The 57,040-nt window shown below is 47.3% G+C and carries 59 protein-coding genes (2 of these 59 only partly in view); 23 read left to right on the plus strand and 36 right to left on the minus strand.

Annotation, left to right across the window (positions count from 1 at the left end):
* The 4 genes from B3850_RS06635 to B3850_RS06650 all read left to right on the plus strand — a co-directional run.
* Positions 1 to 144: the 3' portion of an ArsR/SmtB family transcription factor gene (locus tag B3850_RS06635; protein WP_053954280.1), read on the plus strand. 168 nt of this gene lie to the left of the window's left edge; only the last 144 of its 312 coding nucleotides appear in the window; the start codon falls outside the window, past its left edge; its stop codon occupies positions 142 to 144.
* Positions 145 to 238: 94 nt separating this feature from the next.
* A complete protein-coding gene (locus B3850_RS06640) occupies positions 239 to 2,254 on the plus strand; it encodes a TonB-dependent copper receptor (protein WP_286875011.1) in 2,016 nt (671 codons plus the stop codon).
* 8 nt (positions 2,255 to 2,262) lie between these two features.
* A complete protein-coding gene (locus tag B3850_RS06645) occupies positions 2,263 to 3,360 on the plus strand; it encodes a sensor histidine kinase (protein WP_286875009.1) in 1,098 nt (365 codons plus the stop codon).
* Positions 3,353 to 3,874, plus strand: a complete 522-nt coding sequence (locus B3850_RS06650; RefSeq protein WP_273268334.1) for a response regulator transcription factor — start codon at positions 3,353 to 3,355, stop codon at positions 3,872 to 3,874. Before B3850_RS06645 ends, B3850_RS06650 begins: the two co-directional genes overlap by 8 nt.
* A gap of 8 nt (positions 3,875 to 3,882) precedes the next feature.
* On the opposite strand, the gene B3850_RS06655 is transcribed toward B3850_RS06650, so the two are convergent.
* Positions 3,883 to 4,581, minus strand: a complete 699-nt coding sequence (locus tag B3850_RS06655; protein ID WP_286875007.1) for an OmpW/AlkL family protein — start codon at positions 4,579 to 4,581, stop codon at positions 3,883 to 3,885.
* 73 nt (positions 4,582 to 4,654) lie between these two features.
* A complete protein-coding gene (locus B3850_RS06660; RefSeq protein ID WP_286875004.1) occupies positions 4,655 to 5,371 on the minus strand; it encodes a YebC/PmpR family DNA-binding transcriptional regulator in 717 nt (238 codons plus the stop codon).
* Positions 5,372 to 5,533: 162 nt separating this feature from the next.
* Between B3850_RS06660 and B3850_RS06665 the strand changes: the two genes are divergently transcribed.
* Complete coding sequence (locus tag B3850_RS06665; protein WP_286875002.1) at positions 5,534 to 6,547, plus strand: isopenicillin N synthase family dioxygenase; 1,014 nt, start codon at positions 5,534 to 5,536, stop codon at positions 6,545 to 6,547.
* Here the strand turns inward: B3850_RS06665 and B3850_RS06670 are convergent.
* Positions 6,529 to 7,002: a type II secretion system protein gene (locus tag B3850_RS06670; protein ID WP_126752174.1), complete on the minus strand. Its 474-nt coding sequence runs from the start codon at positions 7,000 to 7,002 to the stop codon at positions 6,529 to 6,531. The genes B3850_RS06665 and B3850_RS06670 overlap by 19 nt on opposite strands.
* Before the next feature lie 78 nt (positions 7,003 to 7,080).
* Entirely contained in the window at positions 7,081 to 9,612 is a 2,532-nt protein-coding gene (locus B3850_RS06675) for a S8 family serine peptidase (RefSeq protein ID WP_286874998.1), read from the minus strand.
* 312 nt (positions 9,613 to 9,924) lie between these two features.
* Between B3850_RS06675 and B3850_RS06680 the strand changes: the two genes are divergently transcribed.
* The 5 genes from B3850_RS06680 to B3850_RS06700 all read left to right on the plus strand — a co-directional run bounded on the left by B3850_RS06680 (position 9,925) and on the right by B3850_RS06700 (position 13,457).
* Positions 9,925 to 10,335: a curlin subunit CsgB gene (locus B3850_RS06680; protein WP_286874995.1), complete on the plus strand. Its 411-nt coding sequence runs from the start codon at positions 9,925 to 9,927 to the stop codon at positions 10,333 to 10,335.
* 22 nt (positions 10,336 to 10,357) lie between these two features.
* On the plus strand, positions 10,358 to 11,845 hold the full coding sequence (locus B3850_RS06685) for a hypothetical protein (protein ID WP_273268667.1): 1,488 nt from the start codon (positions 10,358 to 10,360) through the stop codon (positions 11,843 to 11,845).
* Between the two features lie 61 nt (positions 11,846 to 11,906).
* A complete protein-coding gene (locus tag B3850_RS06690; protein ID WP_058576556.1) occupies positions 11,907 to 12,284 on the plus strand; it encodes a curli production assembly/transport protein CsgE in 378 nt (125 codons plus the stop codon).
* A 12-nt stretch (positions 12,285 to 12,296) separates the two neighbouring features.
* Positions 12,297 to 12,683, plus strand: a complete 387-nt coding sequence (locus B3850_RS06695) for a curli assembly protein CsgF (protein ID WP_286874990.1) — start codon at positions 12,297 to 12,299, stop codon at positions 12,681 to 12,683.
* A gap of 12 nt (positions 12,684 to 12,695) precedes the next feature.
* Positions 12,696 to 13,457: a CsgG/HfaB family protein gene (locus B3850_RS06700; RefSeq protein WP_053954272.1), complete on the plus strand. Its 762-nt coding sequence runs from the start codon at positions 12,696 to 12,698 to the stop codon at positions 13,455 to 13,457.
* Positions 13,458 to 13,464: 7 nt separating this feature from the next.
* On the opposite strand, the gene B3850_RS06705 is transcribed toward B3850_RS06700, so the two are convergent.
* The gene (locus B3850_RS06705; protein WP_286874981.1) at positions 13,465 to 14,112 is read right to left on the minus strand and encodes a helix-turn-helix transcriptional regulator; all 648 of its coding nucleotides are present in this window, start codon (positions 14,110 to 14,112) and stop codon (positions 13,465 to 13,467) included.
* A 377-nt stretch (positions 14,113 to 14,489) separates the two neighbouring features.
* Between B3850_RS06705 and sufB the strand changes: the two genes are divergently transcribed.
* The 7 genes from sufB to B3850_RS06740 are packed head-to-tail and all read left to right on the plus strand — an operon-like array spanning position 14,490 to position 20,503.
* Positions 14,490 to 15,926, plus strand: a complete 1,437-nt coding sequence (sufB, locus tag B3850_RS06710; protein WP_058576552.1) for a Fe-S cluster assembly protein SufB — start codon at positions 14,490 to 14,492, stop codon at positions 15,924 to 15,926.
* Between the two features lie 3 nt (positions 15,927 to 15,929).
* Complete coding sequence (gene sufC / locus B3850_RS06715) at positions 15,930 to 16,682, plus strand: Fe-S cluster assembly ATPase SufC (RefSeq protein ID WP_126752169.1); 753 nt, start codon at positions 15,930 to 15,932, stop codon at positions 16,680 to 16,682.
* Positions 16,679 to 17,929 carry a Fe-S cluster assembly protein SufD gene (gene sufD, locus B3850_RS06720; RefSeq protein ID WP_286911556.1) on the plus strand — a complete coding sequence of 417 codons (1,251 nt, stop codon included), beginning with the start codon at positions 16,679 to 16,681 and terminating at the stop codon, positions 17,927 to 17,929. Before sufC ends, sufD begins: the two co-directional genes overlap by 4 nt.
* A complete protein-coding gene (locus B3850_RS06725) occupies positions 17,926 to 19,143 on the plus strand; it encodes an aminotransferase class V-fold PLP-dependent enzyme (RefSeq protein ID WP_286874971.1) in 1,218 nt (405 codons plus the stop codon). The genes sufD and B3850_RS06725 overlap by 4 nt, the downstream gene beginning before the upstream one ends.
* Before the next feature lie 15 nt (positions 19,144 to 19,158).
* A complete protein-coding gene (locus B3850_RS06730) occupies positions 19,159 to 19,515 on the plus strand; it encodes a HesB/IscA family protein (RefSeq protein WP_126752166.1) in 357 nt (118 codons plus the stop codon).
* 20 nt (positions 19,516 to 19,535) lie between these two features.
* Complete coding sequence (gene sufT, locus B3850_RS06735; protein ID WP_053954265.1) at positions 19,536 to 20,069, plus strand: putative Fe-S cluster assembly protein SufT; 534 nt, start codon at positions 19,536 to 19,538, stop codon at positions 20,067 to 20,069.
* Between the two features lie 20 nt (positions 20,070 to 20,089).
* On the plus strand, positions 20,090 to 20,503 hold the full coding sequence (locus tag B3850_RS06740; RefSeq protein ID WP_286874965.1) for a SufE family protein: 414 nt from the start codon (positions 20,090 to 20,092) through the stop codon (positions 20,501 to 20,503).
* Here B3850_RS06740 and B3850_RS06745 read toward each other — a convergent pair.
* From B3850_RS06745 to B3850_RS06860, 24 genes are all read right to left on the minus strand, one after another.
* The gene (locus tag B3850_RS06745) at positions 20,500 to 21,699 is read right to left on the minus strand and encodes an EAL and HDOD domain-containing protein (protein WP_058576545.1); all 1,200 of its coding nucleotides are present in this window, start codon (positions 21,697 to 21,699) and stop codon (positions 20,500 to 20,502) included. The genes B3850_RS06740 and B3850_RS06745 overlap by 4 nt on opposite strands.
* 84 nt (positions 21,700 to 21,783) lie before the next feature.
* Positions 21,784 to 22,305 (minus strand): cytochrome b/b6 domain-containing protein, encoded by a 522-nt coding sequence (locus B3850_RS06750; RefSeq protein ID WP_286874962.1) that lies wholly within the window; start codon positions 22,303 to 22,305, stop codon positions 21,784 to 21,786.
* A 4-nt stretch (positions 22,306 to 22,309) separates the two neighbouring features.
* Complete coding sequence (locus tag B3850_RS06755) at positions 22,310 to 22,591, minus strand: PepSY domain-containing protein (RefSeq protein WP_286874960.1); 282 nt, start codon at positions 22,589 to 22,591, stop codon at positions 22,310 to 22,312.
* A gap of 12 nt (positions 22,592 to 22,603) precedes the next feature.
* On the minus strand, positions 22,604 to 24,745 hold the full coding sequence (locus B3850_RS06760) for a prolyl oligopeptidase family serine peptidase (RefSeq protein ID WP_286874958.1): 2,142 nt from the start codon (positions 24,743 to 24,745) through the stop codon (positions 22,604 to 22,606).
* An 11-nt stretch (positions 24,746 to 24,756) separates the two neighbouring features.
* Complete coding sequence (locus tag B3850_RS06765; RefSeq protein WP_053954260.1) at positions 24,757 to 25,194, minus strand: hypothetical protein; 438 nt, start codon at positions 25,192 to 25,194, stop codon at positions 24,757 to 24,759.
* Between the two features lie 10 nt (positions 25,195 to 25,204).
* Positions 25,205 to 26,446: a beta-ketoacyl-ACP synthase gene (locus tag B3850_RS06770; RefSeq protein WP_286874956.1), complete on the minus strand. Its 1,242-nt coding sequence runs from the start codon at positions 26,444 to 26,446 to the stop codon at positions 25,205 to 25,207.
* Positions 26,446 to 27,210: a 3-ketoacyl-ACP reductase FabG2 gene (locus B3850_RS06775; protein WP_286874953.1), complete on the minus strand. Its 765-nt coding sequence runs from the start codon at positions 27,208 to 27,210 to the stop codon at positions 26,446 to 26,448. Before B3850_RS06775 ends, B3850_RS06770 begins: the two co-directional genes overlap by 1 nt.
* On the minus strand, positions 27,200 to 27,658 hold the full coding sequence (locus B3850_RS06780) for a hotdog family protein (protein ID WP_053954257.1): 459 nt from the start codon (positions 27,656 to 27,658) through the stop codon (positions 27,200 to 27,202). The genes B3850_RS06775 and B3850_RS06780 overlap by 11 nt, the downstream gene beginning before the upstream one ends.
* Complete coding sequence (locus tag B3850_RS06785) at positions 27,655 to 28,854, minus strand: beta-ketoacyl-[acyl-carrier-protein] synthase family protein (RefSeq protein WP_286911557.1); 1,200 nt, start codon at positions 28,852 to 28,854, stop codon at positions 27,655 to 27,657. The genes B3850_RS06780 and B3850_RS06785 overlap by 4 nt, the downstream gene beginning before the upstream one ends.
* Positions 28,841 to 29,428, minus strand: coding sequence for a DUF3261 domain-containing protein (locus B3850_RS06790; RefSeq protein WP_286874947.1), 588 nt, complete (start codon positions 29,426 to 29,428; stop codon positions 28,841 to 28,843). The genes B3850_RS06785 and B3850_RS06790 overlap by 14 nt, the downstream gene beginning before the upstream one ends.
* Entirely contained in the window at positions 29,425 to 30,660 is a 1,236-nt protein-coding gene (locus tag B3850_RS06795) for an NAD(P)/FAD-dependent oxidoreductase (RefSeq protein WP_286911558.1), read from the minus strand. The genes B3850_RS06790 and B3850_RS06795 overlap by 4 nt, the downstream gene beginning before the upstream one ends.
* Positions 30,657 to 32,891, minus strand: coding sequence for an RND transporter (locus tag B3850_RS06800; protein WP_286911559.1), 2,235 nt, complete (start codon positions 32,889 to 32,891; stop codon positions 30,657 to 30,659). Before B3850_RS06800 ends, B3850_RS06795 begins: the two co-directional genes overlap by 4 nt.
* A complete protein-coding gene (locus tag B3850_RS06805; RefSeq protein WP_053954253.1) occupies positions 32,888 to 33,424 on the minus strand; it encodes a LolA family protein in 537 nt (178 codons plus the stop codon). Before B3850_RS06805 ends, B3850_RS06800 begins: the two co-directional genes overlap by 4 nt.
* Entirely contained in the window at positions 33,421 to 33,831 is a 411-nt protein-coding gene (locus tag B3850_RS06810; RefSeq protein ID WP_053954252.1) for an acyl-CoA thioesterase, read from the minus strand. Before B3850_RS06810 ends, B3850_RS06805 begins: the two co-directional genes overlap by 4 nt.
* Positions 33,828 to 35,375, minus strand: coding sequence for an HAL/PAL/TAL family ammonia-lyase (locus B3850_RS06815; protein ID WP_053954251.1), 1,548 nt, complete (start codon positions 35,373 to 35,375; stop codon positions 33,828 to 33,830). Before B3850_RS06815 ends, B3850_RS06810 begins: the two co-directional genes overlap by 4 nt.
* A gap of 1 nt (position 35,376) precedes the next feature.
* Positions 35,377 to 36,321, minus strand: a complete 945-nt coding sequence (locus tag B3850_RS06820) for an acetyltransferase (RefSeq protein WP_053954250.1) — start codon at positions 36,319 to 36,321, stop codon at positions 35,377 to 35,379.
* 3 nt (positions 36,322 to 36,324) lie between these two features.
* Positions 36,325 to 37,071: a glycosyltransferase family 2 protein gene (locus B3850_RS06825; RefSeq protein WP_053954249.1), complete on the minus strand. Its 747-nt coding sequence runs from the start codon at positions 37,069 to 37,071 to the stop codon at positions 36,325 to 36,327.
* Positions 37,072 to 37,080: 9 nt separating this feature from the next.
* Complete coding sequence (locus tag B3850_RS06830) at positions 37,081 to 37,434, minus strand: hydroxymyristoyl-ACP dehydratase (RefSeq protein WP_053954248.1); 354 nt, start codon at positions 37,432 to 37,434, stop codon at positions 37,081 to 37,083.
* Between the two features lies 1 nt (position 37,435).
* Positions 37,436 to 38,788 carry an AMP-binding protein gene (locus B3850_RS06835; RefSeq protein ID WP_053954247.1) on the minus strand — a complete coding sequence of 451 codons (1,353 nt, stop codon included), beginning with the start codon at positions 38,786 to 38,788 and terminating at the stop codon, positions 37,436 to 37,438.
* Entirely contained in the window at positions 38,766 to 39,314 is a 549-nt protein-coding gene (locus B3850_RS06840; protein ID WP_053954246.1) for a hypothetical protein, read from the minus strand. Before B3850_RS06840 ends, B3850_RS06835 begins: the two co-directional genes overlap by 23 nt.
* The gene (locus B3850_RS06845) at positions 39,314 to 39,565 is read right to left on the minus strand and encodes an acyl carrier protein (protein WP_053954245.1); all 252 of its coding nucleotides are present in this window, start codon (positions 39,563 to 39,565) and stop codon (positions 39,314 to 39,316) included. The genes B3850_RS06840 and B3850_RS06845 overlap by 1 nt, the downstream gene beginning before the upstream one ends.
* Before the next feature lie 14 nt (positions 39,566 to 39,579).
* The gene (locus B3850_RS06850; protein WP_053954244.1) at positions 39,580 to 39,849 is read right to left on the minus strand and encodes a phosphopantetheine-binding protein; all 270 of its coding nucleotides are present in this window, start codon (positions 39,847 to 39,849) and stop codon (positions 39,580 to 39,582) included.
* Complete coding sequence (locus tag B3850_RS06855; protein WP_053954243.1) at positions 39,791 to 40,627, minus strand: lysophospholipid acyltransferase family protein; 837 nt, start codon at positions 40,625 to 40,627, stop codon at positions 39,791 to 39,793. Before B3850_RS06855 ends, B3850_RS06850 begins: the two co-directional genes overlap by 59 nt.
* The gene (locus B3850_RS06860) at positions 40,617 to 41,294 is read right to left on the minus strand and encodes a beta-ketoacyl synthase chain length factor (RefSeq protein ID WP_053954242.1); all 678 of its coding nucleotides are present in this window, start codon (positions 41,292 to 41,294) and stop codon (positions 40,617 to 40,619) included. Before B3850_RS06860 ends, B3850_RS06855 begins: the two co-directional genes overlap by 11 nt.
* An 80-nt stretch (positions 41,295 to 41,374) precedes the next feature.
* On the opposite strand from B3850_RS06860, the gene B3850_RS06865 reads away from it, so the two are divergent.
* Both B3850_RS06865 and B3850_RS06870 read left to right on the plus strand, forming a co-directional pair.
* Positions 41,375 to 41,902 (plus strand): 4'-phosphopantetheinyl transferase family protein, encoded by a 528-nt coding sequence (locus B3850_RS06865; protein ID WP_053954241.1) that lies wholly within the window; start codon positions 41,375 to 41,377, stop codon positions 41,900 to 41,902.
* A 61-nt stretch (positions 41,903 to 41,963) separates the two neighbouring features.
* The gene (locus B3850_RS06870; protein ID WP_053954240.1) at positions 41,964 to 42,419 is read left to right on the plus strand and encodes a DUF3429 domain-containing protein; all 456 of its coding nucleotides are present in this window, start codon (positions 41,964 to 41,966) and stop codon (positions 42,417 to 42,419) included.
* Here B3850_RS06870 and B3850_RS06875 read toward each other — a convergent pair.
* The 3 genes from B3850_RS06875 to B3850_RS06885 all read right to left on the minus strand — a co-directional run bounded on the left by B3850_RS06875 (position 42,416) and on the right by B3850_RS06885 (position 46,459).
* Complete coding sequence (locus B3850_RS06875) at positions 42,416 to 44,638, minus strand: glycosyltransferase (protein WP_286911560.1); 2,223 nt, start codon at positions 44,636 to 44,638, stop codon at positions 42,416 to 42,418. The two genes, B3850_RS06870 and B3850_RS06875, sit on opposite strands and share 4 nt — an antisense overlap.
* Positions 44,635 to 45,699 carry a lysylphosphatidylglycerol synthase transmembrane domain-containing protein gene (locus B3850_RS06880; protein WP_286874921.1) on the minus strand — a complete coding sequence of 355 codons (1,065 nt, stop codon included), beginning with the start codon at positions 45,697 to 45,699 and terminating at the stop codon, positions 44,635 to 44,637. Before B3850_RS06880 ends, B3850_RS06875 begins: the two co-directional genes overlap by 4 nt.
* A gap of 85 nt (positions 45,700 to 45,784) precedes the next feature.
* Positions 45,785 to 46,459 carry an SDR family oxidoreductase gene (locus B3850_RS06885; protein WP_286874919.1) on the minus strand — a complete coding sequence of 225 codons (675 nt, stop codon included), beginning with the start codon at positions 46,457 to 46,459 and terminating at the stop codon, positions 45,785 to 45,787.
* Between the two features lie 323 nt (positions 46,460 to 46,782).
* Between B3850_RS06885 and B3850_RS06890 the strand changes: the two genes are divergently transcribed.
* Positions 46,783 to 47,070, plus strand: coding sequence for a helix-turn-helix domain-containing protein (locus B3850_RS06890; RefSeq protein ID WP_053954235.1), 288 nt, complete (start codon positions 46,783 to 46,785; stop codon positions 47,068 to 47,070).
* A 26-nt stretch (positions 47,071 to 47,096) separates the two neighbouring features.
* On the opposite strand, the gene katG is transcribed toward B3850_RS06890, so the two are convergent.
* Together katG and B3850_RS06900 are read right to left on the minus strand one after the other, a co-directional pair.
* Complete coding sequence (katG, locus tag B3850_RS06895) at positions 47,097 to 49,277, minus strand: catalase/peroxidase HPI (RefSeq protein WP_286911561.1); 2,181 nt, start codon at positions 49,275 to 49,277, stop codon at positions 47,097 to 47,099.
* A 152-nt stretch (positions 49,278 to 49,429) separates the two neighbouring features.
* Entirely contained in the window at positions 49,430 to 51,982 is a 2,553-nt protein-coding gene (locus B3850_RS06900) for an EAL domain-containing protein (protein WP_286911562.1), read from the minus strand.
* Between the two features lie 103 nt (positions 51,983 to 52,085).
* Here B3850_RS06900 and B3850_RS06905 point away from each other — a divergent pair, with 103 nt between their 5' ends.
* Positions 52,086 to 52,721, plus strand: coding sequence for a class I SAM-dependent methyltransferase (locus B3850_RS06905; RefSeq protein WP_286876250.1), 636 nt, complete (start codon positions 52,086 to 52,088; stop codon positions 52,719 to 52,721).
* 3 nt (positions 52,722 to 52,724) lie between these two features.
* Here B3850_RS06905 and B3850_RS06910 read toward each other — a convergent pair whose 3' ends face one another.
* Positions 52,725 to 52,973: a hypothetical protein gene (locus B3850_RS06910; protein ID WP_286876248.1), complete on the minus strand. Its 249-nt coding sequence runs from the start codon at positions 52,971 to 52,973 to the stop codon at positions 52,725 to 52,727.
* 196 nt (positions 52,974 to 53,169) lie between these two features.
* Between B3850_RS06910 and B3850_RS06915 the strand changes: the two genes are divergently transcribed.
* Positions 53,170 to 53,907, plus strand: a complete 738-nt coding sequence (locus B3850_RS06915) for an SDR family oxidoreductase (RefSeq protein ID WP_286876246.1) — start codon at positions 53,170 to 53,172, stop codon at positions 53,905 to 53,907.
* Between the two features lie 48 nt (positions 53,908 to 53,955).
* On the opposite strand, the gene B3850_RS06920 is transcribed toward B3850_RS06915, so the two are convergent.
* Positions 53,956 to 55,638 (minus strand): GGDEF domain-containing protein, encoded by a 1,683-nt coding sequence (locus B3850_RS06920; RefSeq protein WP_286911563.1) that lies wholly within the window; start codon positions 55,636 to 55,638, stop codon positions 53,956 to 53,958.
* A 159-nt stretch (positions 55,639 to 55,797) separates the two neighbouring features.
* On the opposite strand from B3850_RS06920, the gene B3850_RS06925 reads away from it, so the two are divergent.
* Positions 55,798 to 57,040, plus strand: the 5' portion of a protein-coding gene (locus B3850_RS06925) for a GGDEF domain-containing protein (RefSeq protein WP_286876242.1). It continues 98 nt past the right edge of the window; only the first 1,243 of its 1,341 coding nucleotides appear in the window; the start codon lies at positions 55,798 to 55,800; its stop codon lies beyond the right edge, outside the window.

The following is a 57,040-nucleotide window of genomic DNA, read 5'->3' on the forward strand; positions in this document are numbered from 1 at the left end:
TTTTCACAGCACTTAGCGGTACTTCGGGAACAAGAATTGGTGACCATTCGCAAAGAATCTCAAACGGTTTTCTATTCAATTAAAGATCCGGATACCGAAGCCTTCATGAAGTTGCTGAAAACCAAATTCTGTCCGTCTCTTTAGTGATATTCCTTTGGGGATGCTACCTTTTGTCGCATCCCGCTTTGCCTTAAATTTCATGATAATAGCGACATTATCTTGCTAGAGATTGTGTCGTATGAAGTCATTTACCCCGTTAGTTTTAGCATTAGCAATACCGTCCGCCGTTTTGGCTCAGCAAACCACTGTCGATGAACGCATTGTCATTATTGGCGAGTCTATGCAGGCCCCCAGTGAATGGGTTGTTGACACCAAAAAGCCGCGGCAGCCACTACCCGCTCATGACGCGGGAGACTTTTTGAAAAGCCTGGCGGGGTTCAGTTCAACCCGTAAAGGCGGCGCGTCGTCAGACCCTTTGTTCAGAGGTATGGGCGCTGGGCGCCTGGCTATCGTGACCGATGACCAAATGTTGTTAGGAGGCTGTAGCAGCCGCATGGATCCGCCAACAGCCTACATTACACCTCAGAGCTACGACAGCGTGACTGTGATTAAAGGCCCGCAGACCGTTCTTTACTCAGGCTCTGCCGCTTCTATTCATTTTGAAAGAGACATCACCCGGTTTGATGACCACGAGTTCTCGGGGCTTCTCAACGCGACCACCGCCAGTTCCGGACGTGTTAACGGTTCGGCTGATATGACGTGGGGCTCTGCGGCGGGGTTTGTGCGCTTAAACGCAACCGCCGCCACTGCCGATGATTACCAGGATGGCTCTGACCGTGAAATTAACAGCCAGTATGAACGTTGGAGTGGTGACGTTGACCTTGCCTGGACTCCTTCAGATAACCAGCGCCTTATGCTTAAGTTTGGCGCCAGCGACGGCGAGGCAGCTTACGCAGACCGCAGCATGGACGGCGTGTTATTTAAGCGAGAGAGCATGTCTCTTGGTTACAACTGGCAACCCAAGGGCAGCCATTTAGAAGAAGTGTCAGTAAATACTTACTTTAACTCTATAGACCACGTTATGGATAACTACTCATTACGTGACTTCACTCCGTCCATGATGATGCCTAACCCCACCGCCCGTAATCCCGACCGTCATTCACGTGGCACAAAAGTAACGTCTGAATGGTCACTAACGGCCAGTAGTGGGCTAAAAGCCGGCGTTGAACATCACGAATCGGAGCATCGCGACCGCATTAGCCGCAATCAGCTGAACATGCCTTATCAAAACCTGCCTCGCATCGACGATGCCGAATTCAGCCAGGACGCCTTTTATGCAGAGTACGACTACGCCATTGACGCTGTTTGGAAGGTAGTGACAGGTTTCAGGCTCGATCATTGGTCAATAACTGACAAGCGCGACATGTTAATGGTCATGGGCTCCCCGGCACAGCCCAACCCAACCGCCAATGAAACTCGCAGCGACAACTTACACAGCGCCTTTGTGCGTGTTGAAAGAAAGTTCGACAACGGCTACTGGTATGCCGGCTGGGGGCAAGCCGAGCGTTTCCCAGACTACTGGGAAGTTATAGGAAACAACCGCCGCTCACCAAGCTCTCAGTCGGCGTTTAATACGGACGCTGAAACCAACCAACAGTGGGATATCGGACTGAACTGGAAGGCCGAGAAACTCACCCTGGAAAGCTCGTTATTTTTCAGCGAAGTGGATGATTTTATCCTGCTGGAGAAAGGCATGATGATGCAACCTGAAATGGTGCGCAATATTGACGCCCGCAGCTGGGGTGGTGAGTTGACCTCCCGTTACCAAATAACCGATCCCTGGTCGGTCTCCGCCGCCATTGCCATTGTTCGTGGTACCAATACAACGGACGACAGCTACCTGCCCCAACAACCGGCTGATGAGCTGCGGTTGGCCAGTGATTACCGGCTTAGGGAGTTCACCTACTCTGTGTTGTGGCGTTTGGTTAAAGAGCAAGACCGTGTTGCACCGAACCAAGGGAATGTTATTGGTTACGACTTAGAGAAAAGCGCGGGTTTTGGTGTTCTTTCTGCAAATATTGACTGGGAAGTTGATCCACAGTGGCAGATAAGTCTGGGCGTCGATAATATACTCGATAAAACCTATGCTGAACATTTGAGCCGTTCAGCATCCAGCATTTCAGGGTATGAGCAAATTGATAAAGTAAACGAACCGGGTCGCACTTTCTGGTTACAGACCAATTATAACTTTTGAGGCTGACAATGATTACCTTACTGACCTATAAACTCGTTTCAAAACAACATTGGGCCGTCTTTGTTGCGCTCGTTATCGACATTGCTCTGGGGAATTTGTGGGTTGCCTACAATGGTGGCATTAGCAACCCGTTCACCTCGTTGTTACTGATTTTTATTGTCATTGCATTTTTATTGCTACCGACGACACTGGCTGTTGCCACGCTTTGTATTAGCATTCTCGGTCAGGTGTCGCAGCTGGAGCTGCCTTCCTTACTGCAAGCAAAAGCCATTGAGCTGCCTCATGCCATGCACCCCGAAATGCTGCAGCATGCTCAGGGAATGCTCATTGGCTTTGTCATTGCAGCTATGATTATTGCGCTATCGATGTACTACCTGAAACGGCAGTGGCTGCAGTCTGAAAAAGCTTTTCAAGCCATGCGGGAAAGGCAACTTAGAGACGAACAGCTTCTTACTATTGGCGCCGCTGCAGCGCAGCTTACTCATGACGTCGCGACGCCGGTTCAGTCTCTTCGTTTATTAAATGAAGAGCTCCAGGAAACCAATGTGGATATTGAGCTTAAGCGAGACTTTAGCGAATACCTGCGGCAGGTTGAACTCAGCTTAACCCAGTGGCGTGAAGCCGCCGATGATGTTCGCAGCAAGCGCCAGCGCCTTTATACTGCAGGTGAAATGTCGGTGCAGCTGCAACAGTTATTGCGCGTTGTAAAACCCGATGCTCAGTTACACTGGGAGTTACCGGAGTCGTTACGTTACTGCTCCGTTAAAGCAGACCGAACGCTCTTCCCCGCAATAGCTAATTTAATTATGAACGCCATAGAAGCTAGCATGCGTAATGGGCAGGCAGAAACAGAGATTACCTTTGGTGACTCTACGTTAGAAGGCCAGCAGCAATTAGTGATTCAAATTCTTGACAAAGGCGCTGGTATTCACACCTCGAATCAGGAAAAGCTTGGCATGTCGTTGAGTAAAAGTGATACTGGCATGGGTGTCGCGGCGGTCATTAGTCACGCCACCATCGAGCGTCTTAACGGCAAAGTTAGCTGGCAATCAAATGCCAACGGCACCATGACTCAGGTACGACTACCCATAGTGGACAATGACTGAAATAAAGCTCCTTATTATTGACGACGACGAAGGTTTTTGTCGCATTTTAAAACGCCGGCTGGAACAGCACGATATTGACGTCGCTGTTGCTCATTCGGCGTCTCAGGCGCTTGCGGCTGGCAGCGAGTTCGATGTCGTATTGCTCGACATGATGCTTGGGGATGATAACGGGCTGTCGCTTATTGAGCCTATTACCCGGCATATTCAGCCCAAACACCTCATTGTGCTTACCGGGTACGCAAGCATAGCGACCACCGTCGAAGCTATGAAGCGAGGCGCAACTGATTACCTAACGAAGCCCGTTGGGACATCCGAGTTATTAAGCCGAATACGGGGTGAAGAAGTCGATACAGAAGCGTCAGAAACACAACGGCTAAGTCCATCCCAAATAGAATGGGAGCATATTCAGCGAGCGCTACACGACAATGACGGGAATATTTCTAAAACAGCGAGAGACTTAGGCATGCATCGGCGAACGCTGCAACGTAAGTTAGCAAAGCGTTCGCCGCATTAAGTGTTACTTTAGAAGTTGTAGCGCACACCTGCCATAGCAACATAAGGGTCGATATCAACGTCAACGCTTTGAATGGTGTTGCCATTCACACGCACGTCACCGGTGGTATCAATATCCATTTTGCTGACCATAAAATGCAGACCCCAGTCGTTATTAATGGCCACGTTCACGCCCGCCTGTAATGCGTAACCCCAGCTGTTTTTAAGCGCTAAGTCAACCGAGTCGCTGTCGGTAACAACACCCAGGCTACCCAACGTTGAACGCAGCTGCGGGTCGACCTGCTCATCGAAAAACGCGGTGTAATTCACACCAATACCAACAAACGGTTTAAACGTATCGCTGTTCAAATCAAAGTGATACTGCGCTAGTAGTGTTGGGGGTAAATGCTTAGTTTTACCCACTTTCAAACCAGCTAATGCGCCTGTGGCGGTAATATCGTGACTGAACGGTGTTGCTGCAACCAGTTCAACTGTCCAGTTGTTGTCAATCGCATAGTCTAGAGTCAGACCAAGTTGCGTATTGGTATTAACGCCAACGCCCGTGCTGTTAGCCGGCAACCCTGCTACGCCTTCAACGACATTCAGGTTTGAGCTGCTGTCATCAGGCATTACCGAGATGGCACCAACATTGAGGGAAAAATCATTCGCTAAAGCAGGAGTGCTTAGCAAGCTCAACAATACACCATAAGACAACGCTTTAAGCTTCATGGGTAACTCCTTGTTATTGAATACCCATAAAGCTTAAAAGGTTTAATGTTTGCGCGTATTGATCTCTATCAACTTACTGTTCGGAGTTGTGGTAAATGCGCTGAACATCATCTAAGTCGTTTAACATATCCATTAAACGCTCAAACATAGGTTGGTCGTCTTCCGAAATTGTCGTAGTGACATGCGGCAGGAATTGAATTTCGTCAGCGTCAAAGTCAATATTTTCAAAAGCTGATGTCAGTGCCTGACGAGCCGCAGCGTATTCGGTATGCGGAGCAAATACAGTGACCTGACCATCTTCAAACTCAACGTCAGTGACATCAACATCGGCTTCCATTAACGCTTCTAAAACCTCGTCTTCACTGTCGTGTTTGAATGCGAAAATAGCGCAATGTTCGAACGAGTGCATGACACTGCCCTGCTCGCCAATTTTTGATTTGCTTTTGGTGAAGGCGTTACGAACGTCGCCGAATGTACGGTTCGGGTTGTCGGTTAAACACTCGACAATCACCATGCAATTACTTGGCCCGTAACCTTCATAGCGAGCGGGCGAAAAGTCTTCACCAGCACCGCCTTGCGCTTTATCTATGGCTTTTTCGATAACGTGTGCTGGTACTTGGTCTTTCTTAGCACGGTCAATGAGAGAACGAAGAGACAAGTTTGCGTCAGGGTCTGCCCCGCCTTGTTTTGCACACACATAAATTTCACGGCCATAGCGGCTGTATACTTTACTTTTCGCATTAGCAGTTTTGGCTATCGACTCTTTACGGTTTTGGTAGGCGCGACCCATCGTCTGACTCTCTTTTAAAAATACAGAAGTCGGTAATTCTACACAGCCGATGCAATATAGCCAATATATCTACCATAGAACGTTTTGATTCTTCAGAACACACGCTCCTGAACGTAGAATCCAGATCAAACTTTAAAGCGATTCGCTTTGTTTAGGAGTGTTATGTCTTCTTCAGTTCCGGTCCTGTCACTTGCTGACTACAAAAACGCTGATGATTCAATCCGTGCGTCTTTTCTACGCAAGTTAGGCGCTGCGGCTAGAGATGTTGGCTTTTTCTACTTGGAAAATCACGGCTTAACTCAAACAGAGCAAGAGGACATTATTTCACTGTCAAAATCATTTTTTGCCTTGAGTGAAAAAGAAAAACAACAAGTGAAAATGGCAAACTCACCGCACTTTCGTGGTTATAACCAAACACACGCAGAAGTGACAGCGGGAGCATCAGACTTTCGTGAACAATTCGACATTATGGACGAGTTGCCAGCAGTACACAGCCACCTAATTTCTGATGAATGGCAAAAGCTCATTGGCCCTAACCAATGGCCAGAAGCACTCCCCGGTATGCGTTCAACACTACTCATTTGGCAGGACCGTTTAACCGAGGTAGGGCTGACATTATTGTCGGCACTTTGTGAAGCATTGGGGCAACCTGCGAATGCATTGCATCCAACGGTTGAAAACGGACCCTACCGGCATACCAAACTGATTAAATACCCAGGTAGCAAAGCTACTGACAACCAAGGCGTTGGCGCTCATAAGGATCCTGGCTACCTAACTTTTGTCCTGCAAGATGAACACAGCGGTTTAGAAGTTGAGATTAACAATGCGTGGCACTCTGTAAGCCCTCGTACAGGTGCTCTCGTCGTTAATATCGGGGAGTTACTTGAATTAGCGTCAGACGGCTATTTAAAGGCAACCAACCACAGAGTTGTTAGCCCGCCGGCTGGAGTTACGCGTTATTCTTCGGCGTTTTTCATGGCCGCACAGCTTGATGCCGATATTCCGGTATTGGAACTGCCAGAGCACTTAAAGCGTTTGGCGCACGGACCTAGCAGCGATCCTAAGAACCCACTGCTGCGACAGGTGGGCGAGAATGTTCTTAAAGGGCGTAAGCGATCGCACCCGGATGTCACAGAAAAGTTTTACAGCGATATACCTCAGCAGTTGTCGGCATAAATTTGTACGCTGGGCTCGCTGGTTGAGGTTGCTTCTGAGTATGTTAAGTAGCAACTATCGATATGGTCGTTGCTTGCCGCAATACGAATAACACTGCCAATGCCTACTTCAGACACTGTCCAGTCGGTTAAGTTAATCACATTATTAAGCACATTCCCTTTTGCTGCCGGATAACCATAAAAAAGCAGCGTGCCTCCGTCCGGGCAACTGATATTAACGTCATCAAACTTACCACCCAAGCAGGCCGCACTTTGCTGCTCTATTCCCTGAATAGCAGCTTTACTGTAGGTAATGTCTAACGCTGATTTAAGTGACGCTTCCAAGCCATGAAGTCGGCTTTTTTCAGCATCGCTAGAGAAGTTAATAAATTGAGGAGCGGCTGTAGCTGATAGCACGCCAAGTACAACAATGACGATAATAAGCTCGACTAATGTAAATCCTTTACTACGTCGCATAACTAAATACCAAAAAATAAAATAGGGACCCTAATGGCCCCTATTATAATACTAGTTAGATTGTTAACTCAATGTTAATTAAAAGCTAACAGTCACTGAGTCACAAGCTTCTGTACCCGCTTCACACAGCTGGTAAACAACATCACTACCGTCTGAGTCAAAGCGGTCACGAGCGCGACCTGTATTTGACAGTGTTTCAACAAACTCACCGTTACGATACAAGTCTACGTCACCTGCTGCACCTGACCAACGAAGGTCAACTAAAGCAGTACCGCTGCGTAATAAGCGCGAACGATAAACATCTAACTCGATATCCGTCAGGCTCACTGTTACCGACTGCGTCACAGTATCTGACAGCTCAGTTGCATCAGTTACTGTTAGAGTCACGTCGTAAGTACCTTCTTCAGAGTACGCATAAACCGGGTTGGCTTCGGTTGAAGTGCTGCCATCACCAAACTCCCAGAAATAGCTTTCAATGTCGCCATCGTTATCGCTTGAAGTATTGGTAAAGCTAACAGTCAGGTCTTCAACGCTAGCCTCAAAACCTGCTATTGGCGCATCTGGTAAACCATCATCTTCTTCAACTGCGGTCAGAGTTAATGACCAATGGTTTAGAGTACCGGTATCTGCGCCAGCGTTATCCGACACATTCAGAGTCCAATCACCCGTCATGCCTTCGCCGTTGAACGAGTCAACATCCCAAGTTGCTACTAAGTCGTCTTCGCTGCTTCCCGCGCGATCGTGCAGGGTTTGAGTCGTACCTTCAGGTGAAGTCAAAGTAACGATTAAGTCACCACGCCAACTGTGAGTAATATCAACGCTCACCTCAGCACCAAATACAACACCTGTTTCAGGAACATTAATAACGCGACTAATACCGTTACTGTCGTCATCTGGAATATCTGCGTTTGCGGCGTCTTCATAATAGAAATCCGAAAGGCCTTGCGGAAGTACGTAAACCGTAGCACTTACATCGCGAGTCATTTCGCCTGTTTCTACATCAGTACCGCTAACGGTAATAACGTACTCACCCCACGCAGTTTCTTCCGTTGTCGTCACTTGTACGTCAACAGTTTCGCCGTTTTGCGCTTGGTTCGAAGACAGAGAAACGTCTAGCTGAGGTTCAGCAGAAACACTTAAGTCAACCGCACCAGACCAGTCAGCAATGCTGCCAACATCTAGCGTTAGGGTTGTGCTGTCACCAGCAACAATCTCCTGGTTTGATGGGTTCAGCTCTAAGCGGTAAGCCGGATCTGGGTCAGCTGCAATTAGCGCATTTAATGCGTTTAAGCGGTTACCTGAAACGGTTTTACCAGCCAATGCAGGAATGCTCTCACCAGAGTCCATCAAAATTTGCTTAACTTCAGCCACGCTCAAATGCGGAGCAATAGACCAAACAAGACCAGCAACACCGGCTACGTGTGGGCTTGCCATAGACGTGCCTGATGCAGTCGCGTAACCACCATCCAAGTATGTTGACAGAATTTCAGTACCTGGCGCACCTAAGTCCACGGAAATAGCCCCATAGGTTGACGAAGCAGCCATTGAGTCGGTTCGTGTGGTGTTTGCCACGTTAACAATACCGTCCAGGTCATAACCGCCTGGATAGCTTGCCGTAACATCAGAGTCAATTCCGTCGTTACCTGCCGCAGACACAAACATGATGCCTTGGTCGATGCTGTCAGCAATAGCGGTTTTAAGTGACTCAGAGTATGCACCGCCACCCCATGAGTTATTCGTCGCAACTAAGTTAACACCGTGGTTCACTTTCAGATTGGTCATGTAATCGATACATTCAATAGCCGCGGAGGTGCTACCTGATCCAGAAGCATCTAAGAATTGACAACCAACAATTTCAACGTCCCAGTTAACACCGGCTACGCCTTCACCATTGTTTGAACTTGCGCCAATAGTACCTGCAACGTGCGTACCATGACCATTTTCATCCATTGGGTCACCATTGCCATTAACCGCAGAGTAACCATAACAGTCATCGACTACACCGTTACCGTCATCATCCTGACCATTGTCACAAACTTCGCCCGGGTTAACCCACATATTACCGGCTAAGTCTGGGTGCGTGTAATCAACACCCGAATCGATAACACCAATAACAACGTTAGAGTCGCCGGTCGTAATATCCCAAGCTGGACGCGCATCAATATCTACACCTGGCGTACCGCCGCTTTGACCCGTATTTTCGAAAGCCCACATATCGCCAAAGCCCGGATCATCAGGAGTCGCTAAGATATTGAAGTTAGAGCTTTTCGTGTCATTAATAGAGATGATGTAGTTCGGTTCAGCAACATCGACCAACGGGTGGTTCGATAAGCGTTTAATAAGAGCATCGCGCTGTTTTGCATTGCGAACATTAACCTGTGCAATGCGCCCATCGGCGATATTACGCATCGCGATGTCACGGCCACGGTTATCCAGGGCTCTTAACGTACCACCAGCGCGGCTTATTAAATCTTGACGCTGTTCTTTAGTCGCTGAGTGCTTAAATACCACCAGCAATGAGTCGTCATCCGCCTGTTTACCATTAGCCGCCGCAGCACCCGTTGCTAGCGCCATGGATACGCCGACGACTAATTTTTTTAAATTCGTCATTCTTCCTTCCTCATTATTGTTGTAGGAATTTTATTCAAATGTGCGTACTACTCATCTCGTCACTAAAAAATAAGTAGCATATTTTCCACAGGAATTTACGCCAAAAGTTAGATATTTACGTTTCTTAACGCTAAATACGACAAAGGGACTAGTACATCTAGGTGGGTCCGCAAAAAGAAAACACATAACATACTGTATTAACTGCAAATTCACGTTCAAAAACAATTCTCAAAATACACCGTTCATACGATTGTTGAGTAAAAAACAATCGCTATTCTTGTTAGCGGAATTATTAACAAAAGGTGTTCCGCTTTGACTATTTTCAAACAACTTTTAGCAGCAACAGTTGTCATGTTGGTCTCTCTTCCGGGAGTAGCCGGCGACATTCCTGTTGCTTTAGCAGGGTTACTGGAGCGGCAGTCCCTTGCGAACCATGCGGAAATTGCTCAGCTAGGCTCTTATAACCTCACTTCACTCGCCCAGGCAGGCGAGCAAAACTACGCATATCTCACTCAGTTTGGGTTGGAAAATACCCTCACCGTCGAGCAGCAAGGGTTCAATAATTCTGTCACTGCAGAGCAGTCTGGACGCAGTAATTCAGCGACCATCCTTCAAGTTGGTGCGAACAATGTTATTCAGCTTCAACAACTTGGTGATGGCAATTCAATAACCATTCAGCAGACGGGTGCTGCCGCTGAAATGTCCATCACGCAGTTCAAATAAGAACAATCAATGGAGAACAATCATGTCTAATACAATTCTTAAAAAAAGTGCAGTTGCTTTAGCTTTAACCTTAGCGTTTTCAGGTTATGCGGCCGCTGAAGCTCACATCGCAGTTGTGAACCAAGATTCATCTGAAGCTGTTGAGTCAGGCAACAGCATGTATATCGAACAAGGCGGTTTCGTTAACTGGGCCTATGCTGACCAATACGGTGAAGGAAACGATACCTCACTTATGCAGTTCGACGATTGGCAAGAAGCTTATACATACGTGACCGGCGACTTCAACTTAGTTGAAGGCGAGCAATCAGGTTTCTGGAACGTCCTTGACTCAGAAGTTACCGGTGATGACAACGTGTTAACCAGCCTTCAGGAGGGCGACCTTAACTCATCTGAAGTTTTCCTGACTGGTAACGGTAACTCTGCTTATGTCGAGCAGTCAGGTGCTGCTAACGTAGCTGCTATCGATCTGACAGGAGACTATAACACTGCTGGCATTTCACAATTTGGCGACTCTAACTGGGCTAACTTCCAAATTGAGGGCAGTGATAACTACTTTGAAGCCAATCAGTCAGGCTCTCTTAACGAAGCTGGTTACTTCTCTGCTACAGGCAATATGAATACGTTCATTGCTGACCAGGAAGGTGACGGAAACGTTGGCGGTGTTGTTGGTGCTGACGGCGATATGAATGAAGTGTATGTTCAGCAATTTGGTTCAGCAAACGTCTTCATCGCACAAAGCCTTTCAGGTAATGAGAATCTAGTCGACGTTTACCAAGATGGTTCGAGTAACGAATTCCTTATTCAACCAATTCAGGGTGATGTTAACGAGATCGCTGTTAACCAAGAAGGCAATACTAACGTTGTAGAAGCGGCTACAGGCATGGTCGGTAACTACAATACCGTTGACGCAAACCAAGAAGGTGATAACAACTACGCCGTATTTGCGACTGAGGGTGATGATCACATCATCGAAATGGATCAGCGTGGCGACAACAACATTGCAGTTGCAGAGTCTTATGGTTCGTACAACGATATCTATATCTCAAGCCGTGGTGATGAAAACTTTAACGGTGTTGCTCTGATTGGTTCAGGTAACGAAGCTGATAGCAGACAGATTGGCGATGTGAATACCGCAGAAATTGTTATCGCAGGTGACGATAATGATGTTTACTCTCGTCAACACGGCGACAGCAACACGCTACTTGCTTACTCTTACGATGCGGGAACCACTTCAGGTAACGACCTGCAATCTACGCAAACAGGTGACATCAACTTAATTGATACCATTATCGGTGGTAGTGACAATGTTATTGCCTTTGCTCAAGAGGGTAACAGCAACGTTATCGCTGGCGATGAAGGCTCATTTATTGTTGGTGGTAATGGTGGTAATGTTGACATTCAACAAATTGGTAACAACAACGTTGTAACTGGTGGTCAGTTTAGCGATAGCAACACAATGAGTGTTTATCAGCAAGGCGATTACAACGTAGCAACCGTCGTTCAGTACTAATATTTCAGTATTAGCTCGATAGTAAAGCGGCTACTTTCAGGTAGCCGCTTTTTAGGCTCTTATGATTAAGAAACTATTATTTATAATAATTTTAATAACACCATTTAGCCACGCCGATGAAATTGAGCTTGGCGGTATGGTTTTAGACCGAACGATTTCTCGTTTTGGTAAAGATTTTTTCTTCTATTACACGAGTTACTGGCGGGACATTCCGTCAACTAACGGTATTACCGTCGTCGTCAACGAACGCGTTTACCCTCAAGCAGGAACTTATTTGTGGGTGGAAATGGAACAAAAGAAAGTGTTCGAGACCTATTTTGGACGACGCCAGAACGACGTTAAAAAATTAGCCGAACAGGCCATCCTTATTAGTATTAACGAAGTCGCTCGCATTAAAGCGGACTCCGTTTTCGACTCGCCAAACAATAATGAATTTTAAAAGGCGTTAATTATGAAAAAACTCTCAATTACCATGCTGGCTTTAATTGTCTCATCGGCATCCGTTAGTGCTACTGAGATTGTATACCAGCCAATAAACCCAAGCTTTGGCGGAAACCCAATGAATGGCAGCTTCCTTCTGCAAAAAGCTCAAAGCCAAAATGCTCATACAGCTCCAGACGAGGGGCGTTCCTTTGTTGATAGGTTTCGCGATGCTTTGGAGCGCAACATCATTAACTCTCTTACCCGCCGCATAGCCGATGGGGAAATTGTCGAAGGTCTTTATGACACCGGTGAGTACTCCGTAGAAGTTATCGGTCAACCAGACGGTAGCGTCCTAGTTTACATAACGCATAACGAGACCGGTGAGCAAACTGTCATTACCATGCCAGCGATTTAAAAGAGAGTGACCATGAATATTCGTATTATTACTTTACTATGTTTAACGTTGGCAGTGTCAGGCTGTGCGATGATGCCAAAGCCAACCGATTTAAACATTACCCCAGCTGAGATCGACGCACCAAGTTCAATGATGGTTACGCTTCAGAAGCAGCCGGTGCCAAAAAGCCGGATCCCGGTTTCGGTGTACGCTTTTCGTGATCAAACCGGGCAATATAAACCACAGGCTAATGTCTCAAGTTTCTCAACAGCAGTGACTCAAGGTGCAACCTCTATGCTGACGCAGATGCTACTGGAATCAGGTTGGTTTTTACCGATGGAGCGTGAAAACCTTCAAAATCTGCTGACTGAACGTAAAATCCATAATTCCAGTAAAGACTCGGACTTACCCCCACTTCGTGAAGCGAGGTTGCTACTCGAAGGTGGAATTATCAGCTATGACACTAACGTCAGTACCGGTGGTATTGGTGCTGAGTACTTTGGTATCGGCGCATCGGAACTTTACCGGGAAGACCAGGTATCTGTTTACTTACGTGCTGTCGACGTTTACACGGGTCAGGTATTGCTATCGGTATCAGCCAACAAGAAGGTATTTTCACAAGAACTAAGAGCAGGGTTATTCCGCTATGTTTCCTTAAACCGTTTAGCGGAGTTCGAAGGTGGCTACTCCACCAATGAACCTGTGCAACTTTCAGTGAAACAAGCGATGGAAAAAGCGTTAGTGGAACTGATAGAAAAAGGTCAGGAGCGCGGGTTTTGGCGTGCAGATAGCTAGCAGCCGGTTAATTGGTTGACGCGTAACTCGCCCACTTCAGAAGTTCGACTCGGTTACGCGCGCCTGTCTTTCGGAAAATTGAAGACAGGTGCGTTTTAACCGTATGCGCACTGATATTAAGTTGCTCACCTATTTCTTTATTTCTGGCGCCGGTGCCGACAAGCTCAATAATTTTTAGTTCTTGCGGCGTTAACGAGGTTAGCTGCGAGAAAGACGCCGCAGAATCATCTTCAGCATGACGACGCAACATCATTTCTTCTATTTTGTCTGACAGCAGCGAGCGCGGGTAATAAAGCTCTCCCTGGCTAATGACTTTAAGAGCCGTCAACACCCGGTCTAAATGCTCATTCTCATAAATTATGCCACGGGCACCTAAATTCAGCGCTTGCGAAGGCTTAACCGAGTCTGGCTTAACATTAACCAAAAACAAGGCATAACTCTTCGCAAGTGCAGCCACTTCATTCGCTGTACTTGTTCGTGATAGTTGCTCAGAACTTAACGAGTACGCAACCATAATATCTTTATCTGGCGCTTGGCTAAGCAGCTCACTTAAGCTTGGGTGAATCACCTCAATCTCAAGAGACTCTGCAAGCAAAGCAAGGTTCTGCGTCCGTTTTTGGTGTTCAATTAGAGCAAGTTGAGAAAAGCGCGTCATAACACCCCTTAAAACCGACTACAAAGACTTTCCAGTTTTTATTTACATTTTTTAAACGAAAGTCAAGACTCTTTATAATAGCAAAAAAGCATCACTTGGAAGGTGGCGCTGGCAAACAATATGTAACAATTTGTTACAGCCCTTAAAAATTAAAAGGTTAGCAATGCAAATTATACGACTCATTTTGTTATTTAAAGTCTACATTAATTTTAAAAAAAGCCAAATCCTACCAGCCCCCAAAACTCCAACCTAAGGCGACAAATTATGCAAACAAACGTATAATGCGCGCAGCTTAAAGCAAGGCTTCGGATAAAGTTGAGTGTTTTAGTCAGGTATTTTATAATACTCAGTATTCGCATATAAGTAAGGTGGTAAACATGAGCGAACAAATTGATCAGGCTCTAGAACGTAAATACGATGCTGGGTTTGTCTCTGAAATAGAATCGGAAACCTTTGCTCCCGGTTTAAACGAGGATGTCATTCGTCGTTTATCGGAAATAAAGGGTGAACCGGAGTGGATGACCGAATGGCGTCTGCAGGCCTACCGCAAATGGCTAAAAATGGACGAGCCTGAATGGGCGCATGTCGACTATCCAAAAGTCGACTATCAGTCTATTTCTTATTACTCAGCACCTAAGAGCATGAAAGATAAACCGAAGTCGTTAGATGAGGTTGATCCTGAACTGCTGCGCACTTATGAAAAGCTGGGCATTCCTTTGCACGAGCAAGAAATGCTGGCAGGTGTTGCGGTTGATGCCGTATTCGACTCGGTTTCCGTGGTGACCACCTTCCGCGAGAAGCTAGAGGAAGCTGGCGTTATTTTCTGCCCAATTTCCGAAGCTCTTCACAAATACCCAGAGCTTGTGAAGAAATACCTTGGGACCGTGGTTCCAAAAGGCGACAACTTCTTCGCGGCGTTAAACAGCGCGGTGTTTACCGACGGCTCGTTTGTTTATATTCCAAAAGGCGTTCGCTGCCCTATGGAACTATCAACCTACTTCCGTATAAACGAGCAGAATACGGGTCAGTTTGAGCGCACACTCATTGTTGCCGAAGAAGGCAGTTACGTCAGCTACCTAGAAGGCTGCACGGCACCACAACGTGACGAAAACCAGTTACACGCTGCCGTAGTCGAGCTCGTCGCCTTAGACGATGCAGAAATCAAATACTCGACAGTGCAAAACTGGTACCCGGGCGACGAAGACGGCAAAGGTGGTATTTATAACTTTGTAACCAAGCGCGGCTTGTGCGAGAAAAACGCAAAAATCTCCTGGACTCAGGTTGAAACAGGCTCCGCGGTTACCTGGAAATACCCAAGTTGCATTCTTAAAGGTGACAACAGCGTCGGCGAGTTTTACTCAGTCGCTCTTACCCGTGGTAAACAGCAGGCCGATACCGGTACTAAGATGATTCACTTAGGTAAAAATACCAAGTCGACCATCATCTCCAAGGGCATTTCCGCCGGTCGCAGCAATAACGCTTATCGAGGCCTTGTGCGAATGGGCCCCGGCGCAGAAGGCGCGCGTAACTTTACTGAATGTGACTCGCTGCTTATTGGCGACCAATGTGGCGCGCACACATTCCCGTATATCGAAAGCAGCAATCCAACGGCGATTGTTGAACACGAAGCCACCACCTCTAAGGTGAGTGACGACCAACTCTTTTTATGTCAGCAACGAGGCCTCGACCCTGAAAAAGCAGTCTCAATGATTGTGAATGGCTTCTGTAAGGAAGTATTCCGCGAACTACCAATGGAGTTCGCCGTGGAAGCCGGTAAGTTGCTTGAAATCAGTCTTGAAGGTTCAGTGGGGTAAGACATGCTATCAATTAAAGATTTACACGCTCGCGTGGAAGAAACAACGATTCTTAAAGGCCTTGACCTAGACATTAAGCCGGGTGAAGTGCATGCCATTATGGGCCCCAATGGCGCCGGTAAAAGTACACTAGGCTACGTGCTTTCAGGCCGCGAAGGCTATGAGGTAGAAAGCGGTAGCGTTAGCCTTGAGGGCAAAGACCTGCTGGATATGGAAGTGGAAGAGCGTGCGCAAGCAGGCCTATTTCTGGCGTTTCAGTACCCAGTCGAAATTCCAGGCGTTAGCAATATGGAGTTCATGAAAGAGTCAGTCAACGCCATGCGTGAAGCTCGCGGTGAAGACGCACTAAGCTCTGCTGAGTTCCTGAAAAAGGCCAAAGAAGCCTGCAAGCAGGTTGAGTTGCCTCTCGACTTCCTAAAGCGCGGCGTTAACGAAGGCTTCTCCGGCGGTGAGAAGAAGCGTAACGAAATCATGCAAATGATTATGCTTGAGCCTAAGCTGGCTATTCTCGATGAGTCAGATTCTGGCTTGGACGTTGATGCGCTTCAGGTTGTTGCGAAAGGCGTTAACAGTCAACGCGACGGCAAACGCAGCTTTATCGTTGTGACTCACTATCAGCGCTTGCTGGACTACATTGAGCCGGACTATGTTCACATTCTTTCAAACGGCAAAATCGTGAAAAGTGGCGGCCCTGAGTTGGCTAAAGAAGTTGAGAAGTCGGGCTACGCTTGGCTTAAGGAAGGAGAAGTCGCATGAGTCAATGGCTAGCACAAGTTATTGAGCGTGCCGGCAATGTTGACGACTGGTTAGCGTCTGCGCGCTCGAAAGCGTTAGCAGAGCTGAAAGAAAAAGAGTGGCCAGGACGTCGCACAGAAGCTTGGCGCTACACGTCTTTGCACAAAGTCGCAGACTTAAACCTTGCAACGACAAGCGAAGCAACAACGGCCGAAGCGCCTCAGGTTGAGGGCTTAAACAGCATTGACTTGGTTTTCGTTGACGGTCGCCTGGTTAGTGACATTGCCAACCTGACATTGCCTGAAGGCGTCACAATTGCTTCTCTGGACGCGAAAAGCGATGCAGCAGAAAGTGTGTTTGGGCAAGTTAAGCCTCAGCATCATTTATTTGGTTTGGTGAACGATGTACTCGCTCAGCACGGTGTGGTCATTGATATTGCGCCAAACGCAAACGTTGAACAGCCAATCCGCATTGTGAACTTTGCCAGCGATGGCGTGGAGTCGCACCAGCGCTCATTGGTTCGTGTCGGTGAAAGCGCCAAAGCTGTTATTATTGAGCACGGTGCGGGTAATGGTCATAGCCTGAATACCGCCTTCGCAGAGTATGACATTGCAGATAAAGCAGCTTTAGAACATTACCGGTTAGCGCTGCACGAAGGCGAAGCTATTCACGTTGGTGGTAGCCATTTCCGCTTACACAACGAGTCGAAGCTTAACAGCACTTTAGTTGGGTACGGCTCTCAGCTGACACGTCTGGATGTCGATATTGAACACGCGGGCGAGCACGCCTTTGCTAAGTTCAACAACATTTATTTGTTGGCACCGAAAGAACATTTCGACTTACACAGCACCATAGAACATGCGCAACCTAACGGTACCACCGAGGAAAATGCGCGCGGTATTATTGGCGACAAGGCAAAAGCGGTATTTAACGGCCGTATTCACATACATCGCCATGCTCAGAAAACCTTAGCTGAGCTGAACAACCGCAACCTGCTACTGACTCGTGGCGCACAAATTAATACCAAGCCTGAGCTGGAAATTTATGCGGACGATGTTCAGTGTGCTCACGGTGCTACCGTCGCAGAAATTGACGAAGAAGCTCTTTATTACATGCTGACTCGCGGTATCGACAAGCAGCAGGCATTGGTTATGCTTAACTTCGGCTTTGTACAGGAGCTGCTTTTCCAAATGCCAAATCGCGCATTAGCAAACTGGCTTCAGCCAATACTTAAGCAACGCTTCGAGCGTATGATGGAGCAGCAATGAGCCTAAATGTTGCAGACATTCGCAAGCAGTTTCCCATTTTGTCACGCGAGGTTAATGGCCACCCGTTAGTGTATTTAGACAATGCCGCTACGACCCAAAAGCCGCAAGCGGTGATTGATGCTCTGGTGGACTATTACACGCAATGCAACTCTAACGTGCATCGCGGTGCTCATTACCTGTCAGACGAAGCAACACGCCGTTACGAGGCTGCACGCCAAACGGTCGCAAAGTACATTAATGCGAACCGTAACGAAGAAGTGATTTGGACCAGCGGTACAACTGAAGGCATTAACTTAGTCGCTAACGGTGTTGCACAACGACTAAAAGCCGGTGACGAAGTCATGGTCACCGAAATGGAGCACCATGCTGATTTGGTCACTTGGCAACAGGCGTGTAAACGCTCTGGCGCTACCCTAAAAGTGGTGCCCATTCATGACAATGGCGAGCTTAACGTTGACGCCTTTCATGAGTTATTGAGTGACAACACCGCGTTTGTTGCTATGCCGCATGTCTCCAACGCGCTAGGTACTGTAAACCCAATTAAAGAATTGACCGCCGCGGCTAAAAGCAAAGGCGCCTTAGTCTTAATTGATGGCGCCCAGGGCGTTGCTCACGGTGCTATAGACGTTCAGGACATTGGCTGTGACTTTTATGTGTTTTCTGGCCACAAGGTATTTGGCCCAACCGGCATTGGCGTGCTTTGGGGTCGGTTCGATGTTTTGAATGACTGGCCGGTGTGGCTAGTTGGCGGTGAAATGATTGCTACCGTTAGCTATCAGGATGCAACCTGGGGCGAGCTTCCTAACCGTTTAGAAGCAGGCACGCCAAATATAGCGGGTGTTATTGGTTTAGCCGCAGCAATCGACTGGATTCAGCAGTACGACGCGGAAGAAATACGCGCTCACGAACAAGCGTTACTGGCACGAGCGACCGAATTAGCCAAGCAAACCGAAGGCTTGAGAATTATTGGTGACGCCCCTAATAAAATTGGCGTACTCAGCTTTGTTTTGGAAGGCGCACATCCGGCTGACATCGGCTTCCTGTTAGATAAACAGGGTATCGCAATTCGTACCGGCGACCACTGTGCGCAACCATTGATGAAGCGCCTGAATGTGCCAGGAACCGCACGTGCGTCATTTACCATCTACAATACATTAGACGAGGTTGATCAGCTCTTTGCGGGCATCAACAAAGCTCGTATGATGCTAGCCTAACGGCAGGAGGACACAATGTCTGTAGAAACTTTTAGCCCTTCGTCATCACTTATTTCCATGACGGACAGTGCCATTAAGTATTTTGAGTCGCGACTGAAAAACGAGTCGGGTAACTTGATACGCTTATCAACAAAGCAAAGTGGCTGCACCGGCTATGCGTATGTTCTGGACTCCGTCGACGCTATTCAGGAAGGTGACGAAGTCGTAGAAATTAACGATAACATTAAGGTTGCTATTGCACCCAACGCGCTGGAACTGGTGCGTAATACAGAAATCGATTACGTCAAAGAAGGCATTAACGGCATTGTGAAGTTTAACAACCCTAATGTTGTTAACGAATGTGGTTGTGGCGAAAGCTTCAGCGTTAGCTAAACGGGAAGAATAACGACATCATGCAACAGAAAATGGTGAATACCTTACGCGAAGTCAAAGCGCGGAAGGTGCCATCCGGCGAACCTAAAATCATTCCCAAAGGGGAGTTTGTGAATATTACCCAGGACCTGGGCGGTAATTACACCGTCACTTGGCAGGGTAATATGCTGCGCATTGACGGTACCGATGGCGATGCCATTGGTCGCAAGCCGGAGAAACTCGACTTTCCCGCGCCCGAAGACGGCCAAATATCCGAACAACAAGTTTGGGATGCACTGGAAACCATCTACGACCCGGAAATTCCCATTAACTTAGTGTCGCTTGGGCTTATTTATAAAGTCGATATAGACCAAGACAGTTCGCGGGTTAATATTGATATGACTCTCACCGCGCCGGGTTGCGGCATGGGACCAGTACTGGTCGGTGACGTTGAGTATCGTGTCTCACTGGTGCCGAATGTTGACAAGGTCAATGTAAACCTAGTGTTCGATCCTCCTTGGTCGCGCGATATGATGAGCGAAGAAGCGCAGCTTGAAGCTGGTGTGTTTTTCTAAACAGGAATACCGAATTAGCCATGAACTTACCAACAACTGACGAAATTCTTGATGATTTAGAATTCCTGGACGATTGGGAACAGCGCTACCAATACATTATTGATCTTGGCAAGGCACTACCAGGCTTGCCGGAAGAGCAGCATAAAGAAGAGTATCTGGTACGCGGCTGTCAGAGTAATGTTTGGCTTATTAGTGAAGAGAAAGACGGGAAGTTGCTGTTTCACGTCGACAGTGATGCGGTCATTGTGCAGGGGCTGCTAACATTGGTTATGGCGGCTTACCATGACAAAACGCCCGCACAAATCCTCGCGTTCGATATTGACCAATATTTTAATCAACTCGACCTGGAAAACCACATTACCCCAACTCGCGGGAATGGATTAAGAGCTATTGTTGGAAAAATCCAGCAGTTGGCCAAAAACGCCAGCGCTTAAATGGTATTAAATAACTCTTGTACGTTATTGGATACAGAGCGGTAGGTTGATAACAGACGCGGCTGGATAGTTTCCAGTCGCTGCTTCATTTGAATCAGGCGTTCCAGTTTCAACGCAATACTCAAACACTGACCCATAGGCCCTTTCAAGTTATTCACTGCAGCTTGTGTTTCAGGTGAAAGCGGCAACTTTTCAAAAAACGCCTTCTTATCCACGCCCAGCATAATATCAATACCTGATAGCAACCCCACGAAATAGCATTGATCAGGATCTAAGTCTTTATTTCTCTGCCCTTTCGCCAGTTCGTAGCACATTTGTGCCCTCACCAGCACCATGCGTGATGCTTCCTGACTACTAGCCGCTACAGAGCCTATGAGCGCTATCCAGCGGCGCAGTTTCTCAATACCCAGTCGCATAATCACATCTTTGACCCGGGTAATTGGGCTCGCCGTTGGATACAAAGGGCTATTTACAATTTTAAGAAGGCTGACAGACAACTTTGGATCTTCTGATATCACTCGCGACAACTCAGTCAAATCCGGCTCTTTTTCAAAGCATAAAGACAGCACTTTTGCGAGCTGCAGGGAAGACGGCTCTAGGCGAGTACCATAGATGACTTCCGGCTTAGCGAAGTAGTAGCCCTGAAACAAGTCAAAACCCAGTTCTTCGTAAGCGTTTTTGGTCGCCTCGTCTTCCACTCGCTCTGCTAACCACTTGCCTTTGAAGGTAGTGGTTTCCTGTTTAAAGGCTCGAACCTGGTCAATAGTGACGGTAGACACATCCACCTTTATGTAAGACGCGTACTTTAGTAACGGCTCCCAGGCAGGGTCAAACTCGAAGTCATCGAGTGCAAAGCGAAAGCCCTTCTCATGCCAGCGTGCTACCGCATTCACAACAGCTCGCGTTGGCTTTATGGTTTCTAAAAGCTCAATAACGACCTTATCAGGCTCTATAGGCAGGAAGCTCTGTGATAATAGAAAGTCACTTGATACGTTTATAAAGGCCGTTGCGTCGTACTGAGTGGTTTGCTCAGTAATACCCGCACATAAGTTAAACACGACTTCACTGGTCGCTGCGGTGTCACCCACAGTTTCAGCCGATAAATTAATGGCGCTTCGGTACAGTAGCTCTACTGCGTAAAACCGATTCTTTTTGTCGTAAATGGGCTGGGCAGCCAATAAAGGGGAGGATTCCAAATCTGTCTACTTTTTAAACACTGATTATTAGCTGAATTCTACGGTAGTTTTTAATAAAAGAAAAGATGAACGGTTGTTATAAATTTAAGATTTACGACGCCCTGTAATCATGGGCTTTATAAGCTCAATGCGGCCCCACCAACCTGTCAAAAACACGGCTGCAACATGAATAATAGCACCTATAAATAAGCTATGGGCAATGTATTCGTGAATGTTCTCGACAAGCGTACTGCCAAAAAAGGTGTCTGTTTCTTCAAGTAGAAAACCGGTAGTGCCCTGTGCTAAAAACAAGAACCAAAACAGCAATATCAGCATACCGCCAACAGCGTTATGCCCGGATTTTTTAGGAATCTTGCGATTTTTAAGTTCACGCAGATGTTCAGATATTCGTTTAGGGGTCGGAAAAAAATCACTCAACCTTGCTCGCTGAGGCCCAACGAAGCTCCAGACAACACGAGCAAATACTAAAACACAGACACAATAGCCAACCCACTGATGAGTCGTCTCACCAGGCTCTAGTACAAAATAATTTAGCGTAAATCCAATAACAATAAGCCAGTGGTAAATGCGAATATACTTATCCCAAATAACCACTGGCTTACCCATTAACTTACTCTTTTTCTTCTTTTACAACGCTGCCATCAACAGGATTAAAGTAGATTTCTACTTTCTCACCTGCCTGATTTTTGCCGTAAATTTCATAGCAATTACCCGGGGTGACTTTAAACTCATTAATGTCATACCCCTGCTCTTTTAAACCAGCCTGGAACTGCTCTTGATCCATCCATTCTGATTGCGGAGCGGTCGTACAACGAGTTTCCGTTTCTTCCGCACTGCAAGCGGCTAACAGTGCCGCTGCACCTGCCATAGCGGTTAATTTTAATACGTTCATATTAGTCTCCTATCATTCGTTAGGAAGTGACTCGAAGCCCATGTGATAGAGCGTAAAACCGAAAATATCCGAATACTGCTCAATCGTTTTTGAAACTGGTGTTCCTGCACCGTGGCCCGCATTGGTTTCAATGCGAATTAACTGCGGGTTATCGCCCCCCGCTTTATCCTGAAGCTCTGCTGCGAACTTAAAGGAATGGGCAGGCACCACCCGGTCATCATGATCCCCCGTAGTAACCAGCGTTGCCGGATACTCAACACCTTGTTCTACGTTATGCACTGGCGAGTAGTTCAGCAAGTATTCAAACATTTCTTTACTGTCTTCTGCTGTACCGTAGTCATACGCCCAGCCAGCACCCGCAGTGAATGTGTGATAGCGCAGCATGTCCAAAACTCCAACCGCTGGTAGAGCAACCGCAAACAGCTCAGGGCGCTGTGTCATTACCGCACCAACCAGCAAGCCACCGTTTGAGCCACCACGAACTGCCAGGCGCTCAGACGAAGTATAGTCTGCTTCTATCAGATATTCCGCTGCCGCAATAAAGTCATCGAACACATTTTTCTTTTGCATCTTAGTGCCAGCTTTATGCCACTCTTTACCGTACTCACCACCACCACGTAAGTTGGCAACCGCATAAACACCGCCCATTTCCAGCCAGGCCGCATTAGCAATGCTGAAACTTGGTGTCAGACTAATATTGAAGCCACCGTAGCCGTATAGAATAGTTGGGTTCGTACCGTTTAGCTCAACACCTTTTTTATGAGTGATGATCATAGGCACTTCAGTGCCGTCTTTAGACGTATAGAACACCTGCTTACTCACATACTGGTTAGGGTCAAAGTCTGCGCCCGATTCTTCGTACACGGTCGACTCTCCCGTTTCAGGGTTCATCTCGTATATGGTGCTTGGCGTGCTGTAGTTCGTGAAGCTGTAATACACTTTTTCAGCGTCTTTCTTTTCACTAAAGCCACTTGCACTGCCAACGCCCGGCAAAGCTATGTCACGCACTTTCTTACCGTCGTAGTCGTATTGCTCAACTTTGGATACCGCATCAACCATATACTCTGCAAAGACATAACCCGCACCGGTTGATGGATTCAGCACATGCTCGCTGTGTGCAATAAAGTCCTGCCAGTTGTCAGGTGTTGGATAGCTCGCATCCACGGTAACAACACGACCGTTAGGTGCATCCATATTCGTTTCTAAATAAAGAGTGCTACCGCGAGTTGTTAGAACCGAGGTATCGTAGTCCATGTTACCGTCAACCAAGACCAGTTCAGAGTCCGGCTGAGTCAAATCTTTAATGTACAGCTTGTTACCAGACGTCGAATTAGCGGCCGAAACCACCAGGAAGCGGTCGTCTTCGGTCACATAACCACCAACATAGCGATGCTTCTCAGCTTCCGTGCCACCGAAAATTAGGTCGTCTTCAGACTGAGGCGTACCAATCTCATGGTAATACAGCTTGTGCTGGTCTGTTTTCGCTGATAGCTCACTGCCTTCAGGCTTGTCATAGCTTGAGTAGTAGAAGCCCTCGTTGCCCTTCCACGAAATACCACTGAACTTCACGTCTACTAACGGTTCTTCATGCTGGTCGCCAGTTTCTGCGTCAATCACAATAATTTTACGCCAGTCACTACCGCCTTCAGAAATAGAATAAGCCGCAATAGAGCCGTCTTCACTGAACGTTAGCTGAGCCAGCGACGTTGTGCCATCTTCACTGAACTTGTTCGGGTCTAAAAAGACTTCCGCTTCAGCGTCTTCACTTTTCTTACGATAAACAACGTACTGGTTTTGCAAACCATCGTTCTTGTAGAAATAGATGTAGTCACCCTCAAAACGAGGCGCGCTGACTTTCTCATAATTCCACAGTTCCGTTAAGCGCTCTTCAATTTTTCCGCGGAATGGAATTTTTTCCAAATGGCTAAAAGTCACTTCATTTTGCGCTTTTACCCAAGCTTCCGTTTCTTCGCTACGGTCGTCTTCTAACCAGCGATACGGGTCCGCTACTTCAGTGCCAAAGTAGGTGTCTACGACATCGCCTTTACGCGTTTCAGGATACTGCATCTGATTATTCACTTCTTCATCATTGCTTGGTGACTGTGAGCAGGCTGTCAGCAAACTTACGGCAACCGCTCCTAGTAAGTATTTCATTGTTGTTATCCTTATTTGAACTTAACGACTTCACCTTTTAGCGCAACGCCGGCCATTAAGAAACCTGCGCCACATTGAAACTCTTCGGCACTCGCAAACTCATTATGGTTGTAGTTCGACTTAATGTTAATCACTGCGTCGTAACCATTTTCACGAGCGTTTTCCTGTAATACTTTTAGTGCCGACAACAACACCCATTCACAGGCTTCTCGGTCTGACTTACCAAAAGCGTTCGTCTTACGGCTTGTGCTAATAACGCCCATGGATTGAGCCACTTCCGGGTGCGATTGCCCCGCAAAATAGAAAGGCACATCATGTAGAGCTTCTTTTGCCTTGGCAGTCTCTACTGCTGGCTTAATTTCCAAAGTAACCACATCATCTCTGGCTTCAGCTGAGAACGACAGTAACGCAGCGGCAAACAAAGCACTAGCAACAAGTAAGTTTTTCATGAGTATTTCCTTATTTATTAGAGTTATTCCAACGTTTAAAGATCAGTGATGTATTAATACCACCGAAAGCAAAATTGTTTGTCATGACGTAATCAGTATCGAGCTTACGCCCTTCGCCGGCAATATAGTCCAGCTTTCCACACTCTTCATCCACATCACTTAGGTTAACGGTAGGTGCAAACCATTGGTCCTTCATCATTTCTATCGATGCCCAAGCTTCGATAGTGCCGCAAGCACCTAATGTATGCCCTAAGTAACTCTTTAATGAACTGATTGGCACCGCCCGGTTAAAAACAGATGCGGTGGCATTCGACTCGGCAACATCACCGCGGTCAGTCGCCGTTCCGTGCGCATTTACGTATCCGATAGCATCTGGGCTTAGCTGCGCTTGCTCCAGCGCTAGCTTCATGGCTACAGCCATTGTTTCAGCCGTCGGCTGAGTCACGTGGGCGCCATCTGAGTTGGTTCCAAAACCCACTAGCTCAGCATAAATGGACGCGCCTCTCTCAAGCGCATGGTCTAACTCTTCCAGAATAAACGTACCGGCGCCTTCTCCGATTACTAGACCGTCACGGTTTTTGTCGAACGGCCGCGGTGTCGCTTCGGGTTCGTCATTACGAGTACTGGTCGCGTATAAAGTATCAAACACCACAGCTTCGGACGGACACAGGGCTTCAGCACCACCGGCAATCATCACTTTCTGATGACCATAGCGAATGGCTTCATAAGCATAACCCAGGCCTTGTGATGCGGAAGTACAGGCCGAGCTGGTGGTATGAACTCGCCCTTTTACACCATAAAAAACACCTAAATTCACAGCCGTAGTGTGGCCCATGCTTTTTATGTAGGTCGTTGCATTCAACCCAGTCATATCGCCGGTGGAGAGCATATTGCCGAAAATTTTCATCTGCTCGGTATCGCCCGTTGAAGAGCCGTAAGCAACGCCACAGCGCCCGTCGGTAATACAGTCATCATTCAGTAGTCCGGCATCTTCTAACGCCATTTCTGTCGCGCGGGTAGCCATCAAACTAACTGTGCTCATTGAGCGCACCGCTTTGCGCGAATAGTGTTTCGGTTTTTTAAAAGGCGGCTGAATAGGCGCAGCTAAGCGCGTATTTAAGCCTTCAAAACGCTCCCATTCCGGCATAGTGACGACCGCATTTTTACCCGCCTCTAAGTGTCGACGAAAATCCTGCCAGTTATCACCAAAGGCAGTTACGCAGCCCATCCCTGTTACGACAACCCGTTTCATTACACTAACCCACCATTAACTGAGAAAACTTGTCGCGTGATATAAGCAGCAGACGGCTGGAATAAGTAACCGACTAAACCGGCAACTTCCTCAGGCTTACCCGCTCGACGCAGCGGAATCATCGACATGATTTGTTTTTCGTGTTCCAGCTCTTCTGTCATATCAGTTTCAATAAGCCCCGGCGCCACACAGTTAACGGTGATTTTGCGCTTTGCCAGCTCCAATGCCAACGCTTTTGTCGCCGCAATAACACCGCCCTTCGAGGCACTGTAATTCACTTGCCCGCGGTTACCGGCAATCCCGGAAACTGATGCGATTGTCACAACGCGCCCGCCCTGACGCTTTTGAATCATTGGCATAATGAGCGGATGCAATACATTGTAAAAACCGCCTAAATTCGTTTCTAACACGCTGTCCCAGTCATCTTCTGTTAACGAAGGGAAGGCACCGTCACGAGTTACGCCCGCGTTACACACTGCACCATAATAGGCACCGTGTTGTTCAATGTCTGATTCTATAGCCTCTCTGGCAGCCGTTCTGTCACCCACATCAAAAACCAAAAGTGATGCTTGTTGTCCCAGCGCTTTTATCTCAGCCACGACCTTTTCTGCAGATGCGCGATCGGAGCGACAGTGCACAGCAATATCATAGCCGTCCTCGGCAAGCTGCAATGCAATAGCGCGCCCAATCCCTTTACCAGAGCCTGTTACTAAAACGCGATGACTGTTATCGCTAGCCTCATTTGTCGTCATCTTAGTCGCCATAATTTTCCTCTATAAATGCTTTTTCATCGGGTGGCTGATACACATTAAGCCTCGCTTTGGCTACTACAGCCTCTTGCTGAGAAATACTGCACTCAAAAACACTCAAACCCGATTCCTCGGCATGAATTTCTTCAACATCTACGTCATAACTTTGCCCGACATCGAAACACTCGATATCACAGGTGTATTTTCTCGTGCCAAGTAAAAAACCTAGTTTGATATCATCACCCTGGCTTTTGTGTCGATTACCCGCAACCGCAGCAATACTCTGCGCCATAAGCTCAATACCAACGTGAGCTGGCAGCCCTTTTAATACATCATTGTAAAACAAGTTATCTTCTGTGACTGTCAGCCGACAACGTCCTTTTGTGTCATCCACCGATATCAACTCATCAATGAGCTTCATTGGTGGCTGGTGCTTAATTAATTCATTGAGTGTATATGTCACAGTTCACCCTTACTAAATACAAGTGAAACATTATTACCGCCAAACGCAAACGAGTTGCTCAGGCAATGATTAACCGGTTTAGCAAGCGGCTCACCTTGATACAGGTTAAGCGGTTTGGTGTCAGGATCCTGCTGACCGTCCCAGGCATGTTTGGGCAATCCATTTTGCCGCTCCAGCGCCAGCCAGCACATCACTGCTTCTATTGCGCCAGCTGCGCCCAACGTATGCCCTGTTAATGCTTTGGTTGAACTGGCCGGTATATCCTGCAAGCCGAGTTCAGTGACCGCATGCGCTTCCATTTTGTCGTTAAGCGGCGTAGCTGTACCGTGTAAGTTGATATAGCTCAGGTCTGCGGTTTCAATACCCGCCTCATACAACGCGCCACGCATGGCGGCGACAGCACCTCGTCCTTCCGGGTGCGGCGCTGACATATGATGCGCATCAGAGGTCGATTGAGCGCCCGCTAAACACACCAAGTCATCCTGCAGACCGTCTTCTTTCCGTGTGGCTATAAACAGCCCTGCAGCTTCGCCAATGGTAATACCGCTGCGATTAATGCTGAATGGGTTACAGCGCTCAGACGCCATTGATTCCAACGCTTTAAAACCGTTCAATGTCAGGTTGCACAATGAGTCGACACCACCGACAACAACAGCATCAGCAAACCCAGAAGCCAATAATGAGCTAGCACTCATAAAGGCTCTTGCGCTCGATGAGCAAGCGGTCGAAATACTGTAAGCCGGCCCTGCAATACCCATCAACTCGGCCAGACACTCAGCCGGAGCCACCATTTCCTGCATTTTATAATTAAACTTATCAGGCAGCTCGCCATGTTGCTCATGGTGTGCCAGCGCCTCTTCCCCTGACGCAATACCGGAGGTACTGGTACCTAAAACCACAGCAACTCGATGCGCCCCAACCTGTTCAATGACAGTCCGTAATGGCACCTCAATTTGCTTTAAAGCGCAGAGCAGCAGTTGGTTATTTCGGGTTCGCATAGTTGCGGGGAGCTCACTCAACGCCGGCAACTTATTATCCGCTACTTTGCCATGGTAATAGCCACTGCCGTCGTTAAGCGTGTCTTTTGCCAACGACAGTCCTGTATTGTCTCCCGCAAGTGCGGCAGCCCAAATGTCATCGCATGATGCGCCGGCGGCACAAACGGCACCGGGCTTACTGAGGCTAATTTTCATCATTATCTAACACGTCGTACTGTAATGTATTAACCGTCAACTCATAGCCCCGTTGCTTATTTTCTATGGTGCCACTGGTGTTCATTGTGACTCCTGAGGACCAAACCAGCTCACCGTCGTCTCTTAAGTTTCTGCGACCATTCTCTCGTTGCAGTTCGCCAGACGACATATGAGCGTTTACTGTTTCTAACGGCCATAACGCAAGCTGTAAATCGGCCCAAACCTGTAATGCTAACTTGGGTTCATCAAGAAAGTCGGAGCCTTTAAAGCTGTGTCCTGAGGCGGTGAGCTCTGAGCGAAACAGCTCATTCCCCAACGGTGACAATGCGACGAGTAACAAGCGCTCACTTTCTAGTAACACAGAAACCACGAACTCTCGATTTTTCACCTGTTCTGCTTTTTGTGACCAACGGACTTCCTGCCACATCTGCAATGGCTCACCTGGCCACTGCCACTGTAAACTGTAATAACCTGTGCCCACCGGTACCTGCAAACGGTCTTTACTGCCAAGAGCCGTGCAGCCCGCAACAGCGAAAAGCATTAAGGTTAGCGTTACGCATCGAAAAACGCCGATCACGCGCACAACTCCGCTAATACGTTTAAGCGACGTTCGCTTTCCTTAACGTATGGGTTCTTCTCGTCCCAGGCATAGCCGGCTAAAATAGAGCTAATCATTTCTTTCACTTGTTGTTGCTGTTCCGGGTAAAAAATTACCTTTTGGAAACGCGTATCATACCATCCTTCCACAAAGGTTCTGAACGTTGAAATACCAACCCGCAACGGCTTGCTGAAATCGTTTTCCCAGTCTTGCTTTTGCCCTTCTAACTCTTTTAACACGAGCGGTACAGCTAACGATGATGACTTCATTGCTATTGTCACACCCGACGAAAAGACCGGGTCCAGAAACTCGCCGGCATTGCCTAAAAGCGCAAAGCGGTCTCCGTAAAGTCGACTCACACTAGCCGAATAACCGGTGATGCATTGCTCAGGACGGGTGACTTCATAATTCCCCAACACTTCAAGCAAGTAAGGCTCTTCTTTGATCTTACTCCAGAGTTTATCGGACGGGCTGTCATGCTCCGCGAACAGTTGCTCTGCGCCAACCACCCCAATACTCGCTGTACCATCGGCGAAAGGAATCAGCCAATACCAAATTTCTGGATTGGTCGGATGCACCGTAATGAGTATTTGGTTGCGGTCAAAGTTGCCACCCGCCAAGTCTGATTTTACATGGCAAAATGCTGCCTGCCGAACCGGAAAGTCTGACGGAGACTCCAACGACAATAACCTTGGCAGAACCCTCCCAAAGCCGCTGGCATCAAGCACATAAGCCGCTTTTATCTCAAAACTCTCATGCTCCGTTGCGACGCTGAGAGACACAAAGTCAGGCGACGAAAAGTCGATATCGGTTAGCGTCACACCATGTTCAACCTGCGCACCTTTGTTTGCTGCGCCTTGAATCAGCAGTTGATCAAAACGTTCGCGTTTTACTTGAAACGTAGTGCCTGGTCCTTCACTAAACTTCTTTCGAAAGTCGAAGTTCACATGCTGCCCCTGACAATAAAAAGCCGCGCCATTTTTAAACTGAAAACCGAGCTCATCAGCGTTTTCTGTCACCAGGCTTTCCAACCCGGCTTGCTGTAAATAAGCCATACACTGTGGCAGTAAACTTTCACCAATAGAAAAGCGAGGGAACTGCTGACGCTCAATCACCAGTACCTTTTTCCCGGCATCAGCCAGCATGGCGGCGGCCGTAGCCCCAGACGGGCCCGCGCCAATAATAGCCACATCGTAGATTTGATCCTTCATTGTCCTTCGTCCTTTTTAACGTCTTTTGTTGGGGCAGTTGTTATCAACGGGCAAAAAAGCACACTCACAAATACGCCTACCATGACCACTTGCCCAAAGGCGGCTATTGCCGGTGTTGAACTGAACGTCAGTGCGCCAAAAGCCACTAACGTGGTTAAAGCCGATAAGTAAATAGCCTGTAGTGCGTGTGAGCGTTGCAGTCTACTAGCGCAAAACACGCCATAGTCAATGCTCAGAACTAGCACAAACATGGCACCTATCCAATGGAACAGGTTCAACGGTTGGCTTAATTGCGCAACCAGTAATGCCGTAGACACCGACAGCAAAATAACACTGAATACCTGCCAGGAAGCTTTCGCTTTCTCTTTTAGTGCCGCTCCCCGATTCAGGAATATAAACAGTACAAAGAAGCTTAAAGCCAACAGCGCGCCCAACCAAACCTGCATAGACTGCCGGTATTCGCCCAGCGCACTAGAGGCATGCTCTATTGGGTCGAAAACTTGCGCCCACGGTTTGTCATAAAAACTCGCAGCGGCGTTCCCCTGTTGTAGGCGCACAACACTTAGCCAACGGTCGTTAAAAGGGTACAAAAACTGGTGTTCGAGCGGATGAACTGCGTCTGCAGCATTAAGTTTGGGTGCTGATATCCCCAACCACTGCAAAAAAGCAACGCCTTCACTGGATTCAAATAGCTGTTGTTGCAGCTCGATGACATCTTGCTGCTGGGAAGTTGGCGAATAATAGTCGCTAATACCAATGGCGTGATAGCTCTCGTCGACAAGACTGGTTCTTTCAAGCGCCTGCTGACGAGTATCGCCGGCGACAAGGATAACCTCGGGACTGAAATAAAACGACGTATGCTCTCGCAAATAGTTTTCTTCTTCTAACAGCGGTTTGGGGGAGCTGGCTAGCAAACGGACGCTGTCATTAGATGCATGAGCGGCTATCAGAATGACCACCGTGATCACCGGCAGCACCGTTAGCCAACGACTCGGTAGTTGTCGTTGTAGTCGACAATACCCTGTTTCGGCTTTTTCACAAAACCGCTGCCATTTCGCTTGCGGTTGCTTAGGTTTAGGTAACCAAGGCAAGGTAAGAGTCACCAACAAAACCGCGCTGAATAATGCCGCCGCCATAAACACACCCAGCTGCTGTAACAGAGGAAGCGGAACCGCTAACAACAGAACGTAGCCGGCTATCGTTGTTAAACCACCCAACCAAAGTGCAGGGGTCAATGCTTTCCAGGCTGACGCTCCGTGACTGCGCGCAATAAACCCATGGATAACATAATCAATACACAGACCGATGAAGCTGGTTGCAAATACCAACATCAGCACATGCGGTGAAGACGACCAAAACAGCGTTGCCAGTAGCCCAAAGGCCGACGCAACAGCCAGTAAACTTAGTGTATAAAACAGCTGGAAGGGGGAGCGAAACACCCAAATTAAAACGCTTAGAACCAATAATAAAGACAGTCCGCCAAACCAAGTCATTTCCTGTTTGGCTTGCTTAGCGCCAGCATCCGCGTGAAAAATTAAGCCGCTTCGATAACTGCTTATGTCAGCATCGGTTTGCTTTACCGCGCTGATAAAGCCATTAAGCTGAGCAACCACTTGCTGTGTTTGGTTTATGCTTAATGCGTCACCCGCAATTTGCAGTGGCACCAGTACTTGCACCGTTTCTTCGTCAGTGCGGCTATAAAGACCGTTATAGTTTTTATAGCCCGGCATTAAATCCGGTAAGCTCTTGAGATAGCGCTGTGTCAGCAATAAAGGGTCTTGAGTCACTGGAACCAGTACGGGTTCAGGACTTTGCAACAAGCTTTGAGCATCGCTAATAAGCCCATTGAACTGCCCCGCACGTAACCGCTCAGTACCTTGTCTCGTGGCCAAACGCCCCGCATGCTCACGGTAAAATGATAAAAACGCTTTGGTGTCTGTCAGTTCGGCTCGTTTTAACGTCGGTTCACGCTGTAGCAATACAGCAACCTCCGACTCCACTGTCGCGCGTAGTTCGCCAGCTATATGTCCGCTTTGCTCGAAAGCAATCAGTAATTGCTGTGTATTGGGCTGCTGGCTCTCAAGATAAGCGCGCTGGGTTTCTGACACTTGATTGGGTAACGCATCCGCTAAGCTGCTTTGCCAACTGACTTTGGGTAGCTGCTGACTCATGCCCGCCGCCAGCAGTCCCAGAAGTATCAATAGGAAGACAACGCGACTCACCCGTTTCACTGCGGCGCCTCAGCAAAGTTTATTTCGGTTCTATTGCCGTTCGTTTCGTGCAATTCGACACGCTCGACCCGCGTATTACCACAACTGAGGATACGTTGCATGACACCAGCCAGCGTGTCGGAGTTTGGCACCATCTGTACGCAGTTTTTTTGTAAGCTCAAACTAAACTGCTCTTGCAGAACTCGTTCGTCCTGTTTCAGAATCGCTAGCAGCAACTCAGCGATGGTTTCACTGCCCGTTGCTGACGTTTGCTGTGAACCTTTAAAAATGCCCTGCTCAGTTATTTTTAATGATTGTTTCTGTGGCTTCTGCGTTTCCCACAAAATGGCCTCTTCAGTAATGGTCATTTCGCCAGAGCTCACTAGCGCTCTGGGTAAACCCGACAAATACTTACGCTGCTCAAATATGACTGTCAGCGGCAATGGCTGAGCTTGCTCTGATAGCTTTTTTAGTGCCTGTTCAGAAGTTGCTGTTTCCGCTTTCACGCCCGCAGTTAGCATTAACGCCAGAATTAGTACGAATAAACGCATCATGAGCGTGTGACCCCAAGCTTTTCAAATACGATATCCGGCGACTCAAACAGCATTTCTTTTGTGTTTTTGCAGACAGCCACTTGCACACTGGTCGCTTTGGTCAATAACTCATCGGTTTCAACACAGCGAATTTCGTAATTCATCTTCAGCCGGTGCTCCCACTCGACCAATGTTGCCGTCACCCGAATGTCCTGACCGTAAGTGGCCGAGGCAACATACTTCAAACGTAAGTCGACTATCGGCCACAGGTGCCCGTTAGCCTCCATCGTGGGATAGTCGTAGTCGAAAGTTCTCAGCAGCTCGCTGCGTGCCATTTCAATATATTTAATATAATGTCCGTGCCAAACCACCTGCATGGCGTCGACATCAAAAAATGGCACATTAATGGTTAAACTGGCTTGCTTCATGCGGACTCCCCATACAGGTTCCATGGTTTGCTGCGAATTTTCTCTAACCAGCCTCTAAGTTCGTGTTCCAGCGGTCTATCTTCTACTAGCAGTTCGAATTCAGCGGCTAGCGACGCTCGCATTGCCGCCAACTCTGGCCCGGTTTCACGCAGCTTCCCTGCCATACGTTCGCGCAGAACACTGCCCTGGTAGGACGCTAACAAGGTGGCCACTGTCACTTGCTCCGTGAGCTCGAGTACCCGCATACAATCGCGAGCGGCAATGGTTCCCATACTGACTTTATCCTGGTTATGACATTCAGTAGAGCGTGAAAAAACACTCGCTGGCATAGTCAGCTTCAATGCTTCTGCTGTCCAGGCAGAACAACCAATTTGCACCGCTTTAAAGCCATGGTTAATCGCTTTTCGCTCGCCTTCAGCCGCCGATAAATTCGATGGCAAGTCATGATTCATTTTCGTATCAAGCAACAACGCCATTTGCCGGTCATGCAAATCGGCCAGATTTGCTATAGCTGCCTTCATCGAGTCCATGACCATAGCAATGTGGCCGCCGTAGAAGTGGCCTCCATGCAAAACATGTTCGCCAATGCCATCAATAATCGGGTTATCGTTAGCACTGTTCAGCTCGTTTTCAATGGTGTCTTTGAACCACGGTAAAGCGTCTTTCAACACACCAATGATGTGCGGCGCACAGCGAATGGAGTAGCGATCCTGCAACCGGGAGGAATTACGCGGATGCTCATGATGATTCAAGTCGTCACGTATCCACTTGGCGACTTGTTGCTGGCCTTTATGCGGTTTAACGGCAAACAGCAGTTCGTCAAAATGGTTTGAATTACCTTCTAATGCAATGCTGGCTAACGCAGTAATACGGCTAGACAGGCGCGTTAAATAGTCGGCACGATCCCAGGCAAGACAAGCCAGTGCGGTCATCACCGCCGTGCCATTCATTATCGCTAAACCTTCTTTGGGGCGCAGCCTATGAAGTTCGACACCCAGAGCCTTGAAGGCTTCCGCGCTTGTCATAATTTCACCGTTAAAGCGGACATCCCGCTCGCCAATTAAAGCGCCAGCAATATAAGACAGCGGTGTTAAATCACCACTGGCGCCAACACTGCCCTCTTTCGGAATTAGTGGCAGCATATTTTCATTCAGCATCAGTACCAAACGTTCTAACAGCGGCCGACTCACTCCTGAATAACCCTGAGTCAGCGATGCCAGGCGCACCGCCAAAATAGCGCGCGTTTCCTGCTCGTTAAAGTAGTCGCCCAACCCACAGCCGTGGAAGCGTGTTAAATGAATAGGCAGCTCTGAAACCAGGTTGTCAGGTACAGAAACGGTACAGCTGTCACCATAGCCCGTGGTCACGCCGTAAATCACGCCATCCTGCTCTAACAAGTCATCGAGGAAACGAACACCAGCGTCAATTCGGGCAACAAACTCCGGCGCTTTACTCAAGGTTGCTGTCACCTCATTGTTAGCAAGCGCTACAACATCTTCTATGGTGACCGGCTGTTCGCCAAAACAAACGTTTGATGTCGTCATACTACTGACTGTCCTTATGCCAAAAATCAAAAAAATTAAACCACTGGTATGGGTAGCGAATAGCGAGCTGCTCTAATTGCTCGGCGTATTGCTTCAGCACCGGCTGTAATGCCTCTTGCCGACGCTTTCGCGGAAGCTTTAACTGCTCACAAGCGAAATTTAAATACAGATCGTAGTTACCGTCTTCCGGGTTCTTCAAACAGAATAAAAAGTACACAGGGCATTCTAGCACGCTCGCGAGTATCCACGGCCCCAAAGCAAATGGCGCTGGCTGCCCCAAAAACTCATGAGTGACTGACTGCCTTGGTGCTGTTACCGACGTTCTGTCGCCGACAATAACGACATACTCGCCATTATCAATGCGCTCTTTAAGCATAATGGCCAGCCCCATATCAATGTCAGTCACTTGAATAAGGTCTATATCGGCCTTCGGATTAACAGCTTTTAAAGCCTTGTTGAACGACTGGGCATGTTGGGTGAACACCAGCACATTCAACCGTCGACTGTACTTCTTACCCGCCATTGCTCTGGCCACCTCGAGATTCCCCAGGTGGCTGCCAATAAGCAGCCCGCCTTCGGGTCGCTTTTCCAGTTCAGAGAATTGCGTATCGCCACAGTTGCGGACGGCATATTTTGGAGATTTGCCTACCCAGGCATCAATCTTTTCCAGGGCATGCAAACCAAACTGCCAGAAATGATACCAGCTTTTCCGCCAACCGGGCGGCTGGGTAAACGGGCTCTTGCCCCCCGCAAATTCATGGACTCGCTTTAAAAACTGACAGGACGCTCGCCGCGACGCTTTGCCCGTTAAAAAGAAATAGGTAATAACAGGTGCCAACACCAAACGCATCAGCCAATGTCCACCGTACTGGTAGGCTCTTAGGACAAAAAGAATACCCCAATAGCTGCCACGCTCTTCGGTTTTTGCCCAATGCTGCTCTGCCATAATCTAGCTCTTAAACCTTCTGGCCAATAGCATCGGCGCTCTTGGCAGCATCCCGAAAAACAACCGGGTGTGTAGCCAGGATATTTTCACATTGTCTTTAAATGCTCGGAAATGTGACTGCCCCTGCTCCGGGTAAATAACCTTAGTGGGGATAAACAAAACGGGTACTCCCCGCCAATACAGCCTAACCATAATTTCGATGTCGAAGTCCATTCGCGTGCCAATGTTGACCTTATCCATAAGTTCAGTGGTAGCCGCTAACGGGTACACTCGAAATCCGCACATGGTGTCTTTCACTGACATAGAGAGTGTTTCAATATGCACCCAAAAATGCGTAATCTTTCGGCCAATTCGACGGGCGGTTGGCATGGAATCATCATACTGCGGATGTCCGCTTATTAACGCCTCTGGCCGCTGTTTAGCGAGTTCTAAAAATTGAGGAATATCAGCGCTGTCGTGCTGACCGTCAGCGTCAATTTGCAGCGCATGAGTATACCCTTGTTCTGAAGCGACCCTGAAACCCTCCAGGCAAGCACCGCCTTTACCACTGTTCTCAGGAAGCGTATGCAGCAACACCTCGGATGCAAAACGCTCAGCCAGCTGAAACAGTACTTTTTTTGTCTCTTCGTTAGAGCCATCATCAACAATAATAATGGGCACCGCATAGCTCAACAGCTTCTCCACCGTTGCTTCGATAGTGCGGTGGTGATTATAAATTGGAACGAGAAAGCAAAACTTCGGCTCAGACATAACAGTCACTTAAAACACCAAACGACCGGACGATAACGCCGTGTCGCCTTTTTTATAGTTAAACGTAATGCAGTCTTTTCGTTTACGCTGTATCACCAAGTCAACGTCGGCACCGGGTAAAATCATATCGTTGAACTTTAACACCTCAACCCGCTGAATGCTGACCGGTGTAGACCAGTGCTGCGATGCCAGCTGAACCACCCAGTCAAGCTGTGTAACGCCCGGAAGAATGGGCGCCGATGGAAAGTGCCCCTGCAAATAGATACAGTCTTCACTCAACCGAAAACTGCCGACTATTTCAGCGTTATCAGCATCGTTCACTCGCTCGCTCAAGGATGAAAATTCCGGTAGCTGCGTTTTCATTTCAGTCATTCCTTGTTACGTCGGTAAAGAGGTTTTGCAGTGCGGCCTGAGTGACTTTTCCGGCATCGTTAATTGGGAGCGCAGAAACATAGCGAAACCGTTTGGGGACCACGACTTTTTCAAAGCGTTGTTGCAAATGATGCCTTAATGCCTGACGCACAGCAAAGCGTCCCTCGCTTTCCAGCGCCTTTCTGCCAGAGTCCGTCAGTATTATCACCAAGCCAATTTCATTGCGTTTACCTTCCAGCAAACAAGCCTTTACCTGACTTACCCAGTCTTGTTGGAGGGTGAAGCGCTCAACTTCATTTAAAGACACACGTTTCTCAGCAATTTTTACCACGGTGTCTTTTCTGCCTAACAAATGAAAGCGACCCTGTTGCTCGATTTTTATCTGATCTTCAGAGATAAATTCATCCTCTGGGTTCGCCAGATGAGGTGATGTCACAGCCAAAACGCCGTGCTCGGTGGCCCGGACTTTAACACCAACAAGCGGGGTAAATGCCTCGCCGCCGTTGTTACGCTGACGCCAGGCAATACCGCCGGTTTCGGTACTGCCATAAACCTCAATAGGAACAACTAAATCATGCTTTTTAAAATCGATGGGGACCTGTTCCGGTAGCGGCCCGCCCGATGAGAAAATGGCCTTTAACGCCTCATTCCGGGCACTCAGCTCGTCCAGATTATCAAGACGTTGTAAGTGTGCAGGGCTACCGACCAATACATGACGCTGACCGTCATCCGCTAGCACTTCGGCAAGCTGCTCCGGATACTCAATTAACTGTGTGTTCACGACCCGACCACTGGCTAACGGCCACAATACCGTAAACAACAAACCATAAATATGTTGATGGGTGACGGTTGAAACTATACGGCTACCCGCTATCAACTCGCCAAAGGTCGCTTCCAACGTCTCAACTTCATTGAGCAGCTGACGAATTGTTTTGATGACCGGTTTGGGCTTACCGCTACTGCCTGATGTGAAAAACGTTAACTGACTGTCTAACGAGCCGCTCAACGTCTGAAGCTGTTGCTGCTCACTAAGGTCTGGTAACTTTGACGGCACCCTCACATCATAACTTTGGCTTAGTTCAGCCAGGGTTACTGGTTTATCGTTCGAGGGTAATACGATATCGCGGCCAAGGCTTAAGAACGCAAAGAACCAAACACTAAACTCGTAGAGATCGCTGCGGTACAAAAGTACTCTGCCAGAGTGGTCGTCCAGCCATTGAGCGGCGCCGCGCACATCATTAAGCCATTGCTGAGCGCAAACGACACCTTGCGGTGTTTGCATACAAGGCGCATTTAATGCCTGCCAGGACAGCTCCCAGCAGTTAGTGTTTGTCTTTAACAACACGACGAACACTCCATTCAATAATAAACAATAAGCCCATCAGCACGTAGGCGATAAATCCGTTATAAAGAGTCCAGATGTCCATATCGCCATAGAGCACCGTGGCCAGTGAAACGGCACCATTCACCAGAAAAAAGCCCACCCAGACCCAAGTGACCTTTTCGGTGTAAGCAACGGCTTTTTCCGATAACTCCCCTTCCATTAAGCGAGCCAGGCGAGTGATGACGGCAGGCTTGAACCATAAAGACAGTAAAAAGACAGTCAGCATTGCTGCGTTCATCCAAACAGGGTAAAGCAATACACTGGTAAGCTGGTCAGTAAACAAGAAGGTGATAGCGACCACAATAAGAACGACTGCTGACACCCAGCTCCTGGGGTTTTTTATACCTTGAATTGCCACTTGTGACACAAGTACGGCAAGCAGGATTAATAGCAGCCCGTCAGTTAATCCTTGCTGCGCTAACCACCAGACTAAAAGTGGGTAGGCAATCAGCACTATACTGATTAACGTGCGCAGCAAGAGTTTCATTATTCGCCGTGAACAAGCTTATAAACTTCGTTGACAACGTCATCTACTGTGCGGACGGCTTTGAAAGCATCGGGGCTAATTTTCTTACCCGTAATTTCGCGTAGCTTAACGACCAGGTCTACCGCATCAATCGAGTCCAAATCTAAATCTTCATATAAGTTGGCTTCTAATGCGATTTCATCCGACTCAATCTCGAAGTCCTCTTCAAGAATCTGGGTGAGTCTAGCGTATACTTCGTCTTTCGTTTTCATCTTTCCCTCGTTCATTAACCGCGATTTGCCGCAACAAAGTCAGCTATGGTATCCACGCTATAAAAGTGCTTTTTTGTCTCCGCCGAATTCGCATCCAGCTTTACATCAAACTGTTTCTTAATGGCTAACCCCAACTCTAATGCGTCAATAGAGTCCAGGTTTAAGCCATCGTCATCGTCGCCAAATAGTGCTGCTGAGTCGTTAATATCGGATACTTCTACATCTTCAAGATCCAACGACTCGATAATCAACTGCTTGATCTCTGTTTTCAGACTGTCTGTCATCTTGTAACACCTTTTCATAAAAATTCTGCAAGTCACGCGTTAAGTGGCGTGCGGCAATACTCAGTTTTTCTTCATCGCGATACGCTTGGGTATCAATTTCTTTTAAATAATGAACAGAAAGTGTTGGTTTTTCTTTAGGCGCCTGATACCACATTTCATTTTTAATCAGTGTGACTGGCGAGCAGTCAACCCAAAGCGCCGTCACCTTCGCTTTTGTGCGCAACGCTAAATGCGCTGCCCCCCGCTGAAACCGAATCTTCTCACCGGGCGTTGTACGTGTGCCTTCCGGGAATATAATTAGGTTACAGCCTTGCTCGAGCGACTCCTGACAGTCCTTCACCAGTTCATCCGGGTCTTCATTACTCAAGTAACCGGTCGACTTTATCACCCCCTTCATAAAAGGGTTTTTCCATAAATGTGACTTAACGACACAATCTGGGTTGGGCACAAAGGAAATAAGCGCCACTACGTCAATAAGGCAAGGGTGGTTCGCAATAATAACCTGCCCTTTCACCTGTTTAAGTTGCTCTACCGCTTTGAAGTCGAAGTTGAACACACCCGTCCACTTCATGACACCAATAAACCAGCGAAACGTTAGTTGCACCAAACGTCTTGCCCGCGCCTGACGCAATTCCTCGTTGCCTGCTGAAATGAGCTTCAGTGCCGGCAGCGCCGTAAGTGATAAAATGACTCCGCCAATACCAAATATGGCAAAGCACAACCCCGTCGCTAAACGGCGCCAGGTTCTGTTAATAAACTTCCAGAGCCTAACTAACATGCCAACTCCAGCTGTTTGCGCCATAGTTTACTACTAAGCGTTGCTTGCCTTGTTCCAGACAATGTTGAAGCTTTTCAGCAACGTCGTAAGCGTCGTAATGTTCAGCAGACTCACGAGACTGATCCAAAATCACTTCGCGACCGTTTTCTCTATCGAGCAAAACCGCCTGAGCGAACGCATGAATAGGCGAGTTTTGCTGTTTTCTATACACTTCAGGCGGTGTTTCGTCAGCGACGACCAACAACACTCTTTCAAACTCATTTGATACTTGTGCAATTGCTTCCAGCCAACCCAGCGGATACGTCTCTTCCCCGCCAGATATCGTTGTCATTGCCTGCTGATTATCGACAGCCATACTATACTGACCCAAAACAGCATTATTCACAGAAAGCCCGAATTGAGTCGGCGATAACACTTCCCCCTGGACTAATGTTCTTAGCAGCTTCTCTGTGCGTTGTAAGTCGCCATGACGTGTCGCCAAAACGACAGGTGTGTTATGTACACCTTTCTCCCGCTCCGCAAGCTCCATTATGGCTGTTACAATTAGTTTTGAATAAGAGCTCAAACGACGTCGCATTGATGCCGGAACCTGTTTTAAACGGTCACGACATTCACTGGTAACTAGGGTACTATCAGCGACAAAGACTTTCGCTTGAGAAGCTCTCATAATGTATTTGTTCAGGTACTCAAAAAAGATGCGGAATAGTACAGAATTTAGCGTCGATTTTCAAAAATATAACATCGTCTATGGTTATCGGATATAGGCTACTCCCTTATGGGTTAAGCCGCAAAGAAACGTCCTTAGAAGCAGGAAAACTGTTAAAACAATTAGTTGCACAAGAAACCGGCGTGTCCTTAGCTGATGTTTCTCTTCAAAAAAACGACAATGGCGCCCCTCAGCTGTCCGTTTCAGGCACTAATGTTTATTGCTCTATTAGCCATAAAAAAAATTTTGTCGTTGCCGCATACTCCGCCGAGTCTCCCATAGGCGTTGATGTCGAGAACCTAGAGTCAAACAAAGATTACAGCCGCATACGCGAGCACTACGCAGACGGCTTTTTGAAGGGAGTAACAACAAAAGAGGATTTCTTTTACCGTTGGACGCTTGCGGAGGCCTACGCAAAGGCGTCGGGCCGGCCGTTATTAGAAGTCTTAGCGCAACCGTTCGAACCTACCGAGAACCTGCATTACACAACGATAAGCAACTTTTTAGTCTGCACCTACGTAGACTCTAATAAGGATAAATTTCAACGACCTAAAGTCATTCTGTTATAGAGTGGTCGTTATTTTTCTTTGCTCTACACTTAAATAAAACACTAAAAAAGACGAGCTCACTATGAACACAGCCAAAAACAAACTGATATACACTCTCGGGTTTCTCGGGCTCATTCCTTTTATCGTTAGCTCGCTGGCTGAGCTTATGCAGGTTGAGTCTTTGTTTGGCATTCAACCACTTGATCTACTCATTACCTACGGTGCGATTATTCTGACGTTTCTCGGTGGTGTGCTGTGGGGCCGAGCGCTGCACAGAGCAGAGAGCGAACCCACTAATGCGCTACTGGTTCTAAGCAATGCTTTTGCCATACTTGCCTGGCTAACCCTATTACTGGACTCATCTGCTTGGTCACTAGGTCTTCAAATGGCCGGATTTGCGACCTTGCTTTTCTTCGAGCAGAAGCTGGCGAGAAGCTCAGCCATGACCTCTTACATGGGTTATTACCGCATTCGCTTAATACTAACGTCAGCGGTAATAGTCTGTGAGCTGTTAGTTTTCTGGAATCATATTCTTTAATTCTTTGCTTCATGATAACGAGCCAGGGTTTCGGCATAAATATGGCGAACATCCTGGCTGAAACGCTCTACTGAATAAGCTTTGGCAAAACTTTCAGCGTTGTCGGAAAGCTCCTTACGCAAGCTCTCATCGTTAAGAATACGCTCTACTCTTTCCAACCAAACCGCTTGCTTAGCGGGCGTTTTATAACCGTTAAATCCGTCTTCCACAACATCATCAATACCACTAGAACGAACCGCAACAACCGGTAAGCCCGCAGCCATAGCTTCCAAAATAACCATGCCCTGCGTTTCAGACTGAGACGCGAACAAAAAGGCGTCTCCTAGCTGATACCAGTTGGCCATATTTTCAGGCGCTACCGAGCCCACCAGCTGAATGGTTTGTGTTAAACCGAGCTCGTCTATTTTCGCTTGTAATCGCTGCTTCTGGTGTCCATCACCCACAATTAATAGCCGGAACGCCTTGTCGGTGTTCTTCTTGAGCTCTGCCAGCGCGTCTATCATAAAGTCGATGTTTTTCTCGTTAGAGAGTCGCGACACGCTCACAAAAACGGTTTCATCTTTTATTTTCAGCCGCTTTTTAAGCTTCTCAACTTGCGCTGGTTCCACGTGCTGAAAGCGGTCGTATTCAATGCCTGTCGGCTGCACATAGGTTGGTGCTGTCACCCCTATCATGCGCAGGTACTCTTCGGTTGAGTCGGTCGGCACAATGACAGCATCACACTTGTTCGCAAATCGGCGCACTAGAAAGTGCGCAATAATATTACGAAACAGAGACCCCGGTAAAAACACAAAGTGCGCGTAATGTTCGAGTCGCGTGTGATACGTATAAACAGCCGGCACTTTCAAGCGGCGAGCCATGTAAACACCCAATGAACCTATCCAAAACGGATGATGCACATGAATAATATCCGGCTTAAACGCTTTAACTTTTTTGCGCACCGCAGACGAAAAGATATTGGCGAAGCGAAATTCACTTTTTTCACCAAACGAGAAAATAGACGGCATGCGTATTACATTCTTTTCTTTTTTTCGTGTTTTCTTGTAACGCGGTGCCACAATGAGCACGGTGTCTTTAAGCTTCTCCAGTCCGCAGCGTAAACGTTCTATTGAAATAGGTACACCACCAATAAACGGCAGGTAGTTGTTGGTGAACATGGCTACTTTCAGGTGGCGGTTTAACCATGGGTCGGCATCAATGTCGTAGTCCGGATAATAATCTTTTCCTATAAAAACAGCGTTGTAGAGCTTGGTGCTGATAACCAGAAACACTGCCACCAACAGAATAAAGTTTAAATAGCCCACATAAAACAACGAGTGAATGAAAAACCAAAAGCTCTCTAGTTGTTTTAGTATCGGATGCTGACCAATCTCCAGTTCTTGAACTGAGTGGTCGACCGAACCATCCGCGTTCACGCTCACTTTAACGTAGTGATAAAAACTCTCGTCCTGATTCAATACCAACCCGCCAGCACCACCGGTCGTAATATAAGGAATGCCTTTGTAGTCACTTTCCGAGTAAATAGATATGTTCGATGAAAACACCCGGTCAACGCCATAATTACTCAGTGTCTGTTGAAGCGCATGACGAAATTCGATGGGCTGTAAATAGTCATCCTCTTCCGCAAGAATAAACTCTTCTGCGGGCTCCATAGGAGGGTGCCCAATAAACACAAACCGATGCTTGGAGTTATCGGCTTTTAAAATCTCGGTCAGCCAACGCAGCTGCCACTGCCAAGGGGTTTTACCGGTGCTGTCGAGGAATATTAAGCGACTGTTCCCGGCTGTAAAGCTGAAAAAATGCGGGCCGTAATGGTCATAAAAACGGAAGCTGCCAAATTCCTCGTATTCATTTTCACCAAACGTCAGCAAGTAAGGCATTTCCAGGTGGGACAAAGTGCCCCGTATCGCTCGGTACTTGTCTTCTCCGCCACTGCTCACTGCATTACCGGCAGATATCAGAAAGTCGATGTTTTCATTATTAAGCATAGGAATAATGCGGCGCTCGAATATTCCTACCGAGTTATTAATGTTGCCGACAACCGCAAAGCTATAACTGTCCTGACCTTCCAGACGAGCACTAATGGCAGCCAGTTGATCGGTGTGTTCCGCTTTAAACTCTGAGGTAACTAAGTTTAAGTAAATTTTATAACCAATAAGGCCAACAATAATGGCGATATTTAAATAAAACAGGATTTTTAAAAGCTTGGTTTTTGTCATGATACATCCTGTTTATGAGCAGATTTAACGAGATACCTTTGCAATACAATTAAACCGACGATCATTCCCAGATAAATCGTCAAAAAGCGCCAGCTGAACGTAACTAATAATAAATGATTATTCGCCAAAATATCATTAAAGAAGCTGCCGAACACACCTTCTGATATGCCTGATGCCCCAGGGGTCGGGGCGAAATACATAATGAAGGTAGTCATCACCAGTAAGCCAAGGCTCACTAAGTAATTTATATCGTAGCCCAGTCCCCACATTAAAAGCGCAGGAAAACTGAATAAACTGATGAGAAACACGGCGGTGAAAAATACCGACAACGCAATAGCTGACTTTGAACCACGGCAATACTCTGCAAAGCTTCGACTAAAACGAAGCATTTCCCGACGAGCTTTGTATTGCCAGCGCTGGTGCCGTGACTCGCTTATTAAGTGCAATTTGTACAAACTGTGAAACAGCTTACTTAACGGGCCAATGAGCCAATGAGCTCTTAGCAAAACAATAGCGAAAAAAGCCAAATAAAGAACAATAAAGACAGCCAGTGCGCCGCCAATGTCACTGATAAAGGCTTCGTTTTGCAAGGGGGGTAAAGTCAGCAAAAACACCGGCGTCAGCGAAAAAATAAAGAAAATGGCCAGCACCGTTCGTATGGTGGTTGCTGCGGTCGCCCTACCAATAGGAACCCCGTGCCTGTGCAAAAACCAAACCTGTGCGAAGCCGCCACCGGTAGCCATAGGAGTAATATTCGAGAAAAAGATATTAATGAACACTAGCTTAGCCATTGCGCTTTTGGGTATTCTGTAGCCTAGCGCTCTTAAGGTGTAATAAAGTCGCAGCCCGTCAGCAGCGAAGTACACTATTAGAAGTAGAATGGTCAGGCTGATAACTTCAGGTGCAAACAGCCGGAAGTCAAAGGTAAGCTCACGGTTAGAAAAGTGATCATAAATGGCGTAGAAACCAGCGGCTGTAAGTGCAATGAACAGCAACGCAAACAAAAGCAGTCGTTTCCCTGACGTTTGGGGCTTTTGCGTATCCTTACTTTCGGTTGTCATTAATGATTCTCCGCCCCTTCGTATCTGCCTGAGATTATGAGGGGGCGGAGAAAGTATGTCAAAACAAGGCGCTAAGACTTGCCCGTTAATATGCCGGCATTAAGAACACTTCACGCACACAGTTACGCGGGTTTGCGTTTATTGCGTACAACACAGCGTCTGCAACGTCATCCGGGTCCAGCTTGTCCGGCTTAGGTTCGTCAAAGAATGGCGTGTTCACCATACCCGGCGCTATGGTCGTGCAACGGCCGTTCCACTCTTTCATTTCTTCGGCTAAGTTCTGTGCGAAACCGTGTACAAACCATTTGGTGGCGCCATACACCGAGCCTTTAAGCGTAATACGTCCGGCAGCAGAGCCGGTCATTAAAAAGTGGCCCGTCGTTTTGCGTAAATGCGGCAAGGTCAGTTTCGCGGTATAAAGAAGCCCGTTAATGTTCACATCAACCATCTGCTTCCATTCTTCAGCGTCACCTTCTTCAGTACCTGGCGTTGAAACACCGGTTCCTGCGTTTGCGAACACCGCGTCTAGCTGACCAAACTTATCAACGCCTTGTTTAACAGCTTGCTCTAGCTCGTCATAGTTACCAGCATCGGCTGCAACACCAACGGCGTTGTCTTCACCAAATTCTTTAACCAGCGCACCCAACTTGTCTTTCCGGCGAGCCGTTAATATCAGCTTCAGGCCTTCCTGCGCCGCTTTGCGCGCCGTGGCTTCACCGATACCACTTGAGGCACCGGTAATTAATAGAACTTTCGACATGCTTCCTCCTGAATCTTACTTAACTAACTCTATTGTACTCATGATCACGAGTTAGCGATCAACTCATCTAGCTGTAAGAAAAAACTCCAATCGACAATGGTGGCTTTCAGCCCGGTTATTATGGTTTCTTTCCATAAAGCATAGTACGCCATTGACTTACCCTGCTTTTAAACCCACAATATATACGCCAGTGACGCACTAATGATATTTATGGAAAGCTTAAGGCAACTACGGATGTTATTTGTTTTCGGTAAGAATGAGCAAGACAACCTTACTGATGAGCAACTCAGTCAGCTAAGGGGAATTGTTGAAAGGTGGTCACAATGAAAAGTGAATTATTTAACGAGCTACTGGAAAGCGTTGAACAAATGGATGAAATTGCTAAAGGCGAAAGGGAGCCATCCAGGGAAGAGTTTATTGCTTCGATACGAATCAAAAACATTAGAAAATCGGTAAAGCTTAGCCAGCCAAAATTCGCTCGTTTAATTGGTGTTGAAGTAAGCACTTTGCGAAACTGGGAGCAAGGTCGTAGAGAGCCGACAGGCCCAGCTCGGGTTCTAATTAAGGCAATTGAAAATGATCCTGAAAACGTAATAAAGGCGTGCCAATAGACACGCCTTTATTCAGGTTTAACCGATTACTTTAAATCAAAGCGGTCGGCATTCATGACTTTAGTCCAGGCTTTCACGAAGTCTTTTACAAACTTCTCCTGGTTGTCGTCCTGAGCGTAAAGCTCTGAATAAGAACGCAGAATAGAGTTTGAACCAAAGACTAAGTCAATACGGTTGGCGGTCCACTTAAGCTCGTCTGTTTTGCGGTCGCGAACTTCGTAGTGGTCACCAGCTTTTTTCCAGACATTGTTCATGTCGGTCAGGTTGACGAAGAAGTCATTCGTTAATACGCCAACACGGTCGGTAAATACACCGTGCTTAGACTCGCCGTAGTTCGCACCTAAAGCGCGCATGCCACCGACAAGAACCGTCATTTCCGGCGCTGTTAAGCCCATGAGTTGCGTTCTGTCGAGCATCAACTCTTCTGCCGGAACTTCATAGTCTTTCTTCAGGTAGTTACGATAGCCGTCGTGCAATGGCTCCAGTGGCTCAAAGCTTTCTGCGTCAGTCTGCTCGTCTGTGGCATCACCACGACCAGGAGCAAACGGCACAGTAATGTTGTAGCCCGCCTCTTTCGCGGCTTTCTCAACGGCTGCCGTACCGCCCAGAACAATTAAATCTGCAATGCTCACTTTTTTGTCCAGAGATGACTGCGCCTCTTCCAGTTTCGCCAGCACTTTTTGCAGTTTTTCCGGCTCGTTACCGTGCCAGTCTTTCTGCGGTGCTAAGCGAATACGGGCACCGTTTGCGCCACCACGGAAGTCTGAGCCCCGGAAAGTGCGAGCACTGTCCCATGCTGTAGAAATAAGCTCATAAGAGGTTAAGCCACTATTTAACAGCGTGTCTTTTAAGTCGGCAATTTCCGCTTCACTCAGGGTGTAGTCCACTTTTGGAATTGGATCCTGCCAAATCAGGTCTTCTTCCGGCACATCAGGACCTAAATAACGGTCTTTTGGACCTAAGTCGCGGTGCGTCAGCTTAAACCAGGCGCGAGCGAACACATCAGCAAAGTATTCCGGATCTTTGTAGAACTTCTCCGCAATTTTGCGGTATTCCGGATCTACTTTCATGGCCATGTCAGCGTCAGTCATAATAGGGTTATGACGAATAGACGGATCTTCCACATCGACCGGTTTGTCTTCCTCTTTAATGTTTATGGGCTCCCACTGCCACGCGCCAGCCGGGCTTTTCTTCAGCTCCCACTCGTAGTTAAACAGCAAATAAAAGTAGCCGTTGTCCCACTTAGTTGGCTCTGTGGTCCAGGCACCTTCAATGCCACTGGTCACAGTGTCGCGACCCATGCCTTTACCGCCACTGTTGCGCCAACCAAAACCTTGCTCTTCAACGTCAGCCGCTTCCGGTTCCGGACCTAAGTTTTCTTCTTTACCATTACCGTGGCATTTACCAACAGTATGACCACCCGCCGTTAACGCGCAGGTTTCTTCGTCGTTCATTGCCATGCGTTTGAAAGTTTCTCGCACGTCTTTTGCCGTGCGCGCTGGGTCCGGCTGTCCGTCAACGCCTTCCGGGTTCACATAAATTAAGCCCATTTGCACTGCAGCCAGAGGGTTTTCCAGCGACTCACGCTCGTCATCAGAGCTATAACGGTTTTTCGTTTCCGCTAACCACTCTTTCTCACTACCCCAGTATGTGTCTTCCTCAGGGTGCCAAATGTCCTCGCGACCACCGGCAAAACCAAAGGTTTTAAGACCCATAGACTCATAAGCCATATTGCCGGCCAAAATGAACAAATCTGCCCACGACAGTTTATTGCCGTACTTCTTCTTGATTGGCCATAACAGACGACGCGCTTTGTCTAAGCTAACGTTGTCTGGCCAGCTGTTTAACGGCGCGAAGCGTTGGTTACCCGTGCCGCCGCCACCACGACCATCGGCCAAGCGGTAAGAGCCTGCCGAGTGCCAGGCCATTCGAATCATTAAGCCACCATAGTGACCCCAGTCGGCCGGCCACCAGTCCTGGCTGTCGGTCATAAGGTCTTTTAAGTCTTGCTTTAATTCTTCTAAATTAATCTTTTTGAATTCTTCTGCGTAATTGAAGTCTTCATCCATCGGGTTCGACTTAGTATCATGCTGGCGCAGAATTTCCAGCTTCAGTGAATTAGGCCACCAATGGGTGTTCGTTTTCTTTTCAGACGTCATGCTGCCATGCATGATTGGGCATTTACCGCCACCGTTTGAGCTACTCATTACGTCTTCCTTTTGTCAAGTGAACTGTTGATTATCGTTGTATTAGTTATAGCAACGGTTTGCTAATGCCTCCAAGGCAACATACCGTTTGCTTTAATAGGTTTTATAGATACAGCTCAAAGAAGGGAAAAGATCGTCATCGGGTGTAGTCGTCAACCGTCAAACTCATTAAGCCACGCCAAAGCCTCTGCTTTCGGCTTAGGTTTTGAGTAATAGTAACCCTGCACCAAGTCACACCCGCGCTTTTTAAGCTTTTCGACGGCTTGCGCATCTTCGACACCTTCCGCAAGCACCTTAAAGCCAAGCTCATGCCCCATATTGATAGTGGCGCGAATAATGGTGTCTTCTTGCTCGTTTTCCTGCATTTTAAGAATAAATGAACGGTCTATTTTTACTTCATGAACGGGAAGTTCATCGAGATAAGCCAGGGAGCTGTAACCCGTACCAAAATCATCGATAGAAATTTTGAAGCCATCTGCGTGCAATTCCATAAGGGTTTGAATGGCAGTTTCTCTATCTTCCATTGCTGCGGTTTCGGTAATCTCCAAAATAAGCACGTCGGCACTCATTTGGCCGCTTTTCACCAGCTCGTCAATTTCTGTAACAAAGTCTTTGTCACGTAAGTTTTCGGCGGAAATATTCACTGACACCGTTATACGCTGACCTAAACTCTCTAATTCTGAGGAAAAATTTGCGGCTTTTTTCAATACCCAGGTGGTAACTTCCCGAATAACTCCCGTTTCTTCAGCGATAGGGATAAATTCGTCTGGTGGAATAAAGCCATACTCAGGATGGGTCCACCGTATCAGTGCCTCGAAACCAGCACATTTATTAGTTTTCAAGTCAATTTGAGGCTGAAAGTATAGCTTGAGCTGGTCGTTCTTAAGGGCGTTTCTTAATTCTGTCATTAGCGTCAGTCGGCGCGGGCTGTAGGAATCCATTTCCGCACTGTAAACGGTGACTTGTTGCTCGTTTGGTAGATTATGACCATAAGCGATAAATGCATGTCTCTGTAGCGTTGATACATCCATTCCCGGCTCGCTAAATGCACAGCCTGAGCGTACCGCAAACTCAATAGACAACCCTTTAAACTCTATAGGTTCGTGTAAGATATCGGCAAGCTTCTGGACAAGGCTGAGCGTTTCTTCCCGACAAAGATCTTTAAAAATACATCCAAAAGTCACCGTTTCAATATTTGCTACGGCAATATCGTCTTTTCTGTCCAGCCGCACAATACTTGAAATTTCCGCCGCCTCTCTGCTCAGACGACTAGCCACAGTTTTTAGTAAAGTTTCGCTGCTTTCATGGCCCAGAGTCTTGTGGTAATCGTTGAAACCTTCTATGTGCCAAAGCCCTATTGCTAAAGACTCATGCCCACTACGCTGCAAATGCTTACTTAAAACCTCCTCAAATACCTGCCGGTTACACAAGCCAGTCAGTTGATTACGCGTCGCGCTACGCATCATTTCACGCTCTGTGTCGCGCTGCTTCTTCAACGCGTCAAAGCGCGCTTCCTGCGCCCTCACCTTATCGTTACGGTCTTTCTGGAAGCGATCAGCAAGGGCATACGCCATTAAAATAGACTGAATACTGGCCCCAGTTGGAATGCTGTATTGAGACGCCCCCGGTATGACTATTATTCCTAGCTGGTTCAGTATGGTAACCAGGCAGCCCACCAACAGTGCCGCCCAGGAAATGGTAAACAAACGCGCGGTCTTAGTCCCTTTTGACCATAACCGAATGCCCGTCCATAACGTCAGCAACGTCACAGGCACCGACAGCCCAACGCCAAACATTGTTGCCAACCGATACGGCAAAATAAACGCTGATATAAAAACCAGTAAAACAACGAGCGCTGCTATGCGGTACGCCTGATACCAGCGTTTATGGCGCTGTCGCAGATTAAGGTAGTCACTTGAGAACCACAGCATCATAAAGAGTATAAAAGGTACGCTGGTCAAAATGACGTATTCGTGCGCCAGCGGAAAGCCAGGAATTACATACTGGAAAAGAACCCCATGCATAGCTGCCTGCAACGTTAGCAAGCCCAATATCGTTAAGCTAAAGAGTAAATAAACACGCTCTCTCATTAGCAGATACAAACCGAAGATGAAGATAATAAGCATCAACTGAGAACCGTAATACACCGCCCGGTAGGTCGCATCTTCATTGCTGTACTTTATATAAGCGTCGTTACTCCAAAGCCGAGTAGAAATCTGGTGAGAACTGGCAGATTGCACCCGAAAGTACACCTCACTGACTACGTTCGGCGCTAACTCGACGGGAAAAACGAACGTCCGTCCATGAATAGGCCTGTCATTGTAGCGTCTTCTGTCCCCTGTCGAGTAATGCGTAGCTCTACCATTCGTTTTGACGTAAAAGTCGATTTTATCCAGTAACGGGTAGGTTATTTCTAGCAACCTTAACTGCGGTGAGTCATGATCATGCGTCAGTTTTAAGCGATACCAGTACGCGTCACTGATATAGCCCTTATTGTAAGAGCCCCCTACTTTTTGCCAATTCAACCGCTGCAATTCTTGTACGATATTGCTGGCGTTTAATTCTCGCTCCTCTTTCCACTCATAAAGGTGAGCGTTTAAGTTAATGATTTCCTCGTCGGGACTGATAGTGACAGGCTGGGCATTGGCGTTCAAGCAAAAAAAGCTCAATATCACAGCAAGCACAAAGCGTCCCTTCATTGTCATAAATCTCCCTCGTTTTGCCTAAGCGCTTAATATTTAGCCTGTTAACTTTTTGTTAACTAAAGTCTATTTTTGACAAAACTTCAAGTTCTCATACCATAAGCGCATGAACTGCATCTTATGTCACTCACCTTCAGCCTTCTTTTGTGAAGACAAAAAGCGCTCTTACTTTCGCTGTACTGAGTGTGACTTAGTCTTTGCCTCCCCCGACAGTTACCTGGACGCTAACGATGAAAAAACGATTTATGACTTTCATGAGAACGACCCTAATGATGAGCGCTACCGCCAATTTCTAAACCAGCTTGCAACACCCCTTCTGGATAAACTTTCGGTTGGTATGGAAGGTTTAGATTTTGGCTGTGGACCCGGTCCCGTTCTTAACCTGATGATGGAAGAACATGGTATGAGTATGTCGGTATACGACATTTACTATGTCCCAGACAAGAACAAGGTGACTCGTCAATACGACTTTGTGACCAGTACGGAAGTTGTCGAACATTTCTATAACCCCAATGAGGCCTGGCCCCAACTGGTTAGCTTAGTCAAACGTGGTGGGTGGCTAGGTATTATGACATCCATGTTTACCAGAGAATCGCCCGAATTCTTTAAGTCATGGCAATATAAAAATGACCCTACCCATGTCAGCTTCTACTCGCCCAAAACCATGCATTGGATAGCCGAACAATTTGAACTAAACATTGAAGTATTGAGCAATAGAGTTGTTTTATTCGAGCGGCGCTAGTTATTAGCGCCACAAACCAAATAGAATTTTCTCCGAGCTATTCGCTAACATTATGATCGCTAGCACAAACCAAGTTCCCAATACCCACCAAAACGCGGTCCAGGACATCCAGGCAAGCTCCAGAAACAACAAGTCGAAGACACCCACAACCAGCATCGACAGTAAAATTGAGGGCAAAAGCACGAGAAAGATGACACCCAGTGCCAAAGGAATAGCGCTAAGTGTTTTTAACCAATTAATGAGGCGTTGCATATGAACTTACTGTTAATTAAAAGTGTCCGCAAACGTACCTCGCATGCGCGGATATATCAACTTAAAACGCAGCGTTTGCCGGTTCGACAAGTTTTATAAGCTCGACTACACTTTTGAGTAAAAGAGCCTTCCAACTAAGTAATCCAAACACAGCTGAATTCGTAGGTATAAGAACAGTTTAAAAACGGAGAATGTTATGTCTGAAGTAGCAGAAAAAGTAGTCGTTATTACCGGCGCGAGTAGTGGCTTAGGTGAAGCTACCGCAAAAATGCTGGCAGAGAAAGGAGCTAAGTTAGTGCTGGGCGCACGACGCGAGAAACGGTTACAACAGCTGGTTAATGCCATTACAAGCGATGGTGGTGAAGCCATTTATAAGACCGTTGACGTCACTAAGCGCGACGAGGTAGAAGCCTTAGCCAACGCAGCGCTTGAGAAATTTGGGCGCATTGACGTACTGGTCAACAACGCCGGTCTAATGCCGTTGGCGCCACTGGATGAGCTTAAAGTGGACGAATGGGAGCAGATGATTGATGTGAACATAAAAGGTGTCATGTATGGTGTTGGCGCTGTGTTACCCACCATGCGCAAACAGGAAAGTGGTCACATTATCAATTTATCGTCAGTCGCTGGCCACGTCGTATTCCCCGGCGCCACGGTTTACTGTGCAACCAAATTCGCTGTTAAAGCGATTAGCGAAGGTATTCGTCAGGAATCTAATGGCCAAATTCGCTCAACCAACATTTCGCCGGGGGCAGTAGCCACCGAGTTGACGGATCATATTTCGCATAAAGATGCGAAAGAGATGGCAGATGATTTATACAGCGATGCCATTGATTCGGACTCGATAGCCAGGGCTATTACTTTTGCTATTGAGCAACCCGGTGAGGTTGATGTGAATGAAATGGTTATTCGTCCTACTAAGCAAGAGCTATAAATAAACGATAGGGGCGGTTAAACACCGCCCTTCTTTTTAGCAAAAAAATTATTTGTCAGTCGACTCAGATAGGCTTTCGTCAGCCAAAACAACTTGATTTCGGCCTTTCGCTTTCCCTTTATACAAAGCCCGATCCGCTATTTGCAATAAATGCTCCTGATCGACAACTTGCTCTGAAAGACTCACCAACCCAAATGTCGCTGTAATGCTTATAACATGGCTCTCATAGCTAACTTCTAACCCTTCAATAAGAACCCTTATTTTCTCAGCCACTTTAAGCGCTTCATTTTCATCGGTTTCAGGCAGCAGTACGGCGAATTCTTCTCCCCCAACGCGAGCAAAAATATCTTCCTCTCGGAGCTCTGACTTTACTGTAGCAGCAACTTCGGAAAGAACCTTGTCGCCCGCTGCATGGCCGTATGTGTCATTTACTCGTTTAAAGTGGTCAAGGTCGAAACTTATCAGCGAAAGGGGCTTTTTATAGCGAGAGTAGCGGTTAAACTCTCTATCCATCGCTTTATTAAACGCCCGCCGATTCCCTATTTGCGTTAAAGGGTCAATAACAGCTTGTTTCTCTAATTTTAACTCTAAGTTTTTTTGTTCGGTAATATCACGAACCGTTCCAATCAAGGTAATACCGTAGCTCTGTAATTCGGCCAGTTCATGCACCCAGATCAGGCTGCCATCACGGGTGGCCATTCTGTGCTGAACATCATGGATGCCTGTCTTCTGAGCTCTCTCTTCACTACGAACAACGGATGGCATGTCTTTCTCGGGAACCAAGCTCCTAAAAAATTCGACAGATGGCTTTAGCTCACTCGGTTGATAGCCCAGAATTTCATAAACCATATCCGACCAATAAAGCTCACCCGACTCCATATTGGCTTCCCAGTGACCCGTCCTTGCGATTCTCTGAGCCAACTTTAAGTTGGCTTGGCTTTTTTCGAGCTCTAGCTCAAGGTTTTTACGTTCAGTAATATCGATGATCATGCCATACCAAAGCGTTGATTCATCAATACCTGATTGCGGCCTAGCGTGCCCGAAAACCCATCGAGTCTTACCAGAGTGAATAACTCGATACTCACAAATCCAGTCAACACCTTTTTCAGCCGACTCAGTAATTGTCTTTGCTACGCTAGGCAAGTCATCTGGATGAATAACCTCAAACACCGATGATGCATCATGTTTAACAGCTTCCGGTGCAACACCGTAAATGTGACGTAGTCCTTCACTGGCAAATGGAAAGCATGAGCTGCCGTCAGGATGCTGCTCATATTGATAGACCACACCAGGTAAGAGATCGGCAAACGCTTCAAAACGCTGGCTAAGTTCTTTTAGTCCACTAATATCGATATGGGTGCCAACCACCCACTCCGGTTTACCATCGGCGGTTCGGGAAACAAGTTTTCCATAGTCCCGCACCCAAACCCAATGCCCATCTTTGTGACGCATCCGAGCTTCACATTCGTAAAAGCTGCGTTTGCCATCAAAGTGTTCGTTCAGAATTTTATCGGAGACTTGTCCATCTTCAGCGTGGACGTACTCTAGCCACGTCTCGATAGAAAGAGGTTTTAGCCCGTCTAACGTATATCCAATAATCTCAGCCCAGCGCTCGTTAAAGTAGCACTCTCCGGTTTGCACATTCCATTCCCATGTTCCTGCTTGAGTCGCTTCAAGCATCATCATGAGACGATCGGTCAATGGAAGGTTTTGATATTTTCCGTAGGGCATCTGGAACCTTGTTTAAAACATAGCCTAATAAGTATCTCAATTTTTTTATAAACTTCACCCATACTTGCAGGCTGGAATCATGGTAAATTTGAGTTTAAATACGCTTGAGCTTCTCACAATGCAGTGCCAGCTTAAAATTTGTTAAGGATAAGGTAATAAATGTTTCTTGATCAGCTAAAACAGGATTACGCCGTCACGCTGAATAGTGTGGCTCAGTCAACCCGTCAACAGATCGCGAGAAACGTCTGTCAGATTAAAGCGGAGCTAGCTGAATCTTTTTATGAGGTGATGCTTTCTCATAAAGAAGCTTCTCAGTATTTAGACAACCAAGTTGTACAGACTCGCCTTAAAAGCTCACTCCAAACTTGGCTCACAAAGCTCTTCGATCCAAATTTGGGAGAGGAAGGCCTGGATAATACCATTCAGACCCAGCTGCACATCGGCGAGGTACACGGGCGAATTAATATCCCCGTACATTTGGTTTCAAGGGGCGGCAGAGTGTTGAAGCAGGAATATTTAAATCGACACGCTCCATCAATTGAAGAATTTAACTTCTTTTCGCAGCTTATCGATACAGCGTTAGAGATCATGTCAATTGCGTATCATAAAAACAGTGAGCGAAATAGCCGAGAAGAAGAGGCATACCGACTGTTCTCAATTACCCAAAATATCGGTCGCGAGAAAGAGTTTCAACGCGCAGCATTGCTGGACTGGGAAAATGAATTGCTTTATTCATATGCTGAAGCCGATGGTAAAAATAACGTCATGCGCATTACACAGTCCGAATTTGGACTCTGGTTCCGTCACAAAGGGCTACACGCCTTCGAGGGAGCGCCTGAATGTAACCAGGTGCTGGAGCAAATGGAGAATATCGATAACAAACTTCTTCCGACGTTAGAAGGTGATGCACGCCCGACCATCAAGTATATACGCGAATTACGGGCTGCGTTGAAAAACGTGCTTTATTGCGTTGATAGCCTGTTCCAAAGAAGTGAAGAACTAGAGGCAGGAAAAGACGTTCTTACCCGGTTACTTAACCGTAAGTTTCTGCCGGCCGTTATGTCAAAGCAACTTGAGATGGCGCGACGACGCGGAGAAAAATACGCCGCACTCATTATAGACGTTGACCACTTTAAGAAAATTAATGATACCTATGGTCATGACAACGGCGATCGTGTTTTACAGCAACTGGCTGTTTTACTGACGAATACCATACGAAGCGGGGATTATACGTTTCGGCTCGGAGGTGAAGAGTTCATGGTCTTACTCGTCGATGTTGATGAGAAAAGAGCGCAAATGTTAGCGGAAAAAATACGAGCGGCCGTTTTCAAAGAAAGTTTTCAATTATTAGACGGACAAACAATAGACGTCACCGTCAGTATCGGTATCTCCGTTTACTCTG

This window comes from Idiomarina sp. UBA4520, assembly GCF_002388365.1.
Taxonomy (GTDB): domain Bacteria; phylum Pseudomonadota; class Gammaproteobacteria; order Enterobacterales; family Alteromonadaceae; genus Idiomarina; species Idiomarina zobellii.

Excerpts from the sequence above, each read along its gene's own strand:
- B3850_RS06640 (WP_286875011.1), top strand. The coding sequence starts at position 239 with ATGAAGTCATTTACCCCGTTAGTTTTAGCATTAGCAATACCGTCCGCC.
- B3850_RS06645 (WP_286875009.1), top strand. The coding sequence starts at position 2,263 with ATGATTACCTTACTGACCTATAAACTCGTTTCAAAACAACATTGGGCC.
- B3850_RS06650 (WP_273268334.1), top strand. The coding sequence starts at position 3,353 with ATGACTGAAATAAAGCTCCTTATTATTGACGACGACGAAGGTTTTTGT.
- B3850_RS06655 (WP_286875007.1), bottom strand. The coding sequence starts at position 4,581 with ATGAAGCTTAAAGCGTTGTCTTATGGTGTATTGTTGAGCTTGCTAAGC.
- B3850_RS06660 (WP_286875004.1), bottom strand. The coding sequence starts at position 5,371 with ATGGGTCGCGCCTACCAAAACCGTAAAGAGTCGATAGCCAAAACTGCT.
- B3850_RS06665 (WP_286875002.1), top strand. The coding sequence starts at position 5,534 with ATGTCTTCTTCAGTTCCGGTCCTGTCACTTGCTGACTACAAAAACGCT.
- B3850_RS06670 (WP_126752174.1), bottom strand. The coding sequence starts at position 7,002 with ATGCGACGTAGTAAAGGATTTACATTAGTCGAGCTTATTATCGTCATT.
- B3850_RS06675 (WP_286874998.1), bottom strand. The coding sequence starts at position 9,612 with ATGACGAATTTAAAAAAATTAGTCGTCGGCGTATCCATGGCGCTAGCA.
- B3850_RS06685 (WP_273268667.1), top strand. The coding sequence starts at position 10,358 with ATGTCTAATACAATTCTTAAAAAAAGTGCAGTTGCTTTAGCTTTAACC.
- B3850_RS06690 (WP_058576556.1), top strand. The coding sequence starts at position 11,907 with ATGATTAAGAAACTATTATTTATAATAATTTTAATAACACCATTTAGC.
- B3850_RS06695 (WP_286874990.1), top strand. The coding sequence starts at position 12,297 with ATGAAAAAACTCTCAATTACCATGCTGGCTTTAATTGTCTCATCGGCA.
- B3850_RS06700 (WP_053954272.1), top strand. The coding sequence starts at position 12,696 with ATGAATATTCGTATTATTACTTTACTATGTTTAACGTTGGCAGTGTCA.
- B3850_RS06705 (WP_286874981.1), bottom strand. The coding sequence starts at position 14,112 with ATGACGCGCTTTTCTCAACTTGCTCTAATTGAACACCAAAAACGGACG.
- sufB (WP_058576552.1), top strand. The coding sequence starts at position 14,490 with ATGAGCGAACAAATTGATCAGGCTCTAGAACGTAAATACGATGCTGGG.
- sufC (WP_126752169.1), top strand. The coding sequence starts at position 15,930 with ATGCTATCAATTAAAGATTTACACGCTCGCGTGGAAGAAACAACGATT.
- sufD (WP_286911556.1), top strand. The coding sequence starts at position 16,679 with ATGAGTCAATGGCTAGCACAAGTTATTGAGCGTGCCGGCAATGTTGAC.
- B3850_RS06725 (WP_286874971.1), top strand. The coding sequence starts at position 17,926 with ATGAGCCTAAATGTTGCAGACATTCGCAAGCAGTTTCCCATTTTGTCA.
- B3850_RS06730 (WP_126752166.1), top strand. The coding sequence starts at position 19,159 with ATGTCTGTAGAAACTTTTAGCCCTTCGTCATCACTTATTTCCATGACG.
- sufT (WP_053954265.1), top strand. The coding sequence starts at position 19,536 with ATGCAACAGAAAATGGTGAATACCTTACGCGAAGTCAAAGCGCGGAAG.
- B3850_RS06740 (WP_286874965.1), top strand. The coding sequence starts at position 20,090 with ATGAACTTACCAACAACTGACGAAATTCTTGATGATTTAGAATTCCTG.
- B3850_RS06750 (WP_286874962.1), bottom strand. The coding sequence starts at position 22,305 with ATGGGTAAGCCAGTGGTTATTTGGGATAAGTATATTCGCATTTACCAC.
- B3850_RS06755 (WP_286874960.1), bottom strand. The coding sequence starts at position 22,591 with ATGAACGTATTAAAATTAACCGCTATGGCAGGTGCAGCGGCACTGTTA.
- B3850_RS06760 (WP_286874958.1), bottom strand. The coding sequence starts at position 24,745 with ATGAAATACTTACTAGGAGCGGTTGCCGTAAGTTTGCTGACAGCCTGC.
- B3850_RS06765 (WP_053954260.1), bottom strand. The coding sequence starts at position 25,194 with ATGAAAAACTTACTTGTTGCTAGTGCTTTGTTTGCCGCTGCGTTACTG.
- B3850_RS06770 (WP_286874956.1), bottom strand. The coding sequence starts at position 26,446 with ATGAAACGGGTTGTCGTAACAGGGATGGGCTGCGTAACTGCCTTTGGT.
- B3850_RS06775 (WP_286874953.1), bottom strand. The coding sequence starts at position 27,210 with ATGGCGACTAAGATGACGACAAATGAGGCTAGCGATAACAGTCATCGC.
- B3850_RS06785 (WP_286911557.1), bottom strand. The coding sequence starts at position 28,854 with ATGATGAAAATTAGCCTCAGTAAGCCCGGTGCCGTTTGTGCCGCCGGC.
- B3850_RS06795 (WP_286911558.1), bottom strand. The coding sequence starts at position 30,660 with ATGAAGGATCAAATCTACGATGTGGCTATTATTGGCGCGGGCCCGTCT.
- B3850_RS06805 (WP_053954253.1), bottom strand. The coding sequence starts at position 33,424 with ATGATGCGTTTATTCGTACTAATTCTGGCGTTAATGCTAACTGCGGGC.
- B3850_RS06810 (WP_053954252.1), bottom strand. The coding sequence starts at position 33,831 with ATGAAGCAAGCCAGTTTAACCATTAATGTGCCATTTTTTGATGTCGAC.
- B3850_RS06815 (WP_053954251.1), bottom strand. The coding sequence starts at position 35,375 with ATGACGACATCAAACGTTTGTTTTGGCGAACAGCCGGTCACCATAGAA.
- B3850_RS06820 (WP_053954250.1), bottom strand. The coding sequence starts at position 36,321 with ATGGCAGAGCAGCATTGGGCAAAAACCGAAGAGCGTGGCAGCTATTGG.
- B3850_RS06825 (WP_053954249.1), bottom strand. The coding sequence starts at position 37,071 with ATGTCTGAGCCGAAGTTTTGCTTTCTCGTTCCAATTTATAATCACCAC.
- B3850_RS06830 (WP_053954248.1), bottom strand. The coding sequence starts at position 37,434 with ATGAAAACGCAGCTACCGGAATTTTCATCCTTGAGCGAGCGAGTGAAC.
- B3850_RS06840 (WP_053954246.1), bottom strand. The coding sequence starts at position 39,314 with ATGAAACTCTTGCTGCGCACGTTAATCAGTATAGTGCTGATTGCCTAC.
- B3850_RS06845 (WP_053954245.1), bottom strand. The coding sequence starts at position 39,565 with ATGAAAACGAAAGACGAAGTATACGCTAGACTCACCCAGATTCTTGAA.
- B3850_RS06850 (WP_053954244.1), bottom strand. The coding sequence starts at position 39,849 with ATGACAGACAGTCTGAAAACAGAGATCAAGCAGTTGATTATCGAGTCG.
- B3850_RS06855 (WP_053954243.1), bottom strand. The coding sequence starts at position 40,627 with ATGTTAGTTAGGCTCTGGAAGTTTATTAACAGAACCTGGCGCCGTTTA.
- B3850_RS06860 (WP_053954242.1), bottom strand. The coding sequence starts at position 41,294 with ATGAGAGCTTCTCAAGCGAAAGTCTTTGTCGCTGATAGTACCCTAGTT.
- B3850_RS06865 (WP_053954241.1), top strand. The coding sequence starts at position 41,375 with ATGGTTATCGGATATAGGCTACTCCCTTATGGGTTAAGCCGCAAAGAA.
- B3850_RS06870 (WP_053954240.1), top strand. The coding sequence starts at position 41,964 with ATGAACACAGCCAAAAACAAACTGATATACACTCTCGGGTTTCTCGGG.
- B3850_RS06875 (WP_286911560.1), bottom strand. The coding sequence starts at position 44,638 with ATGACAAAAACCAAGCTTTTAAAAATCCTGTTTTATTTAAATATCGCC.
- B3850_RS06880 (WP_286874921.1), bottom strand. The coding sequence starts at position 45,699 with ATGACAACCGAAAGTAAGGATACGCAAAAGCCCCAAACGTCAGGGAAA.
- B3850_RS06885 (WP_286874919.1), bottom strand. The coding sequence starts at position 46,459 with ATGTCGAAAGTTCTATTAATTACCGGTGCCTCAAGTGGTATCGGTGAA.
- B3850_RS06890 (WP_053954235.1), top strand. The coding sequence starts at position 46,783 with ATGAAAAGTGAATTATTTAACGAGCTACTGGAAAGCGTTGAACAAATG.
- katG (WP_286911561.1), bottom strand. The coding sequence starts at position 49,277 with ATGAGTAGCTCAAACGGTGGCGGTAAATGCCCAATCATGCATGGCAGC.
- B3850_RS06900 (WP_286911562.1), bottom strand. The coding sequence starts at position 51,982 with ATGACAATGAAGGGACGCTTTGTGCTTGCTGTGATATTGAGCTTTTTT.
- B3850_RS06905 (WP_286876250.1), top strand. The coding sequence starts at position 52,086 with ATGAACTGCATCTTATGTCACTCACCTTCAGCCTTCTTTTGTGAAGAC.
- B3850_RS06910 (WP_286876248.1), bottom strand. The coding sequence starts at position 52,973 with ATGCAACGCCTCATTAATTGGTTAAAAACACTTAGCGCTATTCCTTTG.
- B3850_RS06915 (WP_286876246.1), top strand. The coding sequence starts at position 53,170 with ATGTCTGAAGTAGCAGAAAAAGTAGTCGTTATTACCGGCGCGAGTAGT.
- B3850_RS06920 (WP_286911563.1), bottom strand. The coding sequence starts at position 55,638 with ATGCCCTACGGAAAATATCAAAACCTTCCATTGACCGATCGTCTCATG.